This window comes from Photobacterium carnosum (assembly GCF_002849605.1).
In the GTDB taxonomy this organism is placed as follows: domain Bacteria; phylum Pseudomonadota; class Gammaproteobacteria; order Enterobacterales; family Vibrionaceae; genus Photobacterium; species Photobacterium carnosum.
Window position 1 is genome coordinate 57672 of record NZ_NPIB01000006.1, and the last position, 57671, is coordinate 115342.

47 protein-coding genes and 2 tRNA genes (1 of these 49 only partly in view) are annotated in these 57671 nt (G+C 40.8%); 10 read left to right on the forward strand and 39 right to left on the reverse strand.

Annotated features, from left to right (window positions below; translation table 11 throughout):
- Positions 1-103 precede the first annotated feature (103 nt).
- The 14 genes from pnp to rlmE form a co-directional block, all read right to left on the reverse strand.
- On the reverse strand, positions 104-2227 hold the full coding sequence (gene pnp, locus CIK00_RS07285; RefSeq protein WP_101768242.1) for a polyribonucleotide nucleotidyltransferase: 2124 nt from the start codon (positions 2225-2227) through the stop codon (positions 104-106).
- Positions 2228-2619: 392 nt separating this feature from the next.
- Positions 2620-2889 (reverse strand): 30S ribosomal protein S15, encoded by a 270-nt coding sequence (gene rpsO / locus CIK00_RS07290; RefSeq protein WP_045027573.1) that lies wholly within the window; start codon positions 2887-2889, stop codon positions 2620-2622.
- A 198-nt stretch (positions 2890-3087) separates the two neighbouring features.
- Positions 3088-4035: a tRNA pseudouridine(55) synthase TruB gene (gene truB, locus CIK00_RS07295; protein WP_101768243.1), complete on the reverse strand. Its 948-nt coding sequence runs from the start codon at positions 4033-4035 to the stop codon at positions 3088-3090.
- Between the two features lie 2 nt (positions 4036-4037).
- Entirely contained in the window at positions 4038-4439 is a 402-nt protein-coding gene (rbfA, locus tag CIK00_RS07300) for a 30S ribosome-binding factor RbfA (protein WP_101768244.1), read from the reverse strand.
- Between the two features lie 98 nt (positions 4440-4537).
- On the reverse strand, positions 4538-7261 hold the full coding sequence (infB, locus tag CIK00_RS07305) for a translation initiation factor IF-2 (protein ID WP_101768245.1): 2724 nt from the start codon (positions 7259-7261) through the stop codon (positions 4538-4540).
- 31 nt (positions 7262-7292) lie between these two features.
- Entirely contained in the window at positions 7293-8780 is a 1488-nt protein-coding gene (gene nusA, locus CIK00_RS07310) for a transcription termination factor NusA (RefSeq protein ID WP_101768246.1), read from the reverse strand.
- A 22-nt stretch (positions 8781-8802) separates the two neighbouring features.
- Complete coding sequence (gene rimP, locus CIK00_RS07315; RefSeq protein ID WP_101768247.1) at positions 8803-9258, reverse strand: ribosome maturation factor RimP; 456 nt, start codon at positions 9256-9258, stop codon at positions 8803-8805.
- A 188-nt stretch (positions 9259-9446) separates the two neighbouring features.
- Positions 9447-9523 (reverse strand) — tRNA-Met (locus CIK00_RS07320).
- 57 nt (positions 9524-9580) lie between these two features.
- Positions 9581-9665: transfer RNA gene (locus CIK00_RS07325), tRNA-Leu, on the reverse strand.
- An 11-nt stretch (positions 9666-9676) separates the two neighbouring features.
- Entirely contained in the window at positions 9677-10069 is a 393-nt protein-coding gene (gene secG / locus CIK00_RS07330) for a preprotein translocase subunit SecG (RefSeq protein WP_101768248.1), read from the reverse strand.
- A 266-nt stretch (positions 10070-10335) separates the two neighbouring features.
- Complete coding sequence (gene glmM / locus CIK00_RS07335) at positions 10336-11673, reverse strand: phosphoglucosamine mutase (protein WP_101768249.1); 1338 nt, start codon at positions 11671-11673, stop codon at positions 10336-10338.
- A 95-nt stretch (positions 11674-11768) separates the two neighbouring features.
- A complete protein-coding gene (gene folP / locus CIK00_RS07340) occupies positions 11769-12602 on the reverse strand; it encodes a dihydropteroate synthase (protein ID WP_101768250.1) in 834 nt (277 codons plus the stop codon).
- Between the two features lie 69 nt (positions 12603-12671).
- A complete protein-coding gene (ftsH, locus tag CIK00_RS07345) occupies positions 12672-14615 on the reverse strand; it encodes an ATP-dependent zinc metalloprotease FtsH (protein ID WP_101768251.1) in 1944 nt (647 codons plus the stop codon).
- 49 nt (positions 14616-14664) lie between these two features.
- Complete coding sequence (gene rlmE / locus CIK00_RS07350; RefSeq protein WP_101768252.1) at positions 14665-15294, reverse strand: 23S rRNA (uridine(2552)-2'-O)-methyltransferase RlmE; 630 nt, start codon at positions 15292-15294, stop codon at positions 14665-14667.
- A gap of 211 nt (positions 15295-15505) precedes the next feature.
- Between rlmE and yhbY the strand changes: the two genes are divergently transcribed.
- Positions 15506-15802, forward strand: coding sequence for a ribosome assembly RNA-binding protein YhbY (gene yhbY / locus CIK00_RS07355; RefSeq protein ID WP_101768253.1), 297 nt, complete (start codon positions 15506-15508; stop codon positions 15800-15802).
- 145 nt (positions 15803-15947) lie between these two features.
- On the opposite strand, the gene greA is transcribed toward yhbY, so the two are convergent.
- Positions 15948-16421 carry a transcription elongation factor GreA gene (greA, locus tag CIK00_RS07360; RefSeq protein WP_101768254.1) on the reverse strand — a complete coding sequence of 158 codons (474 nt, stop codon included), beginning with the start codon at positions 16419-16421 and terminating at the stop codon, positions 15948-15950.
- Between the two features lie 615 nt (positions 16422-17036).
- Between greA and CIK00_RS07365 the strand changes: the two genes are divergently transcribed.
- A complete protein-coding gene (locus CIK00_RS07365; protein ID WP_101768255.1) occupies positions 17037-18101 on the forward strand; it encodes a porin in 1065 nt (354 codons plus the stop codon).
- 154 nt (positions 18102-18255) lie between these two features.
- A complete protein-coding gene (dacB, locus tag CIK00_RS07370; RefSeq protein WP_101768256.1) occupies positions 18256-19659 on the forward strand; it encodes a serine-type D-Ala-D-Ala carboxypeptidase in 1404 nt (467 codons plus the stop codon).
- A 99-nt stretch (positions 19660-19758) separates the two neighbouring features.
- Here the strand turns inward: dacB and carB are convergent, their stop codons facing one another.
- The 9 genes from carB to murJ all read right to left on the reverse strand — a co-directional run bounded on the left by carB (position 19759) and on the right by murJ (position 33273).
- Entirely contained in the window at positions 19759-22977 is a 3219-nt protein-coding gene (gene carB / locus CIK00_RS07375) for a carbamoyl-phosphate synthase large subunit (protein ID WP_101768257.1), read from the reverse strand.
- Between the two features lie 17 nt (positions 22978-22994).
- Positions 22995-24149, reverse strand: coding sequence for a glutamine-hydrolyzing carbamoyl-phosphate synthase small subunit (gene carA, locus CIK00_RS07380; protein ID WP_101768258.1), 1155 nt, complete (start codon positions 24147-24149; stop codon positions 22995-22997).
- A gap of 570 nt (positions 24150-24719) precedes the next feature.
- Positions 24720-25529, reverse strand: coding sequence for a 4-hydroxy-tetrahydrodipicolinate reductase (dapB, locus tag CIK00_RS07385; RefSeq protein ID WP_101768259.1), 810 nt, complete (start codon positions 25527-25529; stop codon positions 24720-24722).
- 113 nt (positions 25530-25642) lie between these two features.
- Positions 25643-26587: a 4-hydroxy-3-methylbut-2-enyl diphosphate reductase gene (gene ispH, locus CIK00_RS07390; protein ID WP_101768260.1), complete on the reverse strand. Its 945-nt coding sequence runs from the start codon at positions 26585-26587 to the stop codon at positions 25643-25645.
- Positions 26588-26600: 13 nt separating this feature from the next.
- A complete protein-coding gene (gene fkpB / locus CIK00_RS07395) occupies positions 26601-27035 on the reverse strand; it encodes an FKBP-type peptidyl-prolyl cis-trans isomerase (protein ID WP_101768261.1) in 435 nt (144 codons plus the stop codon).
- A 156-nt stretch (positions 27036-27191) separates the two neighbouring features.
- Positions 27192-27716, reverse strand: a complete 525-nt coding sequence (lspA, locus tag CIK00_RS07400; protein ID WP_045036059.1) for a signal peptidase II — start codon at positions 27714-27716, stop codon at positions 27192-27194.
- Positions 27716-30556 (reverse strand): isoleucine--tRNA ligase, encoded by a 2841-nt coding sequence (gene ileS / locus CIK00_RS07405; RefSeq protein ID WP_101768262.1) that lies wholly within the window; start codon positions 30554-30556, stop codon positions 27716-27718. Before ileS ends, lspA begins: the two co-directional genes overlap by 1 nt.
- A gap of 5 nt (positions 30557-30561) precedes the next feature.
- A complete protein-coding gene (ribF, locus tag CIK00_RS07410; RefSeq protein ID WP_101768327.1) occupies positions 30562-31524 on the reverse strand; it encodes a bifunctional riboflavin kinase/FAD synthetase in 963 nt (320 codons plus the stop codon).
- Positions 31525-31710: 186 nt separating this feature from the next.
- Positions 31711-33273: a murein biosynthesis integral membrane protein MurJ gene (gene murJ / locus CIK00_RS07415; protein ID WP_167388534.1), complete on the reverse strand. Its 1563-nt coding sequence runs from the start codon at positions 33271-33273 to the stop codon at positions 31711-31713.
- Positions 33274-33480: 207 nt separating this feature from the next.
- Here murJ and rpsT point away from each other — a divergent pair, with 207 nt between their 5' ends.
- Positions 33481-33741 (forward strand): 30S ribosomal protein S20, encoded by a 261-nt coding sequence (rpsT, locus tag CIK00_RS07420; protein WP_045036056.1) that lies wholly within the window; start codon positions 33481-33483, stop codon positions 33739-33741.
- 149 nt (positions 33742-33890) lie between these two features.
- A complete protein-coding gene (locus CIK00_RS07425) occupies positions 33891-34541 on the forward strand; it encodes a DUF502 domain-containing protein (RefSeq protein ID WP_101768263.1) in 651 nt (216 codons plus the stop codon).
- Between the two features lie 89 nt (positions 34542-34630).
- Here CIK00_RS07425 and nhaR read toward each other — a convergent pair whose 3' ends face one another.
- The 3 genes from nhaR to nhaA all read right to left on the reverse strand — a co-directional run bounded on the left by nhaR (position 34631) and on the right by nhaA (position 37034).
- Positions 34631-35515, reverse strand: a complete 885-nt coding sequence (nhaR, locus tag CIK00_RS07430) for a transcriptional activator NhaR (protein WP_101768264.1) — start codon at positions 35513-35515, stop codon at positions 34631-34633.
- Between the two features lie 117 nt (positions 35516-35632).
- Positions 35633-35875, reverse strand: coding sequence for a hypothetical protein (locus CIK00_RS07435; RefSeq protein WP_101768265.1), 243 nt, complete (start codon positions 35873-35875; stop codon positions 35633-35635).
- A 1-nt stretch (position 35876) separates the two neighbouring features.
- A complete protein-coding gene (gene nhaA, locus CIK00_RS07440) occupies positions 35877-37034 on the reverse strand; it encodes a Na+/H+ antiporter NhaA (RefSeq protein ID WP_101768266.1) in 1158 nt (385 codons plus the stop codon).
- Positions 37035-37559: 525 nt separating this feature from the next.
- Between nhaA and CIK00_RS07445 the strand changes: the two genes are divergently transcribed.
- Complete coding sequence (locus tag CIK00_RS07445; protein ID WP_101768267.1) at positions 37560-38702, forward strand: Na/Pi symporter; 1143 nt, start codon at positions 37560-37562, stop codon at positions 38700-38702.
- A gap of 122 nt (positions 38703-38824) precedes the next feature.
- On the opposite strand, the gene CIK00_RS07450 is transcribed toward CIK00_RS07445, so the two are convergent.
- The 4 genes from CIK00_RS07450 to rppH form a co-directional block, all read right to left on the reverse strand.
- Entirely contained in the window at positions 38825-39676 is an 852-nt protein-coding gene (locus CIK00_RS07450; protein ID WP_101768268.1) for a thymidylate synthase, read from the reverse strand.
- A 102-nt stretch (positions 39677-39778) separates the two neighbouring features.
- Positions 39779-40582, reverse strand: a complete 804-nt coding sequence (locus CIK00_RS07455) for a sulfite exporter TauE/SafE family protein (protein ID WP_101768269.1) — start codon at positions 40580-40582, stop codon at positions 39779-39781.
- 37 nt (positions 40583-40619) lie between these two features.
- Positions 40620-42878, reverse strand: coding sequence for a phosphoenolpyruvate--protein phosphotransferase (gene ptsP / locus CIK00_RS07460; RefSeq protein ID WP_101768270.1), 2259 nt, complete (start codon positions 42876-42878; stop codon positions 40620-40622).
- Between the two features lie 44 nt (positions 42879-42922).
- Entirely contained in the window at positions 42923-43447 is a 525-nt protein-coding gene (gene rppH / locus CIK00_RS07465) for an RNA pyrophosphohydrolase (protein WP_101768271.1), read from the reverse strand.
- Between the two features lie 730 nt (positions 43448-44177).
- On the opposite strand from rppH, the gene mutH reads away from it, so the two are divergent.
- Positions 44178-44858 carry a DNA mismatch repair endonuclease MutH gene (mutH, locus tag CIK00_RS07470; protein WP_101768272.1) on the forward strand — a complete coding sequence of 227 codons (681 nt, stop codon included), beginning with the start codon at positions 44178-44180 and terminating at the stop codon, positions 44856-44858.
- A gap of 23 nt (positions 44859-44881) precedes the next feature.
- Here mutH and CIK00_RS07475 read toward each other — a convergent pair whose 3' ends face one another.
- The 6 genes from CIK00_RS07475 to xerD form a co-directional block, all read right to left on the reverse strand.
- Positions 44882-46225 (reverse strand): sigma-54-dependent transcriptional regulator, encoded by a 1344-nt coding sequence (locus CIK00_RS07475; RefSeq protein ID WP_101768273.1) that lies wholly within the window; start codon positions 46223-46225, stop codon positions 44882-44884.
- Positions 46226-46455: 230 nt separating this feature from the next.
- Positions 46456-47964 carry a lysine--tRNA ligase gene (gene lysS, locus CIK00_RS07480; RefSeq protein WP_101768274.1) on the reverse strand — a complete coding sequence of 503 codons (1509 nt, stop codon included), beginning with the start codon at positions 47962-47964 and terminating at the stop codon, positions 46456-46458.
- A 32-nt stretch (positions 47965-47996) separates the two neighbouring features.
- Positions 47997-49095 (reverse strand): peptide chain release factor 2 gene (gene prfB / locus CIK00_RS07485; protein ID WP_101768275.1). Its coding sequence is split into 2 segments (ribosomal slippage): positions 47997-49019 and positions 49021-49095, totalling 1098 coding nucleotides; the frame shifts between segments, so codons are not numbered across the junction.
- A 168-nt stretch (positions 49096-49263) separates the two neighbouring features.
- Positions 49264-50988 carry a single-stranded-DNA-specific exonuclease RecJ gene (gene recJ / locus CIK00_RS07490; RefSeq protein ID WP_101768276.1) on the reverse strand — a complete coding sequence of 575 codons (1725 nt, stop codon included), beginning with the start codon at positions 50986-50988 and terminating at the stop codon, positions 49264-49266.
- A 122-nt stretch (positions 50989-51110) separates the two neighbouring features.
- Complete coding sequence (dsbC, locus tag CIK00_RS07495) at positions 51111-51839, reverse strand: bifunctional protein-disulfide isomerase/oxidoreductase DsbC (RefSeq protein WP_101768277.1); 729 nt, start codon at positions 51837-51839, stop codon at positions 51111-51113.
- A 159-nt stretch (positions 51840-51998) separates the two neighbouring features.
- Positions 51999-52895, reverse strand: a complete 897-nt coding sequence (gene xerD, locus CIK00_RS07500) for a site-specific tyrosine recombinase XerD (protein WP_101768278.1) — start codon at positions 52893-52895, stop codon at positions 51999-52001.
- Positions 52896-53107: 212 nt separating this feature from the next.
- Between xerD and fldB the strand changes: the two genes are divergently transcribed.
- The gene (gene fldB, locus CIK00_RS07505) at positions 53108-53629 is read left to right on the forward strand and encodes a flavodoxin FldB (protein ID WP_101768279.1); all 522 of its coding nucleotides are present in this window, start codon (positions 53108-53110) and stop codon (positions 53627-53629) included.
- 71 nt (positions 53630-53700) lie between these two features.
- Here the strand turns inward: fldB and brnQ are convergent, their stop codons facing one another.
- On the reverse strand, positions 53701-55020 hold the full coding sequence (brnQ, locus tag CIK00_RS07510) for a branched-chain amino acid transport system II carrier protein (RefSeq protein ID WP_101768280.1): 1320 nt from the start codon (positions 55018-55020) through the stop codon (positions 53701-53703).
- Between the two features lie 399 nt (positions 55021-55419).
- Here brnQ and CIK00_RS07515 point away from each other — a divergent pair, with 399 nt between their 5' ends.
- A complete protein-coding gene (locus CIK00_RS07515; RefSeq protein ID WP_101768281.1) occupies positions 55420-56130 on the forward strand; it encodes a tRNA1(Val) (adenine(37)-N6)-methyltransferase in 711 nt (236 codons plus the stop codon).
- Between the two features lie 195 nt (positions 56131-56325).
- Positions 56326-57576, forward strand: coding sequence for an ATP-dependent RNA helicase SrmB (srmB, locus tag CIK00_RS07520; protein ID WP_101768282.1), 1251 nt, complete (start codon positions 56326-56328; stop codon positions 57574-57576).
- Between the two features lie 88 nt (positions 57577-57664).
- On the opposite strand, the gene yaaA is transcribed toward srmB, so the two are convergent.
- Positions 57665-57671: the end of a peroxide stress protein YaaA gene (gene yaaA, locus CIK00_RS07525; protein WP_101768283.1), read on the reverse strand. It continues 767 nt past the right edge of the window; 7 of the gene's 774 nt are visible here — the last part of the coding sequence; the start codon falls outside the window, past its right edge; the stop codon is at positions 57665-57667.

Sequence of the window (57671 nt, forward strand, 5' to 3'; positions counted from 1 at the left end):
CAGTTCTCCCTGTTACATTAATGACGATCCGGCGTCTATGATAATATTGAGATCAAAAAAAGGGGCTTAATAGCCCCTTTATATCATGATATTAGCAAAACGCTTAGCCTTGTGGCTGTTCGTCTTGTACAGGAGCTGCGGCTGGCGCTTCTACTGCTTCTTTCATGCTTAGACGGATACGGCCTTGACGGTCAATTTCAAGTACTTTAACTTGAACTTCTTGACCCATCTGTAGGTAATCAGACACTTTCTCTACACGATCTTGTGAGATTTGAGAAATGTGAACTAGACCTTCTTTGGTACCGATAACTGATACAAACGCACCGAAATCAACGATACGCATTACTTTACCAGTATAAACACGGCCAACTTCAACGTCAGCAGTGATTTCTTCGATACGACGGATTGCTTCTTGTGCAGCAGTTCCTTCTGTCGCAGCGATTTTGATTGTACCGTCGTCTTCGATTTCAATAGTTGTACCAGTTTCTTCAGTAAGTGCACGGATAACTGCACCACCTTTACCGATAACATCTTTAATCTTCTCAGGATTGATCTTCATCATGTGAATACGAGGAGCAAACTGAGAGATATCTTCACGAGGAGAGTTAATTGCGTTATCCATTACGCTAAGGATGTGCTTACGCGCGCCTTTAGCTTGGTTAAGTGCAATTTCCATGATCTCTTTAGTGATACCTTCAATCTTGATATCCATCTGAAGCGCTGTGATACCGTCGTTAGTACCCGCTACTTTAAAGTCCATGTCACCTAGGTGATCTTCGTCACCAAGAATGTCAGAAAGAACAACGAAATCATCGCCTTCTTTCACAAGACCCATTGCGATACCCGCAACAGACGCTTTGATTGGCACACCAGCATCCATAAGAGCAAGTGAAGTACCACATACAGAAGCCATTGAAGATGAACCGTTAGATTCAGTGATTTCTGATACTACACGTACTGTGTATGGGAATTCGTCAACAGATGGCATTACAGCAGCAATACCACGCTTAGCCAACTTACCGTGACCAATTTCACGACGCTTAGGCGAACCAACGAAACCAGTTTCACCTACACAGTATGGAGGGAAGTTGTAGTGAAGAAGGAAATGATCTTTCTTCTCACCCATGATGCTATCAATGATTTGTGCATCACGTTGTGTACCAAGCGTTGCAGTAACAAGTGCTTGTGTTTCACCACGAGTAAATAGTGCAGAACCGTGAGTACGTGGAAGTACACCAGTACGTACGTCTAGCGCACGAATCATGTCTTTTTCACGACCATCAATACGAGGAAGACCCGCAATGATACGGCCACGAACAACTGTCTTCTCTAGATCGTGGAAGATAGTGTGGATTTCTTTAGTGCTTAGTGCAGAATCTTCAGCAAGTAGCACGTCATTTAGCTCAGCAGCGATCTCATGGATGCGATCGTAACGAGCCATTTTTTCAGTGATTTGGTAAGCTTCAACAAGCTTAGCTTCAGCTAATTCAGCGATCTTAGTTTTAAGTGCTGTGTTCTCAACAGGCGCAGCCCAATCCCAAACAGGAGTTGCAACTTCAGCAGCAAACTCATTGATTGCATTGATAACAACTTGTTGTTGATCGTGACCAAATACAACTGCTTGTAGCATTTGCTCTTCAGATAGGCGATCAGCTTCTGATTCAACCATTAGCACTGCGTCTTTAGTACCAGCAACAACAAGATCTAGACGGCTATCTTCTAGTTCAACGTTACTTGGGTTAAGAACGAATTGATCGTTGATGTAACCAACACGTGCTGCACCGATAGGACCATTGAATGGCATACCAGAAATAGCAAGCGCTGCAGAAGTACCGATCATTGTAACCATATCAGGGTTAACAGCAGGGTTTACAGAAACCACTGTTGCAATAACTTGTACTTCGTTTTTAAAATCATTAGGGAATAGCGGACGGATTGGACGGTCAATTAGACGTGCAGTCAGTGTTTCGCCTTCAGAAGGACGGCCTTCACGCTTGAAGAAACCACCAGGGATTTTACCTGCAGCGTAAGTACGCTCTTGGTAGTTTACTGTTAGCGGGAAGAAGTCTTGGCCTTCTACTGCTGTTTTCTTACCAACAACAGAAACGAACACAGAAGTGTCGTCCATGCTAACCATTACTGCAGCAGTCGCTTGACGTGCCATAACGCCAGTCTCAAGAGTAACCGTGTGGTTACCGTACTGGAAAGTTTTTACGATAGGATTCACGTGAATTTCCTTAAATATATTCCGCTTTTTATTTACTGGTTGATTATAACCAAGACAAACATAAGCGTCATGTAATGATGTCCACTTTTTGTAGTGATTTCACGTATCGCGACTAATGAAAGTTCTCAGCCATGAAAAAACTATCATTAGCCGCGACCTGAAGGTCGACGAAAACGACTCGCGAAGTCATAACAAGTGGATATGTGCAGTTATTTACTCGACACCTATCATATCTCTGCGTAAGCATTCATACAACAAACTTGAGCTTAACTCCGGTACAGATAGTAGACGAAATTGCGAAAGATAACAGGGGGACGAATCAATAATAGCGGTATCAATAATAAAGAGCAGATAAAAAGAAAGGAGCCTAGGGCTCCTTTCTTAAAGCAATCTTAGCGACGTAGGCCTTGACGCTTGATTAGGTCTTGGTAACGATCTAGATTTTTACCTTTAAGGTAATCTAGAAGCTTACGACGACGAGAAACCATGCGTAGTAGACCGCGACGGCTGTGGTGGTCATGCTTGTGGTTAGCAAAGTGACCTTGAAGGTGGTTGATTTGCGCTGTTAAAAGTGCAACCTGAACTTCAGGAGAACCAGTATCATTTTCACATTGTGCGTAATCTGCAACGATTGCTGCTTTAGTTTCTGCATTCAGAGACATAACTTATTCCTAATACAAGATGTTATAATTTGTGCCGCCAATCTCTGATTCAGCCGACACCCAAGCCGCGGATTATACTGATCAGCGGTACTAACTACAAGCGAATAATTAACCAGTTTTATTTTTAATCTCAAGCAACTCATGTGTAATAATCAAACTGATTTGTCACTCAGAATTACTTATGATTCCTTGGCGTCATTATTGCTCTTGTTCGTTAGCCATTACGCGTTTTGGTGCCAACATGCCTTTTGCATCAATGGTACCAACACCAATAAATTCCGCTGCTTCACCCACTGTAATGCGCACTAATGTGCCCTCAGCAGGAACAACTTCAGCACAGACAGGATTACCATGTAAGACATGAACTGCAGCTTCAGCAGTAACATTCACTTCAGGTAAATCTTGCACAGCAGTATCAGTTGGCAATAACAACGCATCTAATACTGTTCCAGGCTCAATTTCATCCACTTTCGCTTGATCAAGCATGGCTTGTAACTGCTCAATCGTTACCATACGATCGTAAGGGAAATTAGAGACACCAATACGACGTAAATAAATCACATGAGCGCCACAACCTAGCATTTCACCTAAATCATCAACAATAGTACGAATATATGTGCCTTTTGACACATGTAATTCCATTTCAACTTCGTTGTTATCAAAGCGCAGTAACTCAACCGAATACACTGTAATTTTACGCGATTCACGAGGAATAGAAATTCCTTCACGAGCGTATTCATACAGTTTACGGCCTTGGTACTTTAATGCTGAGTACATGGATGGAATTTGATCTGTCGTACCACGAAAGCGATCAATACATGCTTCAAGTTGATCACGTTCAACATTCACAGCGCGGGTTTCAACCACTTCACCATCAGAATCAGACGTATCTGTACGCTCGCCTAATTTAGCAACCACACGGTAACGCTTATCTGAATCTAACAAAAATTGTGAAAACTTTGTCGCTTCACCAAAACAAAGCGGTAACATGCCCGTCGCTAAAGGATCAAGCGCACCTGTATGGCCCGCTTTTTGTGCAAAAAAGATACGTTTCACTTTTTGCAGGGTATCGTTAGAACTAATGCCGGTTGGTTTATCAACCAAGATCACACCGTTAATTGGACGACCTTTACGACGACGTGCCATGTTTACTCCTCGCCTTTTTCTACTTCTTCTTCATCACCACGACGATCTTCATCGTCACGTACCGCTTTAGATACTAGGTTTGAAATACGCATACCTTCAGTCAGTGACTGATCAAAGATAAAGTTCAATTCAGGCGTTACACGTAGGCGAATTTCTTTACCTAGTAGTGAACGGATGTAAGGTGCCATTTCACGTAATGCGTCTAAACTACCTTCAGCCGTTTGTTCACCAATCGGGAAAAACGTTACATAAATTTTGGCGTAGTTCATGTCACGCGATACATCAACACTTGAAATAGTTGTCATTGCGATCGCAGGGTCTTTGATTTCACGCTGTAAAATCACTGCCAATTCTTTTTGTAGCTGTTGAGCTACACGTTGGGTACGGCTAAATTCTTTTGCCATTATTTTGCTCTCTCTAAGAATAATGCTCTTGAAAGAATGGGGAGCCGAAGCTCCCCATTATCATTATCATGTTGAAAAACAACTATCTACACTGATTATTAGTCAAGTGTACGTTGGATTTCAATAATTTCGAATACTTCGATCTGGTCACCAACGCGAACGTCGTTGTAGTTCTTAACGCCGATACCACACTCATAACCATTCTTAACTTCAGGCACGTCATCTTTAAAGCGACGTAGTGACTCAAGCTCACCTTCGTAAATAACAATGTTTTCACGTAGAACACGAATAGGATTATTACGCTTGATAGTACCTTCAGTAACCATACAACCAGCGATTGCGCCAATCTTAGGAGACTTAAATACTTCACGAACTTCAGCAAGACCAATGATTTCTTGTCTAAACTCAGGAGACAACATACCGCCCATCGCCGCTTTAACTTCGTCGATTAGTTGGTAGATGATTGAGTAATAACGTAAATCTAGGCTTTCATTGTCGATTGTTTGACGCGCAGAGGTGTCAGCACGAACGTTGAAGCCAAGTAGAATAGCGTTAGACGCTGCAGCAAGTGTTGCATCAGTTTCAGTGATAGCACCAACACCTGAACCTACAATGTTCACTTTAACTTCATCAGTTGAAAGTTTACGTAGTGAGTCAGCAATTGCTTCAACAGAACCTTGAACGTCAGCTTTTAGAACGACATTCAGTTCAGCAACTTCGCCAGCTTCCATGTTCGCAAACATGTTTTCTAGCTTAGATTTTTGTTGACGTGCTAGTTTAATATCACGGAATTTACCTTGACGGTAAAGCGCAACTTCACGAGCTTTACGCTCATCACGTACTACTGTTGCTTCATCACCTGATGCAGGAACACCAGAAAGACCAAGAATCTCAACAGGAATAGAAGGACCTGCAGATTCAATTTCTTGACCTTGTTCGTTGCGCATTGCACGAATACGACCATGCATTAAACCACAAAGAACGATATCGCCTCTACGCAATGTACCTTCTTGAACAAGTACAGTTGCTACAGGACCACGGCCTTTATCAAGACGTGATTCGATAACAACACCAGATGCCATACCTTCTTCAACTGCTGTAAGTTCAAGAATTTCTGACTGAAGTAAGATAGCTTCTAGTAGGCCATCGATGTTAGTACCCTGTTTCGCAGAGATGTGAACAAACATGTTCTCACCGCCCCACTCTTCAGGCATAACACCGTATTGAGCTAGCTCATTCTTCACGCCGTCTGGGTTTGCATCTTCTTTATCGATCTTGTTTACCGCAACGATCAAAGGTACACCAGCCGCTTTCGCGTGCTGAATAGCTTCAATTGTTTGTGGCATTACGCCATCGTCTGCTGCAACTACAAGTACAACGATATCTGTCGCTTGAGCACCACGAGCACGCATAGCGGTAAACGCTGCGTGTCCAGGAGTATCAAGGAAAGTGATCATACCGTTGTCAGTTTCAACATGGTAAGCACCGATGTGCTGTGTAATACCACCAGCTTCGCCTGAAGCAACGTGTGCTTTACGAATGAAATCAAGTGTTGATGTTTTACCGTGGTCAACGTGACCCATGATAGTAACAACTGGTGCACGAGAAACTTGTAATAAGTCTGCCGCATTACGATCAGAAAGCACAGCTTCTTCAAGCTCATTTTCTTTACGTAGAATAACTTTGTGGCCCATTTCTTCAGCAACAAGTGATGCTGTTTCTTGGTCGATAACTTGGTTGATAGTCGCCATAGCGCCCATCTTCATCATTACCTTGATAACTTCAACGCCTTTAACAGACATTTTGTTAGCCAGTTCAGAAACAATAATCGTTTCACCGATCACAACATCTTGCTTAGCAACTAGCGCTGTTTTATCAAAGCCATGTTGCATAGATATTGGTTTGTTCATTTGTGGCTTACCGCGACCACGTTGGTTACGACCGCCACGGCCGTCTTGCTTAGCCGCTGGTTTTTTCTTTTTACGACGGCGAGATGTTTCTTCTTTACGGTCTTGTTCATCTTCTGCAGCACGAGCATATGTAGATGTCGTTATATGGTAATCAGATTTTTCCATACTTACTGCTTGCTCAGGTTTTACCCCGGTTTTCTCGTTCTGTTCTGCCATTTTGCGAGCCTCTTCTAGCTGACGCTGACTTTCTTTTTCGGCTTTTCGCTTGGCTTCCTCTTCCAGACGATGCTGTAGTACTTCAGCATCTAACTTAGCCTGTTTGTCAGCGACGGTGCGCTTGGCTTTTTCTTCAGCCTTACGCTTATCCTGTTCGGTACGATTCGCTTGATCCTCAGCGGCACGCTTCAATTTCTGTTCTGCTTCACGCTTAGCAGTTTCATCTGCCTTACGTTGCTCTTCAGCTTGACGTGTGGCAGCTTCCTGTGCGCTACGCTTTGCTGCTTCTTCTGCGGCTTGGTGAGTAATTATATCAGCTTCACGTTGCGCATCAGCTTCTGCTTCGCGCTTAACAGCATCTTCTGCTGCACGTTGTTCATCCTCAAGTGCTGAACGTTTCACGTAGGTGCGCTTTTTGCGCACTTCTACTTGAACATTTTTGCTCTTACCACCGTTACCAGAGACACTTAATGTACTATGTGTCTTGCGCTGCAGAGTCAGACGAGTTGGAGCGCCGTCAGTGTTGCCGTCACTACCATGCTCTTTTTTGAGATGATTAAGTAACGCCTGTTTTTCGGTTTGGCTTACATTTCCATCAACGTTCTTAGCGATCCCAGCATCTGAAAGCTGTTGAATTAAACGGTCAATTGGCGTACCAATTTCTTCCGCCAATGTTTTGACTGTAACCTCTGACATAATGCTCCTCCCTTGCTTTATTTTTTTTTGATTACGCTTCGTCGCTGAACCAGCAAATATTACGCGCAGCCATAATTAGCTCACCCGCTTTTGCATCGTCTACGCCTTCAATGTCGGTCAAGTCATCAGTTCCTTGATCAGCAAGATCTTCAAGCGTACAAATACCTTTAGCTGCAAACTTAAACGCTAACTCGCGCTCAAGACCTTCCAGACTTAATAAATCTTCTGCAGGTTCTACACCATCAAGCGTTTCTTCTTTAGCAAGCGCTAATGTCGTCAATGCAGCTTTTGCACGACCACGTAATTGCTCGATAGTCTCTTCATCAAGACCGTCAACATTCATTAATTCACTTAATGGAACGTAAGCAATTTCTTCTAGTGTAGTAAAGCCTTCTTCTACCAATACAGTTGCAAAGTCTTCATCAATGTCAAGGTGCTTAGTAAACACTTCAATTGATGCTTGTGCTTCTGCTTGGTGTTTTTTCTGTAAGTCTTCAACTGTCATTACGTTTAGTTCCCAGCCAGTAAGCTGTGATGCTAGACGTACGTTTTGACCGTTACGACCAATTGCTTGTGCCAGATTATCTTTCTGTACAGCAATATCCATTGTGTGGTTGTCTTCATCAACGATGATTGAATCAACTTCCGCAGGTGCCATTGCATTAATAACATATTGTGCGGCATTTTCATCCCACAATACGATATCGATACGTTCGCCACCAAGCTCACTAGAAACAGCTTGAACACGTGCGCCACGCATACCAACACACGCACCCACTGGGTCGATACGCTTATCGTTAGTTTTTACTGCGATTTTTGCACGAGAACCAGGATCGCGTGCTGCGCCCATTAGTTCAATAAGTTCTTCGCCCATTTCTGGCACTTCAATACGGAATAGCTCAGATAGCATCTCTGGCTTAGAACGCGTCATGAATAACTGGAAACCACGTGCTTCAGGTGCAACTTTGTACAGTAGACCACGAACGCGATCGCCTGGACGGAAGTTTTCACGAGGAAGTTGATCATCACGTTGGATAACCGCTTCTGCGTTACTACCTAAATCAATGATTACTGCGTCACGATTTACTTTTTTAACAATACCAGTGATTAACTCACCTTCATTGTTAATAAATTGTGCAACAATTTGCTCACGCTCAGCTTCACGTACTTTTTGTACGATAACTTGCTTCGCAGTTTGCGTTGTAATACGGTCGAATGTAACAGATTGAATATCGTCTTCAACATAATCGCCAAGGACGACAGTTGGATCTTCATATTGTGCTGCTTCTAACGTAATTTCAAGTGTTGGTTGAGTTACCTCATCGACAGCTTTCCAACGACGGAAAGTTTCGAATTGACCTGTTTTACGATCGATAACAACACGAACTTCAATTTCTGCTTCGTGTTTCTTTTTAGTAGCTGTTGCTAATGCAATTTCAAGCGCTTCAAAAATACGCTCGCGAGGAACAGCTTTTTCGTTGGATACCGCTTCTACGACAGCCAAGATTTCTTTGTTCATTTCTAATGCCCCAATTTAGCGGTTAGAATTTTGGAACTAGGTTGGCCTTGGAGATATTGCTCAGTGCAAAGGACTCGTCATTGCCATCTACGTTAAGTGTGATCAGTTCGCCTTCAACAGCGACAATGTCACCTTTCCACTTACGATGGTTTCCCATCGCCATTTTCAATACTAAGCTAACTTCATGACCAATAAATTGTTGGTAATGTGCAGCTTTGAATAGTGGTCTTTCCAATCCAGGGGAAGACACTTCTAAGTGGTAAGCAACAGTAATTGGATCTTCAACATCCATTACAGCACTGATTTGGCGGCTAACCTCTGCACAACCGTCTACATTAATACCATTTTCATGGTCAATAAATACGCGAAGTGTGGAGTGCTCACCAGCACGGATAAACTCTAAACCTACCAGTTCAAAGCCAATAGCTTGAACTGAAGGCTCAAGTAAGTCGGTTAATTGTGTCTCTAAAGCTGTCAAGACAACCCCCCGGAAACAAAAAAAGGGCATAAAGCCCAGTAAATACCTGAATGGTCATGTTTCAGATAATAAAAAACCCCGAATACGGGGTTTTTTATTACTGGACCCTGATTACTAAGAACATGCAAGCAAGTATCTTAGTAAGAAAACAAACACTCAAAATTAAGAATAGTCTATTTTCAGGAAAGTGGTTGCGGGGGCTGGATTTGAACCAACGACCTTCGGGTTATGAGCCCGACGAGCTACCAAACTGCTCCACCCCGCGTCCGATTCTGAACTGAGTATACCGTTCAGATGTTACTATTACAAGTAACCAATATAATGGTGCCGAGAAGGGGACTTGAACCCCTATACCTTGCGGCACTAGCACCTCATGCTAGCGTGTCTACCAATTTCACCATCTCGGCTAAATCTTTACTTACTGAGATTTTTCACTTGTTGCTGGTGTTGTTTCAGCAGTGTTCTCAGTCGTTTTTTCTGCTGCAACTACTTTATCAGTAGAGATTACTGTCTTTGGTTGTTCAACAGTTTGTGTTGTAGCAGGAGCTGAAAGATCATCCCAACCACTTGTCTCTGCTGATTTCTTAGCACTTATGTTGCCAAGAACAAGGCTGATTGCAAAGAAAATAATTGCACAAAGTGTTGTCATTCGAGTTAGAAAATTTCCTGAGCCGCTAGAGCCGAACAAAGTTCCTGATGCACCAGCCCCGAATGAAGCTCCCATATCTGCGCCTTTACCTTGTTGAATCATTACTAGGCCAATAACACCAAGCGCAGCGACAAGATAAATCACAAGTAGAATTTCGTACATGGGTTCCACCTATGGTAAAATAGCTATACCGACTTTGCTTTAGCAGTGCCAGCGCATTCCTCTTATATAGAGAGCGAATGAATACTAGCGAAACCCCGTGACAGTGACAAGTAATATTTACGTAAAAAGTGAATATTCCGAACCACTTGCACAACATTTAGCCAAAAACAAAATTATAAAAATAAAAAGGCTGACTCTATTTTATTAGTCAGCCATCATTTTATTGAATAATACTTAATAAATTAAGTAGTTATCAATAATTGCACTTAGCAGTTTTCTTGTACTGCTTTTGCAATATCTAATGCAAATTGCTTAACATCAGCCGCATTCTGACCTTCAACCATAACACGAATCAATGGTTCAGTGCCTGACTTACGTAATAATACGCGACCATTATCACCTAATTTTTGTTCAACCGCCTGTGTTGCTGCAATAACAGCTTCAGATTGTAGAGGATCATTCTCGCCTTTAAAGCGAATGTTTTCCAATACTTGCGGGAACATAGTCATACCATCGCTAAGCTCTTTCAAACTCATCTTGCTTGCAACAATAGAAGCCATGACCTGCAGACCAGCAACAATACCGTCACCCGTCGTTACTTTATCAAGTAGAATAACGTGGCCTGAGTTTTCAGCACCAATTAACCAATTATTTCTAAGAAGCTCTTCCATTACATAGCGGTCACCCACTTTTGCACGAACAAAAGGAATGCCTAGATTTTTAAGTGCAACTTCCATGCCCATATTGGTCATTAATGTACCAACCACGCCACCTTTTAGTTCACCACAACGTAATGCATCACGAGCAATGATATAAGCAATCTGATCACCATCAACTTTATTGCCTAACTCATCAACCATGATCACACGATCGCCATCACCATCAAGAGCAATACCAAAGTCAGCTTTTTCTTCTAATACTTTAGCTTGTAATGCTGCAACATCTGTCGCGCCCACTTTATCATTAATATTGATACCGTTTGGCTCGCAACCAATAGTAATAATTTCAGCACCTAGTTCTGTAAAAACTTTCGGTGCAATATGGTAAGTTGCACCATGCGCACAATCGACCACAATCTTAAACCCTTCAAGGCTTAAATGATTAGGGAATGTGCCTTTACAGAATTCAATATAACGCCCTGCCGCATCATCAATACGGTAAGCTTTACCTAACAATGCAGACTCAACACATGTTAATGGCTTTTCCATTTCAGCTTCGATAGCTAATTCAACATCATCCGGCAATTTTGTACCTTGAGCCGAAAAGAATTTAATACCATTATCGTGATAAGGGTTGTGTGATGCAGAAATAACAATCCCTGCTTCAGCACGGAATGTACGGGTTAAATAAGCAACAGCTGGCGTTGGCATTGGACCGGTAAATGCGGCTTTTAGACCTGCAGCTGCAAGACCTGCTTCTAATGCAGATTCCAGCATATAACCTGAAATTCGAGTATCTTTACCAATTAAGACTTTTTTAGTCCCTGTTTTCGATAATACTCGACCAGCAGCCCAACCTAATTTCATTACAAACTCAGGCGTAATTGGACCTTCACCAACCAAACCACGAATACCATCAGTACCAAAAAACTTACGTTCAGCCATTTTGCGCTCCTAGCTTTATTTTAATAAGTGTCTAGATTGTAATTAGCTTATTGCTATTATTTACAATCATTCACCGTAATAAGATTATATCTACGTTATTTAGAATACTTTGCGACCATATTACAGACCTGAACAATATCAATTGTCTCTTGTACGTCATGAACGCGAATTATTTGAGCCCCCTTCATCGCAGCAATAGTTGCACAGGCTAAACTTCCGGCAATACACTCAACCGGCGGTTTATTCAATAATTTCGATAGCATTGATTTACGAGACATTCCAACTAACAATGGCAAACCAAACTGATGAAATTGTTCAAGTTGTGCTAATAATTGATAATTATGCGCCATTGTTTTACCAAAGCCAAAACCTGGATCTAACACTAACTGTTGGCGTGCAATACCATGTTGTTCACATGCGTGAATACGTTCAACTAAAAATTGATTCACATCTGTAATCAGATCGACATAATTAGGTTCAGATTGCATTGTACGTGGTTGACCTTGCATATGCATCAAGCAGATTGGCACATTGGCCTTTGCGGCCGCTTCTAATGCACCAATATCTTGTAATGCACGCACATCATTAATTAAATCAGCGCCCGCATTAACGGCCTCCGTCATTACTTGCGCTTTACTAGTATCAATGGAAATCCAGCAATCAAACCGTTGACGAATAGCTTCTATTACAGGAATCACTCGTGCAAGTTCAGTCTCAACATTCACATCAGCGGCACCAGGTCGTGTCGACTCACCACCAATATCAATAATTGCTGTGCCCGCTTTAACCATAGATTCCACATGACGTAATGCATTCTCTAATTGATGATATTTACCACCATCAGAAAAAGAGTCAGGCGTAATATTAACAATTCCCATCACTTTGGGCGTCGTAAGATCGAGTGTTTTATTTTTACTGATTAACATCATGCTATGACTCCGCAAATTTTAACAAAAAAAAACCCCGACCTAAGTCAGGGTTTTCTATTTACTTAGCAATTATGCTTGAGGCTTACTATCTGTATCATCTTTCTCAGATAGTGCATCAATACCATCACCGATTGGCTCATCAGGAGCAATTTCAGTTTCAGGGGCATTACGCAACGTATCACCATCATCAATCCAACCTTTTGGCGAACGAATTACAGCTTTACGTTCCATTAAGTCATCAATCTGACCCGCGTCAATGGTTTCATATTTCATCAATGCATCTTTCATTGAATGCATGATATCTATATTATCAGCCAAAATTTGACGAGCGCGTTGATAATTACGATCGATTAGAATACGAACTTCAGTATCAATCAGCTTCGCTGTGTCATCAGACATATGCTTACTTTGTGTTACTGAACGACCAAGGAATACTTCACCTTCGTCTTCTGCGTATAATAATGGACCTAATTTGTCAGAGAAGCCCCACTGAGTCACCATCTTACGTGCAATATCAGTTGCACGTTCAATATCGTTCGATGCACCTGTTGATACTTTCTCACGACCATAGATAAGCTCTTCAGCCAGACGACCACCGTAAAGACTTGAAATCATAGATTCTAAGAATTCACGAGAATGACTTACACGATCTTTCTCAGGCAAATACATTGTCACACCCAATGCACGACCACGCGGAATAATTGATACTTTATATACTGGATCGTGATCCGGTACTAAACGACCAATAATCGCGTGACCCGCTTCGTGGTATGCCGTTGAAGCCTTCTGATCTTCAGACATCACCATTGATTTGCGCTCAGCGCCCATCATAATTTTGTCTTTTGCTAGTTCAAATTCAATCATTGCAACAACATTCTTGTCACCACGAGCAGCAAATAATGCAGCTTCGTTAACAAGGTTAGCAAGATCGGCACCAGAGAATCCGGGTGTACCACGAGCGATTAATGATGGATTAACATCACCATCTAACGGTACTTTACGCATGTGAACTTTAAGAATCTGCTCACGACCACGTACATCGGGAAGACCAACAACTACTTGACGGTCAAAACGACCAGGACGAAGTAAGGCTGGGTCTAGTACATCTGGACGGTTAGTTGCAGCAATAACGATAATACCTTCATTACCTTCAAAACCATCCATTTCAACGAGCATCTGGTTTAGTGTTTGTTCACGTTCATCATTACCACCACCAACACCAGCACCACGTTGACGACCTACAGCATCTATTTCATCAATAAAGATAATACAAGGCGCTGCTTTTTTCGCTTGTTCAAACATGTCACGGACACGAGATGCACCCACACCAACGAACATTTCAACAAAGTCAGAACCAGAAATAGTAAAGAACGGTACTTTAGCTTCACCAGCAATCGCTTTTGCCAATAAAGTTTTACCCGTACCAGGAGGACCAACCATTAATACACCAGTTGGAATTCTACCACCTAGTTTCTGGAAACGGCTCGGATCACGTAAGTAATCAACCAGTTCTTTAACGTCTTCTTTAGCTTCATCACAACCCGCTACATCAGCAAATGTTGTTTTGATTTGATCTTCGCCCATCATTCGAGCTTTCGATTTACCGAACGACATTGCACCTTTGCCACCGCCGCCCTGCATTTGACGCATGAAGAAAATCCAAACACCAATAAGCAATAACATTGGGAACCACGAAATGAAGATTGAAGCTAAAAGGCTTGGCTCTTCCGGTGGTGTACCTTGTACTTGTACGTTTGCGTTAATAAGATCGTCTAACAGCTTAGGATCATTTGCAACAGGTAAGTATGTTACATAGTTCGCATTATCACGTTTGGTTACTGTGATTTTACGATCATTGAATTGTACTTCCTTTATTTGATCCTGACCAATTTGACGGACAAATGTCGTATAATCGACTAGGCCCTTAGTACTATTACTGTTAGTTCCGAAACTCTGAAATACAGACATAAGAACAACTGCAATGACCAGCCATAAAATCAAGTTTTTTGCCATGTCACTCAAGGGGTTAACCTCGCGATAACTAAAAGATGAATGTAGGTTACTACAGTTTGTAACCTGTAGCCACAATATAGACTTCACGCGAACGATCTCGTGAGGAATCTGGTTTACGAATTTTGACCACCTTAAACATACTACGAATATCAGCTAGGTATTGATCAAAGCCTTCACCTTGAAAAACTTTTACCGTAAAACTGCCATTCGGTGCAAGTACTTGTCGACACATATCTAATGCAAGTTCAACAAGGTACATCGCTCGAGGTTGATCGGATGCAAGATTACCACTTATATTAGGTGCCATATCAGACATTACCACATCGACCATTTCTGGTTTAATGCGTGTTAATAAAGCCTCTAATACTGCTTCTTCACGAAAATCACCTTGAAGGAAATTAACCCCTGGCAGTGAATCCATTGGCAAAATATCACAAGCGATGACCTGTCCTTCATCACCTACTATTTCTGCCGCATACTGTGACCAACCGCCTGGTGCAGCACCTAGGTCAACCACTGTCATGCCTGGTTTTAACAATTTATCTTTATTTTGAATTTCTTCAATTTTAAAGAAAGCCCGCGAACGATAACCTCGTTTTTGTGCTTCTAGTACATATTTATCATCAAAATGTTCTTTTAACCACCGGCCTGAGCTAGCGGATCGTTTTTTTTTACTCATGCTAAACCTAGTGTGTTGCCATTCTTAGTAAGTATACGTCGGCTAAAGATTTTATCGCATCTAATTCATTAAATATCATCCTAAAAATGTGCAGTAAACCATAATCACTGTAAATTTCAGGCCTTCATTGATTAAACAAATTAGTCTTCTAGTCTAGATGGCGGTAGAATGTCGCGTTTTCAACCCTTGTAACTAAAAAAATAGAGTCATAATGAATCTAAGCACAAAACAAAAGCAATTCCTAAAAGGTCTCGCTCACAATTTAAAACCTGTTGTTCTTATGGGCTCAAACGGTCTTACTGAAGCAGTATTAGCCGAAATCGACCTAGCGTTAAACCACCATGAACTTATTAAAGTGAAAGTGGCTTCTGAAGAACGTGAAACTAAGCTTTTAATCGTTGACGCTATTGTTCGCGAAACTAAAGCTGATAAAGTACAAGTCATCGGTAAAACATTAGTGCTATACCGCCAGACTGAAGCACGTAAAATCGAGCTTCCTCGCAAATAAAAAAGGCCGCCTAGCGGCCTTTTTTATAGCTGTCGTTGGCAAGAATATCTATTTGCTAACGACAAACTTTACCGTTATTAATAAGTTAACGTTTATTTGTCAAACATAGTCTATATCTTTATTTACTACAAATGACAACTAAACATTAAATGTATTGTACATCCATTATTTCAAATTCTTTTAAGCCGCCAGGTGTAGTAATTTGTACTTCATCCCCCGTTAACTTACCAATTAAGCCACGTGCAATCGGAGAGTTAATTGAAATTAAGTTTTGCTTAATATCAGCTTCATCATCACCCACGATACAATATGTCATTTCTTTATCGCTATCTAAATCTAACAATTTGATAGTCGTACCAAAAATAATCTTACCTGTATTCGCTAATGTAGTTATATCAATAACCTGTGCCACTGATAACTTATATTCAATATCTCGAATTTGCGCTTCACAAATACCCTGCTCTTCACGTGCAGCATGGTACTCAGCGTTTTCCTTTAAGTCACCAAGTTCACGTGCTTCAGCAATTGCTTGAGAAATCAACGGACGACGCTTCAATAATACCTCAAGTTCTTTAAGCAGCTTTTGTTCGCCACGAACAGTCATTGGTACTTTTTCCATAAATAAATAGCCTCTGTAACCTGATAGCGCTCGCCAATTTCAGGTAAATAGCGTCAATCTAACTTTAATAGCTAGCCTGACAAAATAAAAATGATTTGGGTTATTTTAAACAAAGATGACCAAGAGATCATCATAGATAAATGATAATCCGCATTTAACTGTTATTTATCGACTAATTATTAGTTACAGCAACGATAAAAATAGCCCTAGTGAATATTGAAACCAATAATAACACCCACTATTTTTTGTTAGTACTTACTCACTACTGTATTTTTAATCGATAACAGTATAAAGAAATCCTTTACGGAATATTTTTTAAAGCGTGTTTAATCACACTTTTACAAATAAAAATAACTATTTCAAAGATAAAAAAAAGATATCTTTCTAAATATAACTAAAATATAAAAAATAATGAGAACTTTTACTTATTTAGCTAACACATTGATTAAATGCATTATAAATATCATTAAAAGACTAAAAACAATCCGTTTAAACTATTTTTTAGCTTTTTTTACTAACAAATTATCAGTGACCCAAGTAAAAAGAACACCATAACATTTAATAAAAAAATGTAACTTATAAAAAAACTACATATTACATATAAAGGATTCGGTAATGAACAAGAACCTAATTGCTCTAGCAGTAGCAGCAGCGACTTTCTCTGGCGCAGCATCAGCGGCAACAGTTTATTCAGACGACACTTCTAGCTTAGCTATCGGCGGCCGTGTAGAAGCTCGCGCACTACTTTCTGAGAATGCTAAAGGTAACACTGATGTATCAGAAGCTCTTCAACAACAAACAAGCAACGATGTAACAGACATCTCACGTGTACGTGTAAACATTGATGCTAAAACTCAAATTGCTGATGGCGTACAGGGTGTCGGTTTCTTTGAGCGCGAATTCAAAGCTGATAATAGCAATGATGAAAATCGTTACATGTACGCCGGTGTAAACAGCGATAAGTACGGCCAGATCGTTTACGGTAAAGCCGACGGTTCACTAGGTATGCTAACTGATTTCACTGACATCATGGCATATGCAGGTTCTGTTGTTGGTGGTACTAAACTAGCAGTAGCTGATCGTACTACAAACAACCTTTCTTATGTTGGCACATTCAGCAACTTAACATTTAAAGCAAACTACGTATTTGATGGCGCAGCATATAATGACGATGGTAAGAAAACAGACCAATCTGGTTTCTCAACTGCCGCTAAATACACTGTAGGCGATACAGGCCTTGCTCTTGGTGTTGGTTATGCACAACAAAAAGATCAAACTGCAGCAAATGACGCAGTAAACCAAACATCTAAACAAACTTTCGCAGTAGCATCTTACACTATTGGCGACCTATACTTCGGTGGTCTATACAAATACGGTCACCGTGATGCAACTAACCTTGTAAATGGCGATCTAACAGATTCTCAAGGTTACGAATTTGCAGCTGCATATACTATGGGCAAAACAGTATTCACTACTACTTACGGCTTCATGAAAGATGAGCGTAACACAAGCGGTGATTACGACGAATTAGCAAATGCACTATCTGTCGACGGTACTTACTACTTCAACAGCAACTTCCGTACTTACGCTTCTTACACATTCAACATGCTTGATAAGAACAAAGTAGGTAAAGTTGCAGCTTCTGACCAGGTTGTTCTAGGTGCTCGTTACGACTTCTAATTTTAATAATTAAAAGCGTACCAAAAAAGCGTCGACCTCGGTCGGCGCTTTTTGTTATTTAATCGCAACTGAACACTTAGGCGGTACATTTTTACTCAGCACACTAAAAAAGCTATCATTACGACTCATTTTATTTATAAAAATATGCCTTGATATGCTTAAACGACTTATTTGTTCCGCCTTGCTACTAACAAGCATGCCTTCATTTGCTGCGTTTGCGCCTCAGCAAGCCCTCAAGCAATTACCAACAGGTAGTGACGCCTCACTATTAGTTGTTAACCCTACGACTAACAAGGTTATCTACCAGCACCAAGCAAGTCATCTTCAAGCCCCGGCTAGCACGCAAAAATTATTAACAGCACTTGCGGCTAAATTATATTTAGGTAATGACTTCCGTTTTAGCACTAACCTTGAAACCCAAGGTAATAATGTTATTTTAGATTTTAATGGTGATCCAACATTAAAAAGTAGTGATATTACCAATCTGTTACGTCAACTCAAACAACAAGGCGTTAACACCATTAAAGGTAATCTTTATCTTAATGGCGGCCACTTTACTGGCTTTGAACATGCCGTTGGTTCACCGTGGGATATGCTGACACAGTGCTATAGTGCGCCATCAAGTAGTATTACTTTAGAACATAACTGTTTTGAAGGTGCTTTATATTCAAATATGGCTTTTGGCGCAAAAACACGACTTCATGTACCTAGCCACCAGCCTATAACCGCTATTAGCGACGCACTTGTAGTTACTAAAGCGCAACAAAAAGAACAATTTTGTGAATTATCATTACAAGCGAATGATAATAATAGCTACCACATAACAGGTTGCACTCAACCAAAGAAAGATCCACTACCACTTCGGTTTGCGGTTCAAAATACCACCCTATATTCTACAGCAATCATCAAACAACAATTGAAACGTGCTGGTATACGTTTAGATGGCAAAATTTTACGTAATGACACCATTACAGGTAAGATTGTTGCCACCCATCAATCCGCACCGTTAACCACCCTGCTGTATATTATGCTGAAACGCTCAGATAATTTATTTGCCGATAACCTTGCGAAAACCATGGGCGCTAAATACTTTAATCAAGCAGGTAGTTATACCAATGGTGTTGCGGCTATTAAGGCAATTCTAAAACAAAAAGCCAATATTGATTTATCTAACACTATCATGGTTGATGGTTCAGGTTTATCACGCAATAACCGTTTAAATACCCATGATTTAATGGAAGTGCTTACTTACATTTATCATCATCCTAAACTAGGATTAATCACTGATTTACCCGTTGCAGGTAAAAGTGGCACCCTTCAATATCGTAAAAGTGTCCGTAATTCACCGTTAAAAGATCATATTATTGCTAAAACAGGATCGTTATTTGGTACTTATAACCTTGCCGGTATTATTAAAACCAAATCAGGCCAACCATTATTGTTTGTACAGCTGGTAACTAACTATTACCCAACAGAGGCTGAATTAAAAGCCAGCCCGTTACCGCCAATCAATCAATTTGAAAAACAATACTATACGTCGCTATATAATAATTACTGATTGAAATTAACGTGGTAGTCGTTTAATACACCAATAAAAAAAGCCGATCATTTTCATGATCGGCTTTTTATTACCATTAACAATCGTATCGCAATACGATTATTTAATCATTGCATGCCACTCTTGAATCGAGGTTACGGTATTACGATCGTCGGCAGTGTGTGCCAGACAAGTCGCAAAACCTGCATTCAACGTCGTGGTGTAATTCACTTTTTCAGCCAATGCACTACGACGAAGAACTTTAGAATCTTCAATTGCTTGGCGACCTTCAGCCGTGTTCACAATATAGGTGTATTCATTATTCTTAATACGGTCAAGAATATGAGGGCGACCTTCTTGAACTTTGTTTACCAAGCGAGGGTTAATTCCCGCTTCACCCAACACAACCGCGGTTCCATGAGTCGCATCGAGTTGATAACCTAGTTTAATTAACTTAGACGCTAAATCAACTACGCGTTTCTTATCCCCATCACGTACAGAAAGCAATGCCCGGCCTGATGATGGATACTCTTTACCACAACCTAACTCAGCTTTAGCAAACGCTTCTGCAAACGTATTACCAATCCCCATGACTTCACCCGTTGAGCGCATTTCAGGGCCTAACAATGGGTCAACACCAGGGAATTTATTAAACGGTAATACCACTTCTTTTACTGAGTAATAAGGTGGAATAACTTCTTTAGTAAAACCTTGTGAATCAAGAGATTGACCCGCCATCACACGAGCCGCTATTTTTGCAACTGGTACGCCTGTCGCTTTTGAAACAAACGGTACGGTACGCGCAGCACGAGGGTTAACTTCAATTAAATAAACTTCGTTATCTTTTACTGCAAACTGGGTATTCATCAAACCGCGAACCCCAAGTTCAAATGCCAAGTTCTTCACTTGCTCACGCATTACGTCTTGAATTTCTTTACTTAGCGTATAAGCAGGTAATGAACATGCAGAGTCACCAGAGTGAACACCCGCTTGCTCAATGTGCTCCATAATGCCACAAATCACCACTTGCTCACCGTCACAAATCGCATCAACGTCAACTTCAATTGCATCATCAAGGAAACGGTCAAGCAATACTGGTGATTCGTTTGAAACACTCACCGCTTCATTAAAGTAACGACGTAAATCTTGCTCATCGTACACAATTTCCATCGCGCGACCGCCAAGTACATATGATGGACGCACAACTAATGGGAAACCGATGATTTTTGACTTCTCAATCGCTTGTTCCATCGCTGTAACGGTTGCGTTTTCTGGCTGTAATAAACCTAAACGGTCAACAGCTTGCTGGAAACGTTCACGATCTTCAGCGCGGTCAATGGCATCAGGGCTAGTACCAATAATCGGTACACCAGCAGCTTCTAATGCGCGCGCTAATTTAAGGGGTGTTTGACCACCGTATTGCACAATCACACCTTTTGGTTTTTCAACACGTACAATCGCTAATACATCTTCCAGTGTGACAGGTTCAAAATATAAACGGTCAGAGGTATCGTAGTCAGTTGATACTGTCTCTGGGTTACAGTTAACCATGATAGTTTCATAACCATCTTCACGTAATGCTAGTGATGCATGTACACAACAATAGTCAAATTCAATACCTTGACCGATACGGTTAGGGCCACCACCGATAATCATGATTTTTTCTTTGGTGGTTGGATTTGCTTCACATTCGTCATCGTATGATGAGTACATGTAAGCGGTATCTGATGAAAATTCAGCGGCACAGGTATCAACACGCTTGTACACGGGATGAATATTGAATTGGTCACGCAGCTTACGAATTTCAGCTTCAGCGACACCTAATATTTTCGCTAAACGCGCATCTGCAAAACCTTTACGTTTTAGACTGCGCAATGCTTGTTCATTTAAACCAGCAAAACCCGCCGCTTTAACACGCGCTTCATCTTTTACGATATCTTCAATTTGAACCAAGAACCAACGGTCAATATTGGTTAGATTAAAAATACCATCGACTGACATACCTGCACGGAAAGCATCTGCGATATACCAAATACGCTCAGCACCCGCGGCTTTTAATTCATAACGAATTTTACTCATTGCATTCGGTTCATCAAGATCAACCATCTCGTCAAAACCTGTCGCACCAACTTCTAGACCGCGTAATGCTTTATGCAATGACTCTTGTTGATTTCGACCAATCGCCATTACTTCACCGACAGACTTCATCTGGGTGGTAAGACGGTCATTAGCACCCACAAACTTTTCAAAGTTAAAGCGCGGGATCTTAGTTACAACATAATCAATGGTTGGTTCAAATGACGCTGGCGTTGCGCCACCTGTAATATCATTCATCAATTCATCAAGGGTAAAACCAATCGCCAGTTTTGCCGCAATTTTAGCAATCGGGAAGCCTGTCGCTTTAGAGGCTAATGCTGATGAACGTGATACACGAGGATTCATCTCGATAATAACCATACGGCCATCTTGAGGATTAATACCAAACTGAACGTTTGAACCGCCCGTTTCAACACCAATTTCACGTAACACCGCTAGCGATGCATTACGCATTAATTGGTATTCTTTATCCGTTAGGGTTTGAGCCGGAGCAACGGTGATTGAGTCACCAGTATGAATACCCATTGGGTCAAAATTTTCAATCGCACACACGATGATACAGTTATCGTTTTTATCACGAACCACTTCCATCTCATATTCTTTCCAGCCAATCAGTGATTCATCAATCAACAACTCACTTGTTGGTGATAAATCTAAGCCGCGTGAACAGATATCTTCAAATTCTTCTTTATTGTATGCAATGCCGCCACCAGTACCGCCCATCGTAAATGACGGACGAATAATACAAGGGAAGCCCACCATATCGAGCACTTTATAGGCTTCTTCCATGGTAGTTGCAGTATCCGCACGAGGACACTCAAGACCGATAGACTTCATTGCTTTATCAAAACGTGAACGATTTTCAGCTTTATCAATTGCGTCAGCTGTCGCACCAATCATTTCGACATTAAATTCTTTTAATACGCCATACTTTTCAAGATCTAAGGCACAGTTAAGTGCAGTTTGGCCACCCATCGTTGGCAACACTGCATCTGGACGTTCTTTTTCGATGATCTTGCGTACTACTTCCCAGTGAATAGGCTCTATATATGTAGCATCCGCCATATCAGGGTCGGTCATGATCGTTGCAGGGTTTGAGTTAACCAGAATAACGCGATAACCCTCTTCACGCAGCGCTTTACATGCTTGTGCACCAGAGTAGTCGAATTCACACGCTTGACCGATAACAATCGGACCAGCACCTAAGATTAATACACTTTTAATGTCAGTACGTTTTGGCATTTTTTACTACTCCCGGCTTAGGCGTTGCATGCTTCATTAATAGAAAGCTTTATTAATTCGATAAAATGATCAAATAGTGGTGCTGCATCATGAGGACCAGGGCTTGCTTCTGGATGGCCTTGGAAACTAAATGCAGGCTTGTCGGTACGATGGATACCTTGTAGAGAGCCATCAAACAGGGATTTATGTGTTGCACGTAAATTTTCAGGTAATGTTGCTTCATCAGCCGCAAAACCATGGTTCTGGCTGGTGATCATCACCACATCACGTTCAAGATCTTTTACTGGATGGTTAGCACCATGATGACCAAATTTCATTTTTACGGTTTTAGCACCGCTCGCTAAGGCTAAAATCTGGTGTCCAAGACAGATACCAAAAATCGGTATATTTTTATCTAGGAAAACTTTGGTTGCTTCAATCGCATAAGTACATGGCGCGGGGTCACCGGGTCCATTTGATAAGAAAATACCATCTGGATTTAATGCCAACACGTCTTCTGCTGTTGTTTGTGCAGGAACAACCGTTAGACGGCAGCCACGATCAACCAACATCCGTAGAATATTTCTTTTCGCACCAAAGTCATAAGCGACAACATGGTACGGTAGTTCACTGTCATCTTTCGCCGCAGGCAAGCCACCGGTTAATGTCCATGAACCTTGTTTCCAGCTGTAAGTTTCATTGGTGGTCACTTCTTTCGCTAAATCCATCCCTTTAAGACCAGGAAATGCTTGAGCTTGAGCAAGTGCCGCTGCTTCATCTAGGTTATTACCCGCAACGATACATCCGTTTTGAGCACCTTTTTCACGTAAAATTCGCGTTAGTTTACGCGTATCAATATCAGCGATACCCACGACATTTTGCGATTTAAGATAATCAGAAAGGGATTGTTCACTGCGGAAATTGGAAGCGATAAGAGGAAGATCACGAATTACCAAACCTTGAGCATGAATTGCCGTTGATTCTTCGTCTTCAGTATTGGTACCGGTATTGCCAATATGGGGATAGGTAAGAGTTACGATCTGTTGCGAGTAAGAGGGGTCAGTGATAATTTCTTGATACCCCGTCATCGAGGTATTAAAAACAACTTCACCAACAGCCGAACCATCTGCCCCAATGGACACGCCGCGGAACACTGTCCCATCTTCAAGGACTAACAGCGCAGATTTGCTCAAGACAACCTCCAAAAAATAAAAATGCAATTAAAACAGATAAACTTGCAACTACCCATTCCATTTAACGCCAAAAACCTTCAACTACTGATTTTTGACAAATTGCGCAAATTCTATGGATCAGTTAGCAATCTGTCAACATTTAACCATAATTAAATTTAAAAAATCACATCAAACCACAATATTTCAACTCAAACCCTGTAAATGACAACTTTCATTGCAGGTTTAAGACCATACAATAACATTCATTAAAATGTAATCGATTGCCTAGGTTGCAAATACGTTACTTTAAATTAAAATTACACGCAAACGATAAAACACGCAGAGTTATGTCAAACAAATACCGATCTAATTACAAAAGCCAGTCGTAATGCAAATAAAAACAACAAAACATTGCCTTTTTCAACCCTTTCATTATGGTTAACATTACAAGCAATAATCTTACCGAACGCTGACTTATTTATGCATAAAAAATCACGCACGACGCATAAAAATAATCCATTTATGATTTATTCAGGCATAAAAAAACCTGCCATTAGGCAGGTTATCGACAGTTATAATAGCATTTTATTTTTATAATCGATCCAGATCGAGTACATCGGTCATAGTATAAAAACCCGCGGGTCTCTGGCTTAGCCATGCTGCTGCACGTACTGCACCATTGGCAAATGTCATTCTGTCAGTCGCTTTATGGGTGATTTCAACCCGCTCACCAATATCAGCAAACATTGCAGTATGTTCGCCCACAATATCGCCCGCTCGAATAGTTGCAAAACCAATCTCATTTCGGCTACGTTCGCCTGTAATACCTTCACGAGAATAAACCGCGACATCACTTAACTTATTTCCCATTGCCCCCGCAATCGCTTCACCCATACCAATCGCAGTACCAGATGGCGCATCAACTTTGTGACGATGATGTGCTTCAATAATCTCAACGTCACAATAGTCACCCATCACTTTGGCGGCTTTCTCAAGTAATTTAAATACGAGATTGATACCAACACTATAATTAGGTGCCATAACAACAGCAATCTGCTCCGCAGCAGTATCAATCAATTGACGTTGCTGTTCATTAAAGCCAGTCGTGCCAATAACAATTTTTTTATGATGTTGCAGGCATAATTCAAGATTCGCTAGCGTCACTACGGGCGCAGTAAAATCAATTAACACATCAAAGTCATCAATTGCTTGGCTAAGATCATCAATAATCACCACATTCGCTAAACCAATACCAGCTAACTCGCCCGCATCAGCACCGACTAAACTTGAACCTACACGTTCAGTCGCAACGGTTAATGTCGTCGCATTTGATAATGCTGTCGCTTTAATTAACTGACGCCCCATTCGTCCGGCTGCACCGGCTATCGCAATTCTGACCATTAGCGCGTATCTCCTACACTATTCATAATAATATGTTCCACTGTAGCTTGTTGACTATCATAAAAAAAGCCCCAGTCTTCACTGAGGCTCATTGATCATGAACAAACACCGTATTAGATATTCTTTACTTGTAACTCACGCGGCACTTCAAAGAACATATTTTCTTCACGACCGGATAATTCTTCAACATCAGAAGTATTAGTAAGCTGTTTAATTCGCGCAATAATTTGATTCACTAACTCTTCAGGAGCAGATGCACCCGCGGTTACACCCACTACTTTTCTACCTTCAAGCCATTGTGGATTAATATCTTCAGCGCTATCGGTTAGATAACTAGGTGTTCCTAATTTAACCGCCAGCTCACTCAATCGATTAGAGTTTGAGGAGTTCTTAGAGCCAACCACTATCATCACATCAACCGTTGCTGCCATTTCACGCACCGCATCTTGACGATTTTGCGTTGCATAACAAATATCATCTTTACGTGGACCTTGAATGTCAGGGAACACGTGGCGTAAACGATCGATAACATCCGCCGTTTCATCAACCGATAGCGTAGTTTGGCTAACAAAATGTAAGTTTGATGGATCTTTTACCACCAACGTATCGACATCTTCTGGTTTCTCAACCAAATACATACCGCCATCATGATTAGCATATTGTCCCATCGTGCCTTCCACTTCAGGATGACCCGCATGACCAATTAACACCACTTCCATTGCTTTACGGCTAGCACGTGCCACTTCCATATGTACTTTAGTCACTAATGGGCAGGTGGCATCAAATACCGTTAACTGGCGCGCTTTGGCTTCATTTCTAACCGCTTGTGATACCCCATGAGCTGAAAATATAACAATATTATCATCAGGGACTTCACTTAATTCTTCGATAAAAATAGCACCGCGCTGTTTAAGGCCTTCAACAACAAAGCGGTTATGTACCACTTCATGACGCACATAAATAGGGGGCTGATACATTTCTAATGCACGCTCAACAATGCTAATCGCACGATCAACACCAGCACAAAAACCCCGTGGATTTGCGAGTAATATTTTCATCAATTAATGACTCTTAACGTTCAATGGAGACAACTTCAACCTCAAAGGTAACGATCTTTCCAGCTAATGGATGATTAAAATCAACCGTCACTGAATCACCCACGACTTGGGTAATTATACCGGGAATATCATGTCCATCAGGGCCAGTAAAAGCAATAATACGACCAACTTCTGCGGGAGTATCAACACTAAACTTACTCAATTCGACATGATGAATATTATTTGGATTTGAAGGGCCAAAAGCATCTTCTGGGGCTAACTCAAACTGTTTTTTCTCTCCAGCAGCTAACCCAAGTAAACATTTTTCAAAATTAGCGGTAAGGCTACCATCACCCATGCGAAAAATCACAGGTTTAGCGTTGGCAAACGTCGACTCAGCCACAGACCCATCCGCTAACTTAATCGCAAAGTGCATTAACACTTCACTGTTATCCTTGATCATCGACATATATTATTCCCTATTATTAATTACCGCTATTTAACAACAAAGAGCCGCGGGTATCAACGTATGAACACTAGGGGCTTTAACTTAACTAAGGTAATAATCAAAAAAAACGCCACCTGTAAAGACAGGCAGCGTTTCATTCTAATAACGAATTAAAACTTAGTGATCTTTAACGGTTTTATCCGCTTTAAAGCCATCAAGAATTAACAATACAGCACCTAAACAAATGGCTGAATCGGCAATGTTGAATGCAGGCCAATGATAACTACCGTAATAGAAATCAAGAAAATCGACCACAAAACCATGGTAAAGACGATCAAATAAATTACCTAATGCGCCACCAATAATCAGTGCATACGCTATATTGGCCATTTTATTGGTCACTGGTGTACGACGCATCCACATTGTCAATAAGCCACAAACACCAAACGCAATCGCAGCAAACAACCATCGTTGCCAGCCACCCGCACTACTTAAAAAACTAAATGCAGCACCAGTATTGTGCACATACAGTAAATTAAAGAAGGGCGTGATCTCAATCCGGTTTGGCCAACCATAGCCCATCGAGTCCATCACCAATAGCTTAGTGCCATTGTCGATAATAAATACCACAATCGCTAGCCATAACCAACGAATGCCTGATTGCTTAAGCGTCAACGCTTGCTGAGGTGCTGAATTAGTCATTAGGCAAATTTACGCTCTTCACCAGCGCCATCGATGTTAGTTACACAACGGCCACACACTTCTTCGTGTCCAGCAATAGTGCCTACATCAGCAACATGGTGCCAACAACGCTCACATTTCGCCGCTTCAGAAGCTTTCACTGTCACAAATAATCCTTCGATATCTGTGTCTTGTGCGCCTTCAGGCTTGCTATCAGCAACCACAACGTGTGCTTTTGATGTTAGCAATACAAAACGTAATTCGTCTTCTAGCTTATTCAATTTAGCAGCAAGTTCTGCATTCGCAGCGAGTGTGATCTCAGCTTGTAATGAACCACCAATCACTTTTTCGCTACGTGCTGTTTCAAGTAACTTGTTCACAGCACCACGAACTTGTTGGATTTCAGCCCAGAAGTCGTTGTTTAGTTCTTCATCTTCAGCAAGACCAAATAAACCATCGAACCACTCACCCGTAAACACGAATTGATCACGTTTACCTGGCATTTCGTTCCAGATTTCATCAGCCGTGAATGACATGATAGGTGCCATCCAACGAACAAGTGCTTCTACAATGTAGAAAAGCGCCGTTTGACAGCTACGTTGTGCATGACCACCACGTTTTGCTGTGTATTGACGGTCTTTAATAACGTCTAAGTAGAAAGAACCCATTTCAACTGAACAGAACTGCATTAAACGCTGGGTTACTGTGTGTAGGTTGTAGTCTTCGTATGCTTGAACGATCTCTTCTTGAGCCGCCATTGCACGACCAACAGCCCAACGATCTAACGCCACCATTTCTTCAACAGGCACACAATCCGTTTCAGGATTAAAGCCATTTAAGTTAGCTAAGAAGAAACGTGCAGTGTTACGAATACGACGGTAAGCATCAGCTGAACGCTTAAGAATTTCGTCAGAAACCGCAACTTCACCCGTGTAATCAGTTGATGCAACCCATAGACGAAGAATATCAGCACCAAGCTTGTTAGTTACATCTTTCGGTGCAACAACGTTACCCACTGATTTCGACATTTTACGGCCTTGACCGTCAACCACAAAGCCGTGTGTTAACACTTGCTTATACGGGGCTTTGTCTTTCATCGCTACCGATGTAATCAATGATGACTGGAACCAACCACGGTGTTGATCTGAACCTTCTAAGTAAAGATCAGCTGAGTGACCATTAAACTCAGGACGGCTATCAACCACAGAGAAGTGTGTAACACCTGAGTCAAACCATACATCAAGAGTATCTAATACTTTTTCGTAAATAGTGGCATCTTCTGCACTCATTACGTCAGTTAGTTCTAGATCCCACCAAGCTTGAATACCCTTTTGCTCAACAAGTTTAGCTACTTTTTCAATTAGCTCAGATGTTTGCGGGTGAAGCTCTTGGGTTTCTTTATGGATAAATAAGGCAATTGGCACACCCCAAGTACGCTGACGAGAGATACACCATTCAGGGCGACCTTCGATCATACCTTCAATGCGGCTTTGGCCCCACTCAGGCATCCATTCAACGTTCTTGGTTTCTGCTAGTGCTTTTGCGCGCAGGCCAGCTTTATCCATTGAGATAAACCATTGTGGCGTTGCACGGAAGATGATTGGTGTCTTGTGACGCCAGCAGTGTGGGTAGCTGTGGGTAATTTTAGAGAAATGTAATAATGCACCGTGTTCACGTAATACATCCACAACCCCTTCGTTCGCTTTAAATACATGTTGACCCGCAAAGATCTCAGTATCAGGTAAGTAAACACCATTGCTACCCACTGGGTTAGCAATTTCAAGGTTGTATTTTTGACCAACCACAAAGTCTTCTTGACCGTGGCCAGGTGCAGTATGTACACAACCTGTACCTGATTCAGTGGTTACGTGATCAGCAAGTACTACTGGCACATCAAAGCTGTAAAATGGGTGATTAAAGCGCATTAGCTCTAATTCTTCACCTTTACAGAAACCAAGAATTTCTGACTCTTCAAAGCCAACACGCGCCATCACGTCTTTTACAAGCTCAGCGGCAATGATTAAACGCTGTGGTTGAGTGTGAACGTCAGTAACGGGTGTTTGTACCAATGCGTATTCAAGATCAGCACTAACTGCGACAGCACGGTTAGCAGGCATTGTCCATGGTGTCGTTGTCCAAATAACAATCGACACATCGCCTTCGCCTTGGTCAGCAACACAGCCAAACTTCGCTAATACTGCTGCTTCATCTACCGCTTTAAATTTAACATCGATAGATAGCGATACTTTATCTTGGTATTCAACTTCAGCTTCAGCCAATGCAGAACCACAATCAGTACACCAGTGAACAGGTTTAAAACCTTTAAGCAGGTGATCTTTATCTGCAATTTTACCTAGCGCACGAATGATATTAGCTTCAGTGCCAAAATCCATTGTACGGTATGGTTTATCCCACTCACCTAGTACGCCTAGACGAATAAAACTTTCTTTTTGACCTTCAACTTGGCCAGCAGCATAAGCACGACATTTTTCGCGGAACTCAGCAGCTGTTAATTTTTTGCCAGGCTTACCAAATTTCTTTTCTACCATTAATTCAATCGGTAGACCGTGACAGTCCCAACCAGGAATGTACGGTGAATCAAAGCCAGAAAGTGTCTTTGACTTAATAATAATATCTTTAAGAATCTTGTTTAACGCGTGACCGATGTGAATATCACCGTTAGCGTACGGAGGGCCATCGTGTAATACGAAAGATTTTTTACCTTTCTTAGCTTTACGAATTTCACCGTAAAGATCTTCATCATACCAATGCTTAAGCATAGCAGGCTCACGTTGAGCTAGATTGCCTCGCATCGGAAACCCTGTTTCCGGTAGGTTCAGGGTATCTTTATAGTCACTCATGGATTCTAGATTCCGTTACTTGGGCGAAGTTGGACATTATTACGCTCAGACAGCCACACCCGTGCTGTTTGAGCATCTCGTTCGATTTGTAATTTTAGCGCATCGAATGATTCAAATTTTTTTTCGTCACGCAATTTATGGCGCAACACGACTTCAAGCTGACGACCATAAAGATCCGCTTGATAATCAAATAGATGTACTTCAAGTTGTTGTCGTACACCTTGTACTGTAGGTCGGTGACCAACATTAGCAACACCCGCAATAGGTGCAGCAGTAATACCTAATACCTCTACCGCATAAACGCCTGCAACAGGTGCTATACGACGTTTTAATGGGATATTAGCGGTTGGAAAGCCGATAGTACGGCCTAATTTTCTTCCGTGTGAGACTCGACCACAAATACTATATGGCCGACCAAGCATTTGTTCTACTTGATCCAATTCATTATTCGCTAAGGCGTGACGAATTGCAGTACTGCTTACTCGCTGCTCAGAAACACAAAAACTTGCCGTACTTATTACTTCAAATCCATATTTCTTGCCAGCAGCCACCAGCATCGCAAAATTACCACGTCGCTCTTGACCAAAACGAAAGTCATCACCAATAACCAGAAATTTAACACCCAATTGCTTTACCAACAAGCATTCGACGAAATATTCAGCAGTCATGGCTGCAAAATGATGATTAAAATTAACACACAATAATCGATCAATACCGACTTTTTTTAATTCTACATATTTCTCGCGAAAACGGGTCAATCGAGCTGGTGCTTTATTACCTGCAAAAAGCTCTTGCGGTTGCGGTTCAAACGTCATTACCGTGGCGGCTAATCCCATTGAATGCGCTTTAGTAATCACCTGCTTAAGCAATGTTTGATGGCCTAAATGGACGCCATCAAAATTGCCAATTGTCAGCACGCAACCATGATGGTGTGGCTGAATATTGGGTATACCTCGAATTAATTCCATAGGTAATTTAACTATGTCAGTACTCATAAGGCTATTCGCTCATCCTACAATCAGCTCACTTGTTTATATGATGATTAATAACAGCCAAAAAAATTAATAACTGCGGTAACTCATCCACCACCATTACGGCTGAAAATGTCTTTTTAGCGTAAAGCTGGTGAATTATATACTACTCGGCGGTTTCAATCAGCTATCTGCACGCAGATGACGCGGGCGAACACCTAAAATAATTGCACATAACAGGTAAATACCACTACCACCTAAAATTAAACCAAAGAGCCACGTGATACGTTCAAGCAAATGAAAAGCTAACCATTGATCAGTTGTAGGACTAAACCACAATAAACCACTCACCATCACCACACCAGCAATGACTAATCGCAACACAAACAATAATGTCTGACGACTGACACGGTAAATATTTTCTTTATGCAAACCTCGGTATAGCAACGCAGCATTAAGAAAGGCTGATAATACACTTGCAATCGATAAACCGACATAGCCATAAAAAGGAGCAAAGATACCGTTGAAGACCATATTACTGATCATGGCAATAATACCAATTTTCACCGGCGTTTTAGTATCTTGACGAGCGTAATAACCCGGCGCAAAAATTTTAATCAACATATAGTTCAGCAGACCTGCTGATACCACCCATAACGACATAGCCGTTTGGTTAACATCGTACAGGTCAAATTCACCACGCATGAACATCACCATCAACATCGGTTTGGCTAGGGTGATCATACCGAGCATCGCAGGGATACCCAATATCAACACCATTCGCACACCCCAATCCATGGTATCTGCGAATTGTTGAGGTGATTTATCAACATGTTTACGCGACAAAGCAGGCAAGATCACCGTCGCAATCGCAATACCAAACAGTCCTAATGGGAATTCTAATAAGCGATCAGAATAATATAACCAACTGATTGAACCCGTCATCAAGAAACTCGCAATCAACGTATCGAGCAATAAGTTAATTTGAGTCACTGAAACACCAAACAGAGCCGGTAGCATCAGTTTACGTATCTTCGTCACGCCAGGGTCATTCCAGCCCCATTGTGGGCGAACTAAATACCCTTCTCGATATAAAAATGGCAGTTGAAAACAAAACTGCACTAAACCACCGATAAATACCCCAAGCGCTAGACCAATTTCAGGTTTAGCCAAGTGAGGTGCAATAAACACGGCACACCCAATAATGGCAACATTAAGAAACACCGGTGTAAACGATGAAATGGCAAACTTACCAAGCGTATTTAAAATTGCACCAGATAACGCCACAAAGGTGACAAACCACAAATAAGGAAAAGTAATTTTAAGTAACAAACTGGCTAATTCGAATTTTTCAGCGCCGGGTGAAATGTTATGCATCCAATCCCAAAACCAACCAAAACCAAATAATGCTGTTACGACACCAGAACCTAAAACACCCAATAATGTCACGATGGTGACAATACCACCTAACGTACCTGCGGCACGCGCAATCAATAATCGAGTTCGATCAACATCACCTGCAGCATGGTATTCAGTTAAAACTGGTACAAAGGCTTGTGAAAAAGCGCCTTCTGCAAAAAGGCGACGTAAAAAGTTGGGAATTTTGTTGGCAAAGAAAAAAACATCGGCCGCAGCCCCTGCTCCCATTAGGTTAGCAACTACCACATCGCGCACTAAACCTAGCACTCGAGACACTAAAGTCATGGCACTAACTACCATTCCAGAGCGTAAAAGACGCTTACTCACAAAAAAACCTCATAAAAGATGTTCAGAAAGGTGACTTCTGAATCGAAATACTGGTAAAATCTGTCGCCATATTAACCGTGTTAATCCGCAAGTGCCAACTAGATTGGTATGGCGGTTATTTGCACGAATCATTTGACAATGATTAAGATTAAGGGCATAGTCCTCGGCCTTAAATTGTCACCATACCAAGATTTGGGAGTTACACCCTTGGCAAATATCAAATCTGCTAAGAAACGTGCACTAACTTCAGAAAAACGTCGTCAGCATAACGCTAGCCGTCGTTCTATGATGCGCACTTTCTTCAAGAAAGTAATTATCGCTATTGAAGCTGGTAATAAAGAAGCTGCAACACTAGCTTACGCTGAAATGCAACCTGTTCTAGATCGCATGGCTACTAAAGGCCTGATCCATAAGAACAAAGCTGCACGTCATAAAGCTCGTCTAACAGCGAAAATCAAAGCTCTTTAATTTTAATTAATGAGTCTAGATTAAAAAAAACCGACCTTAGGGTCGGTTTTTTTATGTCTATTCATTGCCCATTGCCTATAAAACTAGCATTTCAATATTGAATATTGCTGATTTTATAACTGACTTTATTTTACATCTTCGAGCATAAAATGAAAAAAACGCTGTTACGCGGCTTGTTCAATGTCCTGCCGCTAGTATTAAGTATTTGGTTATTCTGGTCACTTTTTGAGTCATTAGATGAAGTCGGTAATTTTTTATTTGGTTTAGTTCACATTACCGAACTCTTTAAAGGTGCTGGTTTTTTACTCATTCTGATCTTATTGTTTGTTGCTGGGTTACTTTTTTCTGTTAGTCCTATCGCATGGCTCTATGATTTTGTTATTCGTCAGTTGATGCGATTTCCGTTTTTTAAGACGGTTTATAGCAGTATTAATGATATTGCCTCACTAATGAGTAGTGACAATAAAAATAAAAATCAGCAAACTGTGCTAGTGCATCAAGCTAATAATACTTACATCGTTGGCTTTATTATGGCTAACGAAACTCCAGAGCCACTATCAAACGCATTACCAGACGGAGATTGGGTTCCGGTACTATTTCCACTTAGCTATCAAATAGCAGGCATTACAACACTGGTAAAACGTGAAGACTTAACCATTGTTGATTGGTCATTTGAAGATGCAATGCGTTATAACTTAACCGCAGGCATTTCAGTTTCAGCCAAAGATAAAGAAGAGAAAGAGAAAGAGAAAGAGAAAGAGAAGCAAACAACAGATCACGCTACAAACGAACAAAAATAACTGAGCTGTAATATATAGAAACAACGATTAACGCCTTATTATTATTCTTTCCAGTTGAAAATGTATAAGGCGTTGATAAGTGATAAATATTAAAACAATGTACTAAAATCAGCTGCACAAATACGTTTCACAGCAGGGTGCATGATCATTCGTTCAGCAAAAATAACAAAATATTCATCACAAATATCCGTCACTCGTTTAACTTCATAAATACGACTATTACTGGTGAGCTCATCCGCATAAATAGATGGCGCGATAAACATCGACTTATGATAACAAGCAAAAGCCTTCATTAACGCCGCATCATCAAATTCACCTAATATATTTGGCGTAATGCCCTGCTGATCAAACCATTGATGCAATTTGCGTCCCATTGCAGAACGTCGACTGGGTACCAATAGCTTATAATCTTCAATACAAGCAGGAAAATCAGCATCAGATAAATCATCAGTGCAGAAAAAACTCATTGCAGATTCACCCAGCTTTTTACTGTATATACCGGGATTTTGAGTTGAGCTAACTGAACAGTCAGATAAGATCATATCCAATTTATGTTGTGATAGTTGCTCTAACAACATTTCATGGGTCGATTCAAAACAGCTTAATTGGATCCGTTGATCGCTAGGAATACCCTCTAACAACACTTGGCTCACTAACCGTTTTGACAACGCATCAGCAACCCCAACTTCAAATAATTGGTTATCTCGCTGAGTATAATTAATACGGTCGAGCATTTGATAGCTTAAATCAAACATCTTATCCGCATATTTAAACACTAATTGACCAAGCTCTGTTGGTTCAATATTACGGCCAACACGTTTAGTTAACTTACCTTTAAGACGATCTTCTAATGATCGAATCTGCCCCGTCACTGTTTGCGGAGTCAGAAATAATGCATCAGCCGCTTTCGTTACTGAGCCTTGCTTGCAGACCATCCAAAAATAATAAAGATGGTTATAATTTAAGTGAGACATTGCCGCTATTTAAATAAAAAAACCCAACGACAAAGCTTACGCTGTGCCACTGGGCTGTTCAATGTTTGACGATATAATTTATAGTAAAATCAAATCAAGATCGTCTTTAAGCTGTAATTAACGTTGCAGTCGTTCTAAGTTTCGCACTCGTTCGCCACCACGTTGTTCTAACGCACGTTGACGAAATGAGCTTTCTTGTACTGTCGTAGTATCAACGGTTGTTGCTTTAGCATCGTTAATACCTTGTAAATATGCTTGGCATACTTCAGAACTATCACCATTAATACATGCTTGGGAATTAACCGAGGCAAGACTAAACGGCGAAAATAAACATGCGATAACAACTAACAACGTTTTCATATTACACCTCTGATTTAGGTAATGTTTTACTTAACATGATGTAACCGACAATCGCGGCGACAGTAGAACCCAATAAGATTCCAAGTCGAGAGTAAGTCGCAAAGCTTTCATCAGCACCAACAAACGCCAGTGATGAGATGAAAATCGACATTGTAAAACCAATACCACATAACACCGATACGGCAAAAATATGTTTAAAGTTAATCCCATCAGGTAGTTTTGCAACACCTGTTTTAACTGCAAGAAAACAGGCAGTAAAGATACCAACAGGCTTACCAATAAATAATCCAGCAGCAATACCAACAGGTAACATTGACGATAAACTAGCCAGTGATACGCCTGTTAATGAAATACCCGCATTAGCAAATGCAAATAATGGCAAGATTAAGAATGCAACATAAGGATGTAATGCATGTTCAATCGTTTTAAGGGGTGAATGAGTATCTGTCCGACCATTTTTACCCGCTAATGGCACTGCAAAACCTAACACCACACCCGCTAATGTTGCATGAACACCTGATTGCAGCACGCTGAACCACAAAATAGCACCAACAATTAAGTATAATGGAATACTAGTGATGTTCTTCAGATTCATAACGATCAATGTCGCTGTCGAGATAAATGCCACGGCTAACGCAAGTGTTGATAAATCTGAGCTATAAAATAAAGCGATGATCACAATCACGCCTAAATCATCAATAATAGCCAATGCTAATAAGAAAACTTTTAAGCTTACTGGTACACGGCTACCCAATAGCGCCATAACACCTAACGCAAAAGCAATATCTGTTGCGGCTGGAATCGCCCAACCTTTAACGGCCATCGGATCGCCATAATTAAAGGCGGTATAAATTAGCGCTGGAGCAATCATGCCGCCAACAGCAGCAATCGCAGGGAAGATAGCTTTTTCTTTGGTATTAAGTGCACCTTCAATAAGTTCGCGCTTAACTTCTAATCCAATTAAGAAAAAGAAAATTGCCATTAAGCCATCATTGATCCAATGCGAGACTGATAATCCGCCGATATAGCTATGTAGCGTATCGGTATATAACGATGCCAATGGAGAGTTAGCAATAACCATTGCAATTAATGCTGCGATAATAAGAATAATACCGCCAGCTGATTCTAATTTAAGAAATTTACGAATAGCATCGGTCATTAACCGTTACTCCTTTAACTATATTATTCACGCGATCCAAGCACCCCTAACTTGTAGGTTAGCTAAATACTTAGTCGTCTCAATTAAATTTAGTGTAAACGTCAAACTTACAAACTGAAAAATCGTTTGTATGGATATAAATACTCGGTAAAACCGAAGAGTTATAGTTATAGCGCTACTATATCCGCACTATTTATTTGTCGTCATTCATTATATTTATACTAAAAATAAAATAAATCGCAAAACTTTACTTTTAATAAGCATATTTTTATAATTTTTAACGCTAAAAACAAAAAACATATAAAACTATTAAAAACCAATTAGAAACAATCTACTAGAGCGTATTAATGCAACCTGACATTGTATAATTTAATCGGTTGCCCTCTCATTTTCCTGACAAACCCCAAACAAATATCCATTTATGACACTCAGTGTAATATTTCTGAAATATAACCAAACTACTATTCACGCAGATTTCAACAAAATGACACCCAAACGACATATTCCTGTCATGGAGAAATGATTATGACAACCCAAGCCACTACTGCTGCATCGAAGTTCAGCTCTATGCGTTGGGTCCGCTGGGGCACCCTAGCGTTCATGCTATATTTGTTACTCGTTGCTGTATCTATGGTCAGCGGCGGTTTTAAATGGTCTGTCGGCGAGCAAGCAAAAACATTATTTGAATTTGCATCTCACCCTGTTGCAGGCTTAATGGTTGGTCTTATCGCAACGGCACTGATTCAATCATCAAGTACCGTTACCTCAATTATCGTGGGTCTTGTGGCAGGTGGTTTACCTGTAGAAACTGCAATCCCAATGGTAATGGGTGCGAATATTGGTACAACACTGACCAATACTTTAGTCAGTTTAGGTCATGCTCGTTGTAAAGAAGAATTCCGTCGTGCGTTTGCAAGTGCAACAGTACATGACTTCTTTAACTTATTAGCTGTTGCCATTTTCCTACCATTAGAAATGATGTTTGGTATCCTTGATAAATTATCAGGTTGGTTAGTCTCGCCATTCTTAAAGGCGGGTAATATGAGCATGAACGGCATGGATTTCATGAAGCCGTTAACACAACCAGCCATTGAATTAGTAAAAGGACCACTAGAAACACTCGGACAAAACGGGGGTTTTATACTCATTGGATTAGGCATTGCACTGATTTTCATCTCGATCACTTTAATGGGTCGACTCATGCGAGGCCTAATGGTTGGTCGTGCTCGTGATATTCTAAAGAGTGCTATCGGTCGTGGTCCATTACATGGTATTGCATCAGGTACAGCAGTAACGATTCTAGTACAGTCATCATCAACAACAACAAGTTTGATGGTACCGCTAGTGGGTACAGGTGTATTAACCGTACGTGAGGTTTATCCATTTACATTAGGCGCAAACATCGGTACTTGTATCACTGCACTACTAGCAGCAACCGCAGTATCAGGTGATCATGCCGTGTTTGCACTACAGATCGCACTGGTGCACTTCTGCTTTAACGTGTTAGCGACAGTATTGATTTACGGCGTACCGTTCTTACGTGAAATTCCACTTAAGTGCGCGTTCTTCCTTAGCGATTTAGCAACGAAGAATAAAGCTGCTGTTGCGGGTTACCTTGGCCTAGTATTCATTGCTATCCCTGGTTCAATCCTAGCGTTTACAGCTTAATCGCTACGCTTCGTTAAATAAAAGCGCAGTAAAATAAAAAGCCCCACACAAGCAATTGTGCGGGGCTTTTTGTTATCTCTTATTTACCATCAATCCGTTACGTTGATCACACTAGGTAATTGTTATACTGAAAAGGGGTATTGGATTGGCGCGTGATGCTCATAACCAACCACTTCAAAATCATCTAAGGTTACCCATGTTTCTAAATCTTCTAATGAGGTGATCTTAGGATTAATAATCAATTGAGGCGATGCAAATGGCGTACGCGTTAATTGCTCATCACGCATTAATGGCAATTGATCTTCGTAAATATGGGCATTAATAATTTTATGGTAAGCCTGACCGGGTTTGTTACCCGTAATTTGCGCCATTAACGCCAACAAGGTAAACACTTGTACTTGGTTGAAATTAAGTCCTAATGGCACATCACAAGAACGTTGAGCACTGGTGAGATACAAAGTATCCCCTAATAGTGAAAACGTATGAGTGTGCATACATGGACGTAAACAACCCATATCAAACTCACCTGGATTATAAAACGTCAGAATTTCACCACGATCATCAATACCTTTGGTTAAATCATCAACAATCTTTTTTAGTTGATCGATAACTGTACCATCGGCTTTTTGCCAGCGACGACCTTGAACGCCATAAACGCGCCCCATATCATCTTCGCCTTTACGGTACGGATTATTAAGCCATGCTTGGTTATCATTGGCATTGGCATTCCACGTATTACAGCCAATGGCACGAAACTGAGCGGCATTGTCGTAACCACGTAGGTAACCTAACAATTCCGCAATCGCAGCTTTCCAAAAACTTTTACGGGTAGTAATTAAAGGAAACTGATTATTAGCAACATCATAGGTTAAATCAGCATTAATCACTGTCAGGCAACGTTTGCCAGTTCGTTCATTTTCAATCCACACACCGTCATCAACGATCCGCTGACACAACGCCAAGTACTGTTTCATTTGTCCTACCCGTTAAATTAATGACGCCCAGCAAAAGCTAGGCGTCTAAAAGTCGTTACTCTTAATTCTATCAGAAGATAGCCCACTTAAATCTAGTCGATATCAACTCAAGAACATTTTAAGACTGATAATAAGTAGTAGTACCGCAAACAGCTTTTTAAGCGTCGCGGTAGGTAAACGCGTCACCAATGCAGCCCCATAGCGAGTGGTGATCATTGAGGTCGCAGCAATACCCACTAATGCAGGTAAATAAACATAACCCACACTATAAGCAGGTAAATTCGCGCTACCCACACCCGCAAAAATAAAGCCAATCATGCCTGAAATAGCAATCAGAAAACCGACTAACGATGCCGAACCAATTGCTCGACGCATTTCAACACCAAAATAACTCAAATACGGTACCGTTAATGAGCCACCGCCAATACCCGCTAAACTTGATAATAATCCAATCACACCACCACCAACAGCGGATGCCAATGCACTAGGCAATGGTCGAGAATGCGTGACGCGGAGTGATAACATCATTTGTAATGCTAATAACAACACAATCACCGCAAACACTTTTGGCAAATATTGCGCAGGTACTAATTCAGCCACCACACTGCCACTTAACCCACCAATAATAATCCCTGGTGCTAATACTTTAACCACTGATAAATCGACATTGCCTAATCTAAAATGATTACGAGCAGAAGCCATTGCCGTCATAACAATACTGGCTAACGAAGTCGCTAACGCAATATGCATTAACATTGATGGCTCAATACCCACTTGGGGTAACAACCACACCAAAGTAGGCACAACTAATAAACCACCGCCGATTCCAAGTAATCCAGCTAATAAACCCACTACCGAGCCTAAAATTAAGCACATTGAAAACAGCCACATGACACTTTCATGCATGATAATTACCCATTATTTCTTTCACAATAAACCACCATTATTTATTACCTGCACGAATAAAACCGCCGAGCTGATGTTGTTCAATAAACCGAGTCGTTAGCTTACGTACATCATCAGCAATATCGACGTGCAGTACTTGAGTGGCTAATGATGTCATATCCACGCTATCAATATGACGTAAAATATATTTAATTTTAGCGACATTACGCGCGTTCATGCTTAACGACCGATACCCCATCCCAACGAGCAACAAAGCACCAACAGGATCACCAGCTAATTCTCCACACACACACACGGGTAATTGGTATTTTTTAGCACTATCAACAATGTGCTTTAACGCATGTAAAACAGCAGGATGCAATGCATCATAAACATTAGCAACCCGCGCATTATTACGATCAACGGCTAATAAATATTGGGTTAAATCATTACTACCAACAGAGATAAAATCTACCCGTCCGACTAAAGCATGCAGTTGATATAACATTGACGGCACTTCAATCATGATCCCAAGTCGGGGCTTATGCAGTTGTTGTCCTGCCGCTAATGCTGTTTGAGCCACATCAGTATACGCCCGCTCAATAATGGCTTTGGCATCATCGAGCTCATTAATCCCCGAGATCATCGGTAATAAAATATCCATATTATTCAAGCCAATACTTGCACGTAACATTGCCCGCACTTGAATCATAAATATTTCAGGATGATCAAGCGTAAACCGAATCCCTCGCCAACCAAGAAAAGGGTTATCTTCTTCGATCGACAAATAAGGTAGGGGTTTATCGCCACCAATATCTAATGTTCGCATCACTACAGGTTGATCGGGATAAGTATGTAAAATAGTGCGGTATTGGTTAATTTGTTCTTCTTCTGAAGGAAAACTACGTTGGAGTAAAAAGGGGACTTCAGTACGATAAAGACCAACACCATCAATGCCCTTATTTAACGCAAAATGTGAATCAGCGCTTAATCCGGCATTAATATGTACCATAATTCGTTGTTGATCCTTGGTCACTGCACGGTGTTGTTGATCACACTCGACGATCTTTTCAAGCTCATCATCTTCACGCAGTAAACGTCGATATTCCGCTAATACATGACGATTCGGATTAACTAATAAATCACCACGATAGCCATCAACGACAACCAGATTGTTATGCACCGTATGCGGCGTAAAATCTACGCCCATAATGGTAGGAATACCTAATGCTCGCGATAAAATAGCGGCGTGAGAGTTAGCCGCACCGTCTTGTGCAACCACCGCAGCCAGTTTTCCTGCGGGCACAGTGGCAATCATCGCAGCAGTTAACTCTCGAGTTAACAAGACAATCGGTTCATCCCATTGCTGTTCATTAGGCTTATCATCACATAAAAAATACAACAGCCGTTGCCCTAACTCCCGTATATCACGCGCACGCTCTTTAAGGTAAAGATCTTTCATGTTGGCAAAGCGATTAGAATACGTTTCAACCACTTGTCGCACTGCCCACTCTGCTTGATCACCATCATCAATATGTGCTTTAAGATCAGTACGTAGTAACGGATCATTCAGTAAATGGCTAAATAAATCAAAAATAGCGAGGGTTTCTTTTTGTAAGTCACTATCAAACCGTTTTCGCAATCGCCGAAATTCTTTACCCGCTGAATCTATTGCTATTGTTAACCGTTCTTGCTCTGCATTGATATTCAAACATGATGCTGGCGCAACATGCTCTAATAAAGGTTGGGTATCATCCCACCACGCTTTTGCAATCGCGACCCCACTTGATGCCGCAGACCCAGTTAAATGAAGCCGATTACCTTTCTCAAACCACATTCCTTGTGCTTTAGCGTGCGCTAGAATGCCCGCCAACTGAGCCGCTAGCGTAACTAAAAAAGATTCTTCACTTTCCGTAAATTCACGTTGTTCGCGTTGCTGGACAACGATAACGCCGAGGACTTGGCGTTGATGAATAATGGGAGTACCAAAAAAGGATCGAAAAGATTCCTCTCCGATTCCTGGAAGGTGTTTAAAATGAGGGTGTACTCGAGCATCGGCAACATTTAATGGCTCGGCTCGTTGACCCACTAACCCGACTAACCCTTGATTAAAGCGCAAACTGATACGTCGCCGAGATTTATTCAACCCTTGTGTTGCCATTAAGGTATAAATCTGACGCTGATGATCAGCAATGTACACCGAACAACAATCGGTTTTCATTACCTGAGTAGTATTTGATACCAATTGATCCAATGCATCGATCAATGAGTGAGCGCTGACAACCTTGTCAACAATTTCTCTTAGCTTTGTCAGCATAACGAGCCTTTAATTGTTCCCTGTGAGCCAATAACCTCTATTTGCTAGCTGCGCTTATTTTTAATGCGCTTAAATTTACGTTCTTTCCATTCTTTAAATGGCATAGCAACAGCGGCAAACTCCTTCAATGCTCGACGATATACGTCACGCTTAAAAGAGACTACTTGCCTTACTGGGTACCAATAACTTACCCAACGCCAACCATCAAACTCAGGTGTTACACTACGCTGCATATTGACCTTGGACTCATCGCATTCCAAACTCAGCAAAAACCATTTTTGCTTTTGACCGATACAGACAGGTTTTGAATCCCACCGCACAAGACGTTTAGGTAATTTATAACGTAACCAATGACGGCTTGACGCAATAATCCTGACATCTTTTTTGGTTAATCCTACTTCTTCATACAATTCACGGTACATAGCTTGTTCAGGGGTTTCACCTTCATCAATGCCACCTTGCGGAAATTGCCAAGAATGTTGTCCATATCGTCGAGCCCAAAATACCTGGCCATGGCCATTGCAGATAACGATCCCTACATTAGGGCGGTATCCATCGCCATCAATCACTGGACGACCTCAAGTATAAATATCTATTAATAGTGATTTTTTCATAGTAGACGTGATCGGTAAACAAACATTCATCAATATCGATGCGTTTTACCTAATTTAAACGGTATTATGGATAACTTTGCACACAGACTACTTTACAGGCAATCAAATGAGACATATCCCACATTTATTCACTCTTTCTGTGGATAGATTTGTGCAGAAACCTAAAAAAAACCGTTTTAAGCAATAAACAACGTATCAAAAACCAATAACACCAACCACGATAAATTTATTTTTTTTATTTTAAAACATAAGCATACAACAAAAAACGCACTATAATAAATTAAAATAAAGACAACTTTCACATCACTAAAAAACGATCGATTAAATATCAATCAATAATGGCTTTTCCCGTAATATTACCACCACAATATAGATTAACATAACATCACAATGGTTGCTTTTACAACAAAATACTGTGTATGCATCCAGTGATATTAAAATAAAATATTTTCAAAAAAAAAGCTGTGGATATCTTTTTATTCTAGTATTAGCCTTAAATAACAACGATAAATTAACGATTATTAAATCATCACAAATGTAATCTCATTCAAAAAAATAAAAAAGATCAATCTTAATCACGGCTCACCAATAGCGATCAACATCGATCCTTACACACGATATCATTTGAATATGATAATATTCTCTACGGTTAAATATTCGATATAACTTACTATTACGACCTATTATGAACATAAAAACCACGCAACCAACACCAAAAACAGAAGCAGAATTACTCTATCGAGCTCACCAATTAGCAGGTATGACATTAGGTGAGTTAGCCGCAATAGCTGGCATCATTCCCCCTCCCGATCTTAAGCGCGATAAAGGTTGGGTTGGTCAATTATTAGAATGGCACCTAGGCGCGACAGCGGGTAGTAAACCCATTCCCGATTTTATTGAGCTTGGCATTGAACTCAAAACTATACCGATCAGCTATCAGGGAAAACCACTCGAAACAACATTTGTTTGTGTCGCCCCGTTGATTGGAGTTCAAGGCTTACAATGGCGCAGTAGTCATATCAGGCAAAAACTGGCGCGAGTATTATGGGTACCCGTAGAAGGAGAACGAGATATTCCGCTTGAAGATCGCCATGTTGGTTCAGCGTTACTCTGGAGTCCCAATGCCGAAGAAGAGGCACAATTACAGCAAGACTGGGAAGAATTAATGGATATGATCGTATTAGGGCAAGTAGAAACTATCACTGGACGTCATGGTGAAGTGCTGCAATTACGTCCAAAAGCCGCGAACAGTAAAGTACTCACTGAAGCTTATGGTGCCAATGGTCAGCCAATTAAAACCTTACCGCGTGGTTTCTACTTAAAAAAACAATTTACCTCGCAATTGTTGCAACGACACTTTATTTAGTCATAAAAAAACCATCCAATTAATCATGCATGACTTTGACGAAAACAACGAGATGGTGGAATTAACTCATGCTTATTTAATAACCGATACATTGTTGCCCGTGAGACACCCAATTCACGTGCAGCCGCTGATATTTGACCTTTATTATTCTCTAACACCGTCAATAATGCATTACGTTCAGATTCTTCACGTACTTTTTTCAAACTTAATTTATCATCAATCAAACGTGGAATATCTAATTGATCCGCTTCAATACATTTATTTTCAGCAAGAAGTACTGCCCGTTTAATTTGACAAATTAGCTCTTGCACATTGCCAGGCCATGGATACTGCAATAACATCGATTGCGCTTGTTCTGATAAATATTTGGCAACGCTATTATATTGGCGGGCATATTTTAATAATAAAAATTCAGCTAAAAAAATAATATCATTACTACGCTCACGCAACGGGGGGACGGTGATAGAAACCACATTTAAGCGGAAATATAATTCACGTCGTAACGTTGTTAATGTCACCAGATGCTCAGGCGAATGATGGGTTAAAGAGATAACACGCATATCAACAGAAAGAGTATTACCATCAGTATCACAATAACGCCCATCCGCTAACACTTGGTACAGAGATTGCTGGCAAGCATCTGTTAGTAATGTAAATTCTTCTAGTACTAATACACCATTATTCGCAGCTTCAAAAATACTTTGCGTACCATTATCGGTATCAATCATCCAATCAGCTGTCATGGTTTCACAATTAACCCGTATTACCTGTTGCTTAGCACGTGCTGATGCTTTAAAAATAGCATCCGCCACTAATATTTTCCCCGTACCTATTTCACCACTGATAACAACTGAAACATCACTTAATGCAATTCGCTTAACTTGATCACGCAATTTTTTCATGACTGCAGTTGAACCTTGCAAACCTTGTTGACCAAAATTACCTAGTTGTGGCCACACTTGACGCTCTAAATTAAGCATTCCAATCTGATGGCCTATTGTTTGCAGTAATTGCTCGGGTGGAATAGGAACCGAAAAATAATCAAGACAAAAGTTAACAATAAATTGACCTATTGCTTCATTAACAAGTTGCTCATCACGTACAATCGCAATCCAACGTACTTGTTTATTACGATTTACCATTACCGAAAAACCATGAATACTAAAATCATCATGGCTAAGATCGACCACACCGATACAAGGGCCAATTTCTAATAATAATGTTTCTGCCGTCCGTAAATCGTAACAACGATGACATAACCAACCTGCACATTCTATTGCGGGCAGCCAATTTTGATTACTACCACCAAAAACAACTAAGTTATTAGAGATAACTACCTTAGGTTTTTTTACCGTCCCGATTGTCATTCACCCCTCCATTAATAAAGCAATTATATATTTAGTGACATTTAACAACTGTTTTATTAATAATATACGAACAAATGCAACTTGTTTAGTATAATGTGATTTAGCTAATATAATATATTGATGTTATTAATGTTATTGTCAAAAAAACTAGATTTGTCGCTTTTTTGACCCTTTTTTTCGAGACAAAAAAAAGCCACCGCATTAGCGATGGCTATTTTATAACCGTTCGATTAATTATTTAGTTGTGGGCGCATTGCCGGGAACAAAATAACGTCACGAATGGTGTGTGTGTTAGTAAATAACATTACTAAACGGTCAATACCAATACCTTGACCTGCTGTTGGTGGTAAACCATGCTCTAGCGCAGTAATGTAGTCTGCGTCATAGTACATAGCTTCATCATCACCCGCATCTTTAGCACTAACTTGTGCTTTAAAGCGTTGGTCTTGGTCTTGAGCATCGTTAAGCTCAGAGAAACCATTTGCAACTTCACGGCCACCAATGAAGAATTCAAAACGGTCAGTAATGAATGGGTTTTCATCGTTACGACGAGCAAGTGGTGAGATATCTGCAGGGTATTCAGTGATAAATGTAGGTTGCATTAGTTGAGTTTCAGCCGTTTCGCCAAAGATCTCTTCTAGTAGCTGACCACATGTCCAGAAGCTTTCAACCTCAACATGTACAGATTTTGCAATCTTAACCATTAGCTCACGATCAGCAACGCCTTCGTAAGTTAATGCTTGGATTTCTGCGTGCTCTGGGTTGTATTGCTTGATTGCATCTAACATGCTGATACGTGCGTACGGACCTGCAAATTCAACTTCAAACTCACCGTAAGGCATTTTTGAAGAGCCTAGAACGTCAATCGCAACGCTGCTTAGCATTTCTTCAGTAAGATCCATCAGATCATGGTAATCAGCGTACGCCATGTAGAATTCCATCATAGTGAATTCTGGGTTATGACGAGGAGATAGACCTTCGTTACGGAAGTTACGGTTAATTTCAAACACACGCTCAAAACCACCAACCACTAAACGCTTAAGGTAAAGCTCAGGCGCAACACGTAAGTACATGTCGATGTCTAATGCATTATGGTGAGTGATAAATGGACGTGCTGTTGCACCACCAGGGATCACGTGCATCATTGGTGTTTCAACTTCCATGAAGTTTTTAGTTACCATGAAATTACGGATCGCTGAAACTACTTTTGAACGAATGATAAATGCACGACGAGAATCTTCATTTACAATCAGATCAACATAACGTTGACGGTAACGCATTTCTTGGTCAGTAAGACCATGGAATTTCTCTGGTAATGGACGCAGTGCTTTAGTTAGCAACTCGTAGTTATTCATTTCGATGTAAAGATCGCCTTTACCCGATTTGTGTAACGTCCCTTTAACACCGATGATGTCACCGATATCAAGGCCAGAATATTTTTCTTTTAGCTCTTTCTGAACATCTTTAGATGCATAAGCCTGAATACGGCCAGACACATCTTGAATTGCAAGGAAAGGACCACGCTTAGCCATAATACGACCAGCGATTGCATAAACATGACCGGCTTCTTCAAGCTCTTCCTTGGTCATTTCACCGTGTTTTGCTTCCAAATCAGCCGCTAAACTATCACGACGAAAATCATTTGGATGGCCATTTGCTTTGCAGTTTTTGCGGATCATGTCTAATTTAGCACGACGCTCAGCAATCAGTTTATTTTCATCTTGTATTTGGTCAGTCATGGGGTATACCTTAATATTTTACTGAAATTCGGTTAAAGACCTGATTTCAAGCTAGCTTCAATAAAACGGTCTAAATCACCGTCCAATACTGCTTGGGTGTTTCGATTCTCCACCCCAGTACGTAAATCTTTTATGCGGGAGTCATCCAATACATAAGAACGGATTTGACTGCCCCAACCAATGTCTGATTTAGTGTCTTCACTGGCTTGCTTTTCAGCGTTTTTCTTTTGCATTTCATACTCAAACAATTTCGCTTTTAATTGCTTCATTGCTTGATCTTTATTCTTATGCTGAGAACGATCATTCTGGCACTGTACAACAAGATTTGTTGGTAAGTGTGTAATACGTACCGCAGATTCAGTGGTGTTTACGTGTTGACCACCCGCACCTGATGCGCGGTATACGTCAATACGTAAATCAGAAGGATTGATATCAATAACAATATTGTCATCAATTTCTGGATACACAAATGCTGACCCGAACGAAGTATGACGACGGCCGCCTGAGTCAAACGGTGATTTACGTACTAAACGGTGAACACCTGTTTCGGTACGTAACCAGCCATAAGCATACTCACCGCTAATACGTACTGTGACAGATTTAAGACCCGCAACATCGCCAGCAGAAATTTCAATGATTTCGCTCTTAAAGCCTTTGGCATCCGCCCAACGCAAATACATGCGGAGCATCATTGATGTCCAATCTTGTGCTTCAGTACCACCAGAACCCGATTGAAGGTCAAGGTAGCAATCAGAACTATCATGATCGCCAGCAAACATACGACGAAATTCTAACTTAGCTAACTTAGCTTCAAGCTCAGCTAACTCAGGTTCAATCTCATCAAAGGTTTCTTGATCGTCTTCTTCAACCGCTAACTCAAGTAGGCCAGCGACATCTTCAACGCCTTGGTCTAATATATCAATGGTTTCGACTACTGCTTCCAATCCTGCACGTTCTTTACCCAACGCTTGAGCGCGTTCAGGTTCATTCCATACACCTGGTTGCTCTAGTTCTGCATTTACCTCTTCTAGACGCTCTTTTTTAGCATCATAGTCAAAGGTACCCCCTAAGGATGTCAGTACGTGCTGACACATCCTCAAGTCGGTTTTTAATAGGATTAATTTCGAACATCGCCACGCTTCATTACCGAAATAGATATAACCGCAAGATTCTATCGAATTGTAGATAGAATATACAGAGGGAGAGAAAGGTTATCAGAAAATTAATCCAAATATGGTGACAATCTAGGCTGTCAACGCCAAGATCATCATCACAACCCTTTCTCAAACTGAACTAAACTTATTTTGCTGCTAAATGTTCAACCATCAATTGCACACTGCGATTACCTCGAAATTCATTTATATCGAGGCGATACACCAATTCGATTTGCTGCACTGAAGCATCGGGCCAACACTTAAGATCAACATTAAATGCTATCGCATCAATCACACTTCCCCCAGCTAAAGGCTCAACCATCATTTTAAGATGTTTTCCTGCGACCAGCTTTTGGTGCAATAATCGAAACGTACCATCAAACGTCGGCTCAGGAAATTGTTGTCCCCATGGCCCACCAGCACGTAATATTTCAGCGGTCTCAAGCGTTAGTTCATGGGGTTGTAATTCACCATCACTGAGTAATACACCTTGTAATGCATCTTCATCTAACACTTTACGTACTGCGACATCAAACGCAGTGCTAAAAGCATCAAGCTGAGATTCAGGGATTGTCAGTCCGGCCGCCATCGCGTGGCCACCAAATTTTAAAATCATTCCTGGGTGCTGCGTATCAACCACATCTAACACATCGCGCATGTGTAATCCCACAATAGAACGACACGATCCTTTAATTTCACCCTTACCTGCATCAGCAAAAGCAATCACGGGACGATGATATTTATCTTTGATCCGCGAGGCTAAAATACCGATCACCCCTTGGTGCCAATCACGCTGAAACAGCACTAATCCATAAGGCATATCTTGGTGGTTAAACTGCAATCGCTCACAAATAGCAAGACCTTCTTCTTTCATCCCTTGTTCTATTTCTTTGCGGGTTTGGTTAAGTGCATCAAGCTCTGTTGCCATACGCCGCGCCGCTTGAATATTGTCACATAACAACAATTCCACCCCAAACGACATATCATCTAACCGCCCAGCGGCATTAATTCGAGGACCTAAAGCAAAGCCAAGATCGCTCGCGACTAATCGAGCAGGATCGCGATTGGCGACTTCAATTAAAGCTTGAATGCCTGGACGACACTTACCAGCACGAATACGCTGTAACCCTTGATGAACAAGAATACGATTATTACCGTCTAAGGCCACGACATCAGCAACCGTACCAAGCGCGACTAGATCAAGTAACTCCGCTAAATTAGGCACAGCCAATGCTTGTTGTTCAAACCAACCGTTATTACGCAATTCTGCTCGTAAGGCTAGCATTAAATAAAACGCGACCCCTACACCACATAATGCTTTAGAGGGAAAACCACATTGATCAAGGTTAGGATTGACCATCGCATCGGCGGCAGGTAAACAATCCCCGGGCAAGTGATGATCGGTCACCAGCACTTGCACCCCTTGCGCTTTTGCGGCTGCAACACCATCAATAGACGAGACACCGTTATCGACCGTCATGATAAGTTCTGCACCACGATCAATGGCTTGTTGTGCCACTTCGGGGCTTAAACCATAACCATCGTCAAATCGATTCGGCACTAAGTAATCTACATTACGACAACCCAACATTTTCAATGCCAGTACTGATAGCGCAGAACTGGTAGCACCATCGGCATCAAAATCGCCCACAATAATAATACGGGTATTGTTGGTAAGTGCCGTAACTAATAACGTCACCGCGTCAGCCATACCATAAAGCTGATTATAATTAAGTAATCCTTTGGCGCCGCGTTCAAGTTCAGCATCATTAGTGATACCACGGCTCGCATAAATACGTTGTAAAATAGCAGGGATCTCATTCGAGAAGCATTGAGGATCGACAACAGGACGACGCTTAATTTCTATCATAATAATGGCTTCTTTTATGGAATGATTATCTTTTCATCTTAACCAAATCACCGCCAACAAAAAAGCCTGATAATAATATCAGGCTTTTATACACGATGACCGATGTTGATAAATGGTCGTGATTAGCTTTTCGCTTTGCTATCCAATAATTGCAGTAACGCCGCTGGCGGTTGGTAACCAGGGATCATAGTGCCATCTTCTAGCACTATCGCTGGCGTACCATTAACCCCCATCGCAACACCTAATTGATATTGCTCCATCACTAAATCAGGACGCGGGGTAATTTTTGATTCATCAAAAGTGCCGCTCTTCGCATCATGCATTGCTTTAACACGATCTTTGGCTCCCCAAATTGCACTCATTTGATTGAAATTACTTGAACGCTCACCACCACGAGGGAAAGCTAAGTAACGTACTGTAATGCCCGCATCGTTATAGCCTTGCATTTCATTATGCAATTTACGGCAGTAACCACAGCTGGTATCGGTAAACACGGTCACCACATACTTTTCATTTTTAGCAGGATAAACAATCATGTCTTTATCCATACCCGCTAATTTAGCTTTATTTAACTGCGCCATTTTTTGCTCAGTTAAGTTCACCGGCTCAGCACCCGTATTTTGGTACAAATGACCCGCTAAAAAATATTGGCCATCATCAGAGGTATAAATAACACCACGTTCAGTCACCACTTCATTTATACCCGCCATTGGCGATGCAGTAATTGAACTTGGTGTTAAACCAATGGTTGACAATTGCTTGGTAATAGCCGTTACATCAGGCTTGGCTACCGCAGAAAAAGCAGTCAGTGCAATAGTAGTGGCTAGCACGGTGCGACGAATAAAATGCATCTTGTTATCCCTTTTAAAATGATGACAATCTCGATATAAAACAGACCGAGATTTCGACGATATAGTTTCAATTACGCTATTATTTTTATCCGCGCAGCATAAATGAAGTATTCCTAAATACAAATATTATCGCTAGTTTTAGCCAACAACGTCTCATAATTATGCGCGAGGATGATGGATTTGGTGCAATTGTTTCAATCTTTCGGTGGCGACATGAGTATAAATCTGAGTCGTAGAGAGATCACTATGGCCCAGCAACATTTGTACCACACGTAAATCAGCTCCGTAATTAAGCAAATGGGTAGCGAAAGCATGACGCATCACATGGGGTGATAATGAATCAGCATCAATGCCTGCCAATACCGCATAATATTTAATTCGATGCCAAAATGTTTGGCGCGTCATTTGACGTGCACGTCGACTTGGAAACAACACATCCGAACTTTTCTCGCCTAATAGTATCGGCCGTCCACTTTCAATAAACTGCTCGATCCAATCAACTGCATTTTCGCCCATTGGCACTAAGCGTTCTTTATCACCTTTACCCGTCACTCTCACCACACCTTGGCGCAAACTAACTTTATCCATGGTTAATGTGACTAATTCAGTAACACGCAACCCAGTGGCATACAACAATTCCAACATCGCTTTATCACGAAGTTCAAGTGGATCATTCACATTCGGTGATTCTAATAACGCATCAACTTGCGCTTCACTAAGATCTTTGGGCAGCCGTTTAGGTAGCTTCGGGGTGACTAGCATTGCACTAGGATCATCAATCCGTACTTTTTCGCGATACAAATATTGAAATAAACGTCGAATTGCCGACACCATGCGAGCGCGTGATGTTTGCTTATAGTTTTGGTCAAATAACCATAATTGATAACGTTGTAAATCATCAACTGAAGCATCAGAGACAACAATCGCTTGTTGTTGCATCCATTTTTGTAGTTTTTTTAAATCATTACGATAAGAGGCGAGAGTATTATCAGATAATCCTCGCTCCATCCACATTGCATCAAGAAAGCGTTCAATAATAACATCGTCGGTTACCATTTTTACCTCGTCATAAGCTGTGTCATAAGACGGTTTAAATATATGGATAAAAACACAGTATTCAGCGCATGATAGGATATTTAACCTTAAAAGTAACCTCGTTATCCATTTATTAAGCCTAATGTTATGGCTTGCAAGGCCACGCTAACCTTGAGCTCACCGATCAATACCGAGTACACTTCGATTAAAAATAAAAATAGAGGATACACAGCATGAAAATTGGTTTGTTTTATGGCTCAACCACCTGTTATACCGAAATGGCGGCAGAAAAAATTCGTGAATGTCTTGGCGCTGATATTATTGAATTACACAATATCAAACATACACCATTAGCTGAAATGAACCACTATGACATGTTAATTTTAGGCATTTCAACTTGGGACTTTGGTGAAATCCAAGAAGATTGGGAAGCAGTATGGCAACAACTTGATGGCTTACAATTACAGCAAAAAACAGTGGCATTATTTGGTTTAGGTGATCAAGAAGGTTATACCGAATGGTTTTTAGATGCGATGGGTATGCTGCATGATCAGCTTAGTGCAACTGGAGTCCAATTTATTGGTTATTGGCCTAACGATGACAGCTATCAATTTCAAGCATCAAAAGCATTAACAGCAGATAAAGCATTTTTTGTTGGTCTAGCATTAGATGAAGACAGCCAATATGAATTAAGTGATGCTCGTATTGAGAAGTGGTGTGAACAAATCATGCTTGAATATGCTCAACTATTATAATTAATATTATTCTATTTATAGAAAAGGGATGCCAGCGCATCCCTTTTTTAATTTGTTAAATCAAACAACTATTATATTTTAACACTATTTTTATCATCATCATTCGGCTGATTACCGCCAACGAAACGAGTAATAATTAATGCAATTAGCGTTGGTAAAACCCACGCCATACCATAATGAAATAATGGTAATGAACTAAACAATGACACATCAAATTTTAGGTACTTAGCAACATCAATCATGCTAAAAGCAAATGAGACTAATAACACCACACGGTATGCTAAACATGGATTAGGTAGCCATTTACGAATCAAGGTTAATACCACTAATGCAATAGCAACAGGATACAACGCGAATAATACTGGCACTGATAATGCAATTAGCATATTCAGACCAACATTTGCCACAATCGCACACACTACCGCTAATAATACTGCCCATTTTTTATAAGACATCGACGTTAGCGTACTAAAATAATCGGCACATGCACTGATTAAACCAATCGCGGTGGTTAAACATGCAAGTAATACAATCGCTGATAAAATAATTTGACCCGTTGAGCCAAATAAAGCCATGACGTACGTTGTTAATATAGTACCGCCATTACCAACACCAGCAGCGATACTTGAACTAGTTGCGCCAAGGTAAAATAATGATACGTAAACAAAAGCTAAACCTGTAGCAGCAATTAAACCTGCATAAATAAGGTAAGTGCAGGTAGTTTTATCATCAGTGATCCCTTTACCACGAATCACATCAACAATTAACATCCCAAACATTAATGCCGCAAAGGTATCCATGGTGTTGTAGCCTTCAAGGAAACCAGTAGTAAACGCTTGAGTAACATAATCACCTTGAGCTGCAACAATGGTTCCTTGTGGATTAACAAAAACCGCAATAGCTAATACCGTTAATACTACAAATAAAGCGGGTGTTAAAAATTTACCGATCATGTCGATTAACTTACCGCGAGACCAAGCAAAAAACAGCGCTACCGCAAAAAAGATAATAGAAAAAATAGTTAAGCTGGTTTGGCTAGCATCTGTAATAAAAGGTTTAACGGCCATCTCATAGGCAACAAGACCTGTACGAGGAGCAGCAAACGCTGGACCAATGATGATAAAAATCAACACTGCCATTAAGGTTGCTACTTTTGATGGTAAATCACGGGTTAACCCTTTCCAACCACCACCAGCCATCGCTACAGCAATAATACCAATAAGAGGTAAGCCTACAGCGGTAACTAAAAAGCCTGACATTGCAGGTAACATATTCTCACCCGCTAGCTGTCCTGCTAACGGTGGAAAAATAATGTTGCCAGCACCAAGGAAGAACGCAAAGGTCATAAAACCAAGCGCGATAATATCTGTTATTTTGAGCGTTTTTTTCAAACTGCACCTTCCACTCATTAATGGGTTATATATTGTGTCTGCATTTTTTATAATAAGTAGCACGTGTTATATGTTGCTATTAATTACGTGCCTTACAGCATAATGACTAAAAAGACTAACCTTAGCAATAGAGTAGCTAAAAACACCATATAATCTAGTTTTCGACCTAAAAAACCAGAGTTAATGACCGTATAAAAAGATCAAAACAAAACAAAAAACCGATCTAAAGTAAAAACACCATACTTACAAAAAAACACATAACACTACACCCCCAGATGAAAACAGAATATTAATAAAATGATCATCATTAATTGTCGTTTGATTATATAACATGCATTTTATATGCTTCTGTATATTTTATTAGCCTAATAGCCGTTCCTAAAATCAAGGAAAACAATAATGAGTCGCAGCTTTAATTTTAAACAATTTATAATCAATGATCATGGCTGCGGCATGCCAATCAGTACCGATGGCGTATTATTAGGGGCATGGGCTAATCTTCCGCAACAAGGACATATTGTTGATATTGGTACAGGTAGTGGATTATTAGCATTAATGGCAGCCCAACGTACACAAAGCACGACGATCACTGCCATTGAATTAGATTCAGTCGCAGCAGCGGCGGCAACAGCTAATTTTTCATTATCACCATGGGCATCACGACTGCAATGTATTAAGAATGACATTACTCATTGGTGTCAAAATATACCACCAGCCACAATTGATAGTATTATCTGTAATCCACCCTACTTTAATGCAGGTCAACATGCACAACAGCAACATCGTGCGACTGCTCGTCATACCGATAGCTTGAGTCATCAACAATTACTCGTAACTATTAGCTATTTATTAACCATAGACGGTAGTGCTAGCATTATTCTCCCCACCTATGAAGGCCAACAGTTAATCACTCAAGCACACACTTACGGGTTATACTGCCAACGTCGCTGTGATGTTCGCACCACCGATCAAAAACCAGTAATGCGGACATTAATCGAATTAACTAAAAATTGTTCTATTACTAAACAACAACAGCTTTGCATTCATACTGATAACACTTACTCACCTGATTTTATTACACTTACGAAAGATTTTTATTTAAAAATGTAATCTGTCACAGTATAAAATATAATCAAGCAATCACGAAGATTAAGCATTAACTGAAGTTTTTATGTTTTAATCGGTGTTACTTACGCCAAGAGTGGCTATAATGCCGCCCCTTAATATAAATACCCATGTTCTGGTTACACTGTACAAACACAGTAACGAGAACATATTTAGCATTTGTCTTGGGAGAGATAACTGGTGAAAGACTTTTCCGAATTAGAGTTAGATAGCGAGCTATTACGAGCGATTGACGAGATCGGCTATAGCCGCCCAACCGTAGTTCAAGCGCAGGCTATCCCTCATGCCCTTGACGGTAAAGATGTCATGGCTTCTGCACCAACAGGGACCGGAAAAACAGCTGCGTTTCTGCTTCCAATGATTCAGCACTTGCAGGATTTTCCGCGCAAAAAATCGGGCCCTGCACGTGTATTAATCTTAACGCCAACCCGTGAGTTAGCGATTCAAGTTGCTGAGCACGCAAAAGCACTTTCTAAGTACACCAACTTAAAAGTATTTACCATTACTGGTGGTATTTCTTACGATGAGCATGCTGACCTACTTGGCAAAACGCAAGATATCGTCGTAGCAACACCAGGCCGTTTAATGGAATACATTGAGTCTGAGAAATTTGATTGCCGTGCGATTGAATGTCTTATTCTTGATGAAGCTGACCGTATGTTGGATATGGGCTTTGGTAAAATCGTTGAGCGCATCAATCATGAATGTCGCTGGCGTCGTCAGAGCTTATTATTCTCAGCAACCTTAGAAGGTAAAGGCGTACGTGAGTTCTCAGAAACAATTCTGAATGAACCACTTGAAGTTAATGCTGATCCATCTCGTCGCGAACGTAAAAAGATTCAACAGATGTACCTTCGCTGTGATGATATGGATCATAAACTTGCTCTACTTGCGAAAATCATTACCGAACAAGCTGAACGTACCATCATTTTCGTAAAAACACGTGAGCGCCTAGGTATCCTTCGCGGTCAATTAGACGCAATGGGCATCCCTTGTAACTGGATTCAAGGTGAAATGGCACAGGCTGCGCGTACTAACATGATCACCCGTTTTCGTGATGGTGTAGTAAACGTATTAATTGCCACAGATATTGCGGCACGTGGTATTGATTTACCCGATATTAGCCATGTTATTAACTTTGATATGCCCCGTACAGCTGAAGTGTATTTACACCGAATTGGTCGTACCGCTCGTGCTGGAAAAAAAGGTACAGCAATTGCGTTGGTTGAAGCACATGACCAAAGCATGATGGAACGTATTAGTCGCTACATGCAAGAAGAAGTGCAAGAGCGCTTTATTCATGGCCTACGTCCAAAAACGAAAAAATCAAATACGGCTAAAAAGAAGAAAAAAGTCGATAAAAAAGTAAAAGAAGCGAAAGCGAAAAAGAAAATCAAACAAGCAGCTAAAAAAAGCCAAGCTAAGTCATAGTTTTCTCTTTTACAAAACAGACAAATAACAAGGCCAACGCTAATGCGTTGGCCTTCTTTTTAGTCTTAAATAGACATTCTTATATTAATTATTGC

Bases quoted from the DNA above. Each gene is read 5' to 3' on its own strand.
- rpsO (WP_045027573.1), bottom strand. From the start codon at position 2,889: ATGTCTCTGAATGCAGAAACTAAAGCAGCAATCGTTGCAGATTACGCA.
- glmM (WP_101768249.1), bottom strand. From the start codon at position 11,673: ATGGCTGAACGTAAGTTTTTTGGTACTGATGGTATTCGTGGTTTGGTT.
- CIK00_RS07515 (WP_101768281.1), top strand. From the start codon at position 55,420: ATGAGTCGCAGCTTTAATTTTAAACAATTTATAATCAATGATCATGGC.
- rlmE (WP_101768252.1), bottom strand. From the start codon at position 15,294: ATGAGTAAAAAAAAACGATCCGCTAGCTCAGGCCGGTGGTTAAAAGAA.
- lysS (WP_101768274.1), bottom strand. From the start codon at position 47,964: ATGACTGACCAAATACAAGATGAAAATAAACTGATTGCTGAGCGTCGT.
- dapB (WP_101768259.1), bottom strand. From the start codon at position 25,529: ATGGTCAGAATTGCGATAGCCGGTGCAGCCGGACGAATGGGGCGTCAG.
- fkpB (WP_101768261.1), bottom strand. From the start codon at position 27,035: ATGTCGATGATCAAGGATAACAGTGAAGTGTTAATGCACTTTGCGATT.
- infB (WP_101768245.1), bottom strand. From the start codon at position 7,261: ATGTCAGAGGTTACAGTCAAAACATTGGCGGAAGAAATTGGTACGCCA.
- ileS (WP_101768262.1), bottom strand. From the start codon at position 30,556: ATGAGTGACTATAAAGATACCCTGAACCTACCGGAAACAGGGTTTCCG.
- secG (WP_101768248.1), bottom strand. From the start codon at position 10,069: ATGTACGAAATTCTACTTGTGATTTATCTTGTCGCTGCGCTTGGTGTT.
- ribF (WP_101768327.1), bottom strand. From the start codon at position 31,524: ATGGAATTAATTCGAGGTATACCCAATATTCAGCCACACCATCATGGT.
- CIK00_RS07435 (WP_101768265.1), bottom strand. From the start codon at position 35,875: ATGAAAACGTTGTTAGTTGTTATCGCATGTTTATTTTCGCCGTTTAGT.
- nhaR (WP_101768264.1), bottom strand. From the start codon at position 35,515: ATGTCTCACTTAAATTATAACCATCTTTATTATTTTTGGATGGTCTGC.
- truB (WP_101768243.1), bottom strand. From the start codon at position 4,035: ATGGCACGTCGTCGTAAAGGTCGTCCAATTAACGGTGTGATCTTGGTT.
- ispH (WP_101768260.1), bottom strand. From the start codon at position 26,587: ATGAAAATATTACTCGCAAATCCACGGGGTTTTTGTGCTGGTGTTGAT.
- CIK00_RS07445 (WP_101768267.1), top strand. From the start codon at position 37,560: ATGACAACCCAAGCCACTACTGCTGCATCGAAGTTCAGCTCTATGCGT.
- ptsP (WP_101768270.1), bottom strand. From the start codon at position 42,878: ATGCTGACAAAGCTAAGAGAAATTGTTGACAAGGTTGTCAGCGCTCAC.
- mutH (WP_101768272.1), top strand. From the start codon at position 44,178: ATGAACATAAAAACCACGCAACCAACACCAAAAACAGAAGCAGAATTA.
- CIK00_RS07475 (WP_101768273.1), bottom strand. From the start codon at position 46,225: ATGACAATCGGGACGGTAAAAAAACCTAAGGTAGTTATCTCTAATAAC.
- CIK00_RS07450 (WP_101768268.1), bottom strand. From the start codon at position 39,676: ATGAAACAGTACTTGGCGTTGTGTCAGCGGATCGTTGATGACGGTGTG.
- greA (WP_101768254.1), bottom strand. From the start codon at position 16,421: ATGGAAAAAGTACCAATGACTGTTCGTGGCGAACAAAAGCTGCTTAAA.
- fldB (WP_101768279.1), top strand. From the start codon at position 53,108: ATGAAAATTGGTTTGTTTTATGGCTCAACCACCTGTTATACCGAAATG.
- nusA (WP_101768246.1), bottom strand. From the start codon at position 8,780: ATGAACAAAGAAATCTTGGCTGTCGTAGAAGCGGTATCCAACGAAAAA.
- xerD (WP_101768278.1), bottom strand. From the start codon at position 52,895: ATGGTAACCGACGATGTTATTATTGAACGCTTTCTTGATGCAATGTGG.
- carB (WP_101768257.1), bottom strand. From the start codon at position 22,977: ATGCCAAAACGTACTGACATTAAAAGTGTATTAATCTTAGGTGCTGGT.
- rbfA (WP_101768244.1), bottom strand. From the start codon at position 4,439: ATGGCAAAAGAATTTAGCCGTACCCAACGTGTAGCTCAACAGCTACAA.
- dacB (WP_101768256.1), top strand. From the start codon at position 18,256: ATGCTTAAACGACTTATTTGTTCCGCCTTGCTACTAACAAGCATGCCT.
- dsbC (WP_101768277.1), bottom strand. From the start codon at position 51,839: ATGCATTTTATTCGTCGCACCGTGCTAGCCACTACTATTGCACTGACT.
- folP (WP_101768250.1), bottom strand. From the start codon at position 12,602: ATGATGTTAATCAGTAAAAATAAAACACTCGATCTTACGACGCCCAAA.
- yhbY (WP_101768253.1), top strand. From the start codon at position 15,506: ATGAATCTAAGCACAAAACAAAAGCAATTCCTAAAAGGTCTCGCTCAC.
- ftsH (WP_101768251.1), bottom strand. From the start codon at position 14,615: ATGGCAAAAAACTTGATTTTATGGCTGGTCATTGCAGTTGTTCTTATG.
- CIK00_RS07365 (WP_101768255.1), top strand. From the start codon at position 17,037: ATGAACAAGAACCTAATTGCTCTAGCAGTAGCAGCAGCGACTTTCTCT.
- nhaA (WP_101768266.1), bottom strand. From the start codon at position 37,034: ATGACCGATGCTATTCGTAAATTTCTTAAATTAGAATCAGCTGGCGGT.
- lspA (WP_045036059.1), bottom strand. From the start codon at position 27,716: ATGACTAATTCAGCACCTCAGCAAGCGTTGACGCTTAAGCAATCAGGC.
- CIK00_RS07425 (WP_101768263.1), top strand. From the start codon at position 33,891: ATGAAAAAAACGCTGTTACGCGGCTTGTTCAATGTCCTGCCGCTAGTA.
- recJ (WP_101768276.1), bottom strand. From the start codon at position 50,988: ATGATAGAAATTAAGCGTCGTCCTGTTGTCGATCCTCAATGCTTCTCG.
- CIK00_RS07455 (WP_101768269.1), bottom strand. From the start codon at position 40,582: ATGCATGAAAGTGTCATGTGGCTGTTTTCAATGTGCTTAATTTTAGGC.